General features: G+C 44.1%; 50 protein-coding genes and 1 pseudogene (1 of these 51 running past the window's edge). 27 read left to right on the top strand and 24 right to left on the bottom strand.

What is annotated here, in order from left to right; translation table 11 throughout:
* From IP485_RS12845 to IP485_RS12835, 3 genes are all read right to left on the bottom strand, one after another.
* Positions 1 to 614: the 5' portion of a histone deacetylase gene (locus IP485_RS12845; RefSeq protein ID WP_198327572.1), read on the bottom strand. 301 nt of this gene lie to the left of the window's left edge; the window shows 614 of its 915 coding nt (coding positions 1–614); the start codon lies at positions 612 to 614; the stop codon falls past the left edge of the window.
* Positions 615 to 753: 139 nt separating this feature from the next.
* The gene (locus tag IP485_RS12840; RefSeq protein ID WP_198327570.1) at positions 754 to 1,596 is read right to left on the bottom strand and encodes a YbjN domain-containing protein; all 843 of its coding nucleotides are present in this window, start codon (positions 1,594 to 1,596) and stop codon (positions 754 to 756) included.
* A 30-nt stretch (positions 1,597 to 1,626) separates the two neighbouring features.
* Positions 1,627 to 2,706 carry a hypothetical protein gene (locus IP485_RS12835; RefSeq protein ID WP_227686546.1) on the bottom strand — a complete coding sequence of 360 codons (1,080 nt, stop codon included), beginning with the start codon at positions 2,704 to 2,706 and terminating at the stop codon, positions 1,627 to 1,629.
* A 161-nt stretch (positions 2,707 to 2,867) separates the two neighbouring features.
* Here IP485_RS12835 and ccmA point away from each other — a divergent pair, with 161 nt between their 5' ends.
* From ccmA to ccmE, 5 genes are all read left to right on the top strand, one after another.
* Positions 2,868 to 3,497, top strand: a complete 630-nt coding sequence (gene ccmA / locus IP485_RS12830; RefSeq protein ID WP_194364927.1) for a heme ABC exporter ATP-binding protein CcmA — start codon at positions 2,868 to 2,870, stop codon at positions 3,495 to 3,497.
* Between the two features lie 114 nt (positions 3,498 to 3,611).
* A complete protein-coding gene (locus tag IP485_RS12825; RefSeq protein WP_194364928.1) occupies positions 3,612 to 4,289 on the top strand; it encodes a heme exporter protein CcmB in 678 nt (225 codons plus the stop codon).
* 192 nt (positions 4,290 to 4,481) lie between these two features.
* A complete protein-coding gene (gene ccmC / locus IP485_RS12820) occupies positions 4,482 to 5,270 on the top strand; it encodes a heme ABC transporter permease CcmC (protein WP_198327567.1) in 789 nt (262 codons plus the stop codon).
* 16 nt (positions 5,271 to 5,286) lie between these two features.
* The gene (ccmD, locus tag IP485_RS12815; protein ID WP_194364602.1) at positions 5,287 to 5,508 is read left to right on the top strand and encodes a heme exporter protein CcmD; all 222 of its coding nucleotides are present in this window, start codon (positions 5,287 to 5,289) and stop codon (positions 5,506 to 5,508) included.
* Between the two features lie 289 nt (positions 5,509 to 5,797).
* Positions 5,798 to 6,298, top strand: a complete 501-nt coding sequence (gene ccmE, locus IP485_RS12810; protein ID WP_198327561.1) for a cytochrome c maturation protein CcmE — start codon at positions 5,798 to 5,800, stop codon at positions 6,296 to 6,298.
* A 101-nt stretch (positions 6,299 to 6,399) separates the two neighbouring features.
* Here ccmE and IP485_RS12805 read toward each other — a convergent pair whose 3' ends face one another.
* From IP485_RS12805 to IP485_RS12775, 7 genes are all read right to left on the bottom strand, one after another.
* The gene (locus tag IP485_RS12805; protein WP_198327559.1) at positions 6,400 to 7,248 is read right to left on the bottom strand and encodes an aldo/keto reductase; all 849 of its coding nucleotides are present in this window, start codon (positions 7,246 to 7,248) and stop codon (positions 6,400 to 6,402) included.
* 344 nt (positions 7,249 to 7,592) lie between these two features.
* Entirely contained in the window at positions 7,593 to 8,558 is a 966-nt protein-coding gene (locus IP485_RS12800; protein ID WP_198327557.1) for a MetQ/NlpA family ABC transporter substrate-binding protein, read from the bottom strand.
* Between the two features lie 220 nt (positions 8,559 to 8,778).
* Positions 8,779 to 9,465, bottom strand: coding sequence for a methionine ABC transporter permease (locus IP485_RS12795; protein WP_198327555.1), 687 nt, complete (start codon positions 9,463 to 9,465; stop codon positions 8,779 to 8,781).
* A 19-nt stretch (positions 9,466 to 9,484) separates the two neighbouring features.
* Positions 9,485 to 10,255, bottom strand: coding sequence for a methionine ABC transporter ATP-binding protein (locus IP485_RS12790; RefSeq protein WP_198327553.1), 771 nt, complete (start codon positions 10,253 to 10,255; stop codon positions 9,485 to 9,487).
* A 400-nt stretch (positions 10,256 to 10,655) separates the two neighbouring features.
* Positions 10,656 to 12,794, bottom strand: a complete 2,139-nt coding sequence (locus tag IP485_RS12785; RefSeq protein ID WP_198327551.1) for a sensor histidine kinase — start codon at positions 12,792 to 12,794, stop codon at positions 10,656 to 10,658.
* A 96-nt stretch (positions 12,795 to 12,890) separates the two neighbouring features.
* Positions 12,891 to 13,613: a response regulator transcription factor gene (locus IP485_RS12780; RefSeq protein WP_194364609.1), complete on the bottom strand. Its 723-nt coding sequence runs from the start codon at positions 13,611 to 13,613 to the stop codon at positions 12,891 to 12,893.
* A gap of 313 nt (positions 13,614 to 13,926) precedes the next feature.
* Positions 13,927 to 15,192 (bottom strand): HlyD family efflux transporter periplasmic adaptor subunit, encoded by a 1,266-nt coding sequence (locus tag IP485_RS12775; protein WP_198327549.1) that lies wholly within the window; start codon positions 15,190 to 15,192, stop codon positions 13,927 to 13,929.
* Between the two features lie 637 nt (positions 15,193 to 15,829).
* Between IP485_RS12775 and pilG the strand changes: the two genes are divergently transcribed.
* The 9 genes and pseudogenes from pilG to IP485_RS12730 all read left to right on the top strand — a co-directional run bounded on the left by pilG (position 15,830) and on the right by IP485_RS12730 (position 28,922).
* Positions 15,830 to 16,207, top strand: a complete 378-nt coding sequence (gene pilG / locus IP485_RS12770; RefSeq protein WP_194364611.1) for a twitching motility response regulator PilG — start codon at positions 15,830 to 15,832, stop codon at positions 16,205 to 16,207.
* A gap of 173 nt (positions 16,208 to 16,380) precedes the next feature.
* On the top strand, positions 16,381 to 16,743 hold the full coding sequence (locus IP485_RS12765; protein ID WP_198327547.1) for a response regulator: 363 nt from the start codon (positions 16,381 to 16,383) through the stop codon (positions 16,741 to 16,743).
* Between the two features lie 3 nt (positions 16,744 to 16,746).
* On the top strand, positions 16,747 to 17,277 hold the full coding sequence (locus IP485_RS12760; protein WP_194364613.1) for a chemotaxis protein CheW: 531 nt from the start codon (positions 16,747 to 16,749) through the stop codon (positions 17,275 to 17,277).
* 516 nt (positions 17,278 to 17,793) lie between these two features.
* A pseudogene (locus IP485_RS12755) lies at positions 17,794 to 18,867 on the top strand (methyl-accepting chemotaxis protein); the annotation flags it as partial.
* 153 nt (positions 18,868 to 19,020) lie between these two features.
* The gene (locus tag IP485_RS12750; RefSeq protein ID WP_198327543.1) at positions 19,021 to 19,890 is read left to right on the top strand and encodes a CheR family methyltransferase; all 870 of its coding nucleotides are present in this window, start codon (positions 19,021 to 19,023) and stop codon (positions 19,888 to 19,890) included.
* Positions 19,891 to 19,920: 30 nt separating this feature from the next.
* On the top strand, positions 19,921 to 26,748 hold the full coding sequence (locus tag IP485_RS12745) for an Hpt domain-containing protein (protein WP_198327541.1): 6,828 nt from the start codon (positions 19,921 to 19,923) through the stop codon (positions 26,746 to 26,748).
* Positions 26,738 to 27,739: a chemotaxis protein CheB gene (locus IP485_RS12740; protein WP_198327539.1), complete on the top strand. Its 1,002-nt coding sequence runs from the start codon at positions 26,738 to 26,740 to the stop codon at positions 27,737 to 27,739. Before IP485_RS12745 ends, IP485_RS12740 begins: the two co-directional genes overlap by 11 nt.
* A gap of 17 nt (positions 27,740 to 27,756) precedes the next feature.
* Positions 27,757 to 28,254: a hypothetical protein gene (locus IP485_RS12735; RefSeq protein ID WP_198327537.1), complete on the top strand. Its 498-nt coding sequence runs from the start codon at positions 27,757 to 27,759 to the stop codon at positions 28,252 to 28,254.
* A 140-nt stretch (positions 28,255 to 28,394) separates the two neighbouring features.
* Positions 28,395 to 28,922 (top strand): cytochrome b, encoded by a 528-nt coding sequence (locus tag IP485_RS12730; RefSeq protein WP_198327534.1) that lies wholly within the window; start codon positions 28,395 to 28,397, stop codon positions 28,920 to 28,922.
* A 155-nt stretch (positions 28,923 to 29,077) separates the two neighbouring features.
* Here the strand turns inward: IP485_RS12730 and minE are convergent, their stop codons facing one another.
* From minE to IP485_RS12705, 5 genes are all read right to left on the bottom strand, one after another.
* Entirely contained in the window at positions 29,078 to 29,368 is a 291-nt protein-coding gene (gene minE / locus IP485_RS12725) for a cell division topological specificity factor MinE (RefSeq protein ID WP_198327533.1), read from the bottom strand.
* 2 nt (positions 29,369 to 29,370) lie between these two features.
* On the bottom strand, positions 29,371 to 30,183 hold the full coding sequence (minD, locus tag IP485_RS12720) for a septum site-determining protein MinD (RefSeq protein ID WP_194364621.1): 813 nt from the start codon (positions 30,181 to 30,183) through the stop codon (positions 29,371 to 29,373).
* A 487-nt stretch (positions 30,184 to 30,670) separates the two neighbouring features.
* Positions 30,671 to 31,510 carry a septum site-determining protein MinC gene (gene minC / locus IP485_RS12715; RefSeq protein ID WP_198327531.1) on the bottom strand — a complete coding sequence of 280 codons (840 nt, stop codon included), beginning with the start codon at positions 31,508 to 31,510 and terminating at the stop codon, positions 30,671 to 30,673.
* Positions 31,511 to 31,639: 129 nt separating this feature from the next.
* Complete coding sequence (locus IP485_RS12710) at positions 31,640 to 32,728, bottom strand: hypothetical protein (RefSeq protein WP_227686545.1); 1,089 nt, start codon at positions 32,726 to 32,728, stop codon at positions 31,640 to 31,642.
* 261 nt (positions 32,729 to 32,989) lie between these two features.
* Complete coding sequence (locus IP485_RS12705) at positions 32,990 to 33,943, bottom strand: acyltransferase (protein WP_198327528.1); 954 nt, start codon at positions 33,941 to 33,943, stop codon at positions 32,990 to 32,992.
* 370 nt (positions 33,944 to 34,313) lie between these two features.
* On the opposite strand from IP485_RS12705, the gene IP485_RS12700 reads away from it, so the two are divergent.
* From IP485_RS12700 to IP485_RS12670, 7 genes are all read left to right on the top strand, one after another.
* Complete coding sequence (locus IP485_RS12700) at positions 34,314 to 34,967, top strand: OmpA family protein (RefSeq protein WP_194364625.1); 654 nt, start codon at positions 34,314 to 34,316, stop codon at positions 34,965 to 34,967.
* A 340-nt stretch (positions 34,968 to 35,307) separates the two neighbouring features.
* On the top strand, positions 35,308 to 36,768 hold the full coding sequence (locus IP485_RS12695) for an imelysin family protein (RefSeq protein ID WP_198327526.1): 1,461 nt from the start codon (positions 35,308 to 35,310) through the stop codon (positions 36,766 to 36,768).
* 258 nt (positions 36,769 to 37,026) lie between these two features.
* The gene (locus tag IP485_RS12690; protein WP_413787033.1) at positions 37,027 to 38,676 is read left to right on the top strand and encodes a di-heme oxidoredictase family protein; all 1,650 of its coding nucleotides are present in this window, start codon (positions 37,027 to 37,029) and stop codon (positions 38,674 to 38,676) included.
* 91 nt (positions 38,677 to 38,767) lie between these two features.
* On the top strand, positions 38,768 to 39,904 hold the full coding sequence (locus IP485_RS12685; protein WP_198327524.1) for an imelysin family protein: 1,137 nt from the start codon (positions 38,768 to 38,770) through the stop codon (positions 39,902 to 39,904).
* Positions 39,905 to 39,907: 3 nt separating this feature from the next.
* Positions 39,908 to 41,497: a DUF1513 domain-containing protein gene (locus tag IP485_RS12680; protein ID WP_198327522.1), complete on the top strand. Its 1,590-nt coding sequence runs from the start codon at positions 39,908 to 39,910 to the stop codon at positions 41,495 to 41,497.
* Positions 41,498 to 41,640: 143 nt separating this feature from the next.
* A complete protein-coding gene (locus IP485_RS12675; protein WP_198327520.1) occupies positions 41,641 to 42,252 on the top strand; it encodes a M48 family metallopeptidase in 612 nt (203 codons plus the stop codon).
* A 242-nt stretch (positions 42,253 to 42,494) separates the two neighbouring features.
* Complete coding sequence (locus IP485_RS12670; RefSeq protein ID WP_198327518.1) at positions 42,495 to 43,097, top strand: methyltransferase domain-containing protein; 603 nt, start codon at positions 42,495 to 42,497, stop codon at positions 43,095 to 43,097.
* On the opposite strand, the gene IP485_RS12665 is transcribed toward IP485_RS12670, so the two are convergent.
* Together IP485_RS12665 and IP485_RS12660 are read right to left on the bottom strand one after the other, a co-directional pair.
* Positions 43,071 to 43,754, bottom strand: coding sequence for a hypothetical protein (locus tag IP485_RS12665; RefSeq protein WP_198327516.1), 684 nt, complete (start codon positions 43,752 to 43,754; stop codon positions 43,071 to 43,073). The genes IP485_RS12670 and IP485_RS12665 overlap by 27 nt on opposite strands.
* Before the next feature lie 23 nt (positions 43,755 to 43,777).
* Positions 43,778 to 44,686 (bottom strand): hydrogen peroxide-inducible genes activator, encoded by a 909-nt coding sequence (locus tag IP485_RS12660; RefSeq protein ID WP_198327514.1) that lies wholly within the window; start codon positions 44,684 to 44,686, stop codon positions 43,778 to 43,780.
* Positions 44,687 to 44,954: 268 nt separating this feature from the next.
* Here IP485_RS12660 and ahpC point away from each other — a divergent pair, with 268 nt between their 5' ends.
* Complete coding sequence (ahpC, locus tag IP485_RS12655) at positions 44,955 to 45,521, top strand: alkyl hydroperoxide reductase subunit C (protein WP_198327512.1); 567 nt, start codon at positions 44,955 to 44,957, stop codon at positions 45,519 to 45,521.
* Between the two features lie 148 nt (positions 45,522 to 45,669).
* Here ahpC and IP485_RS12650 read toward each other — a convergent pair whose 3' ends face one another.
* Entirely contained in the window at positions 45,670 to 45,909 is a 240-nt protein-coding gene (locus IP485_RS12650; RefSeq protein ID WP_194364634.1) for a YdcH family protein, read from the bottom strand.
* A 361-nt stretch (positions 45,910 to 46,270) separates the two neighbouring features.
* Here IP485_RS12650 and ahpF point away from each other — a divergent pair, with 361 nt between their 5' ends.
* Positions 46,271 to 47,848: an alkyl hydroperoxide reductase subunit F gene (gene ahpF / locus IP485_RS12645; protein ID WP_198327510.1), complete on the top strand. Its 1,578-nt coding sequence runs from the start codon at positions 46,271 to 46,273 to the stop codon at positions 47,846 to 47,848.
* Positions 47,849 to 48,121: 273 nt separating this feature from the next.
* Complete coding sequence (locus IP485_RS12640) at positions 48,122 to 49,570, top strand: alanine/glycine:cation symporter family protein (protein ID WP_194364636.1); 1,449 nt, start codon at positions 48,122 to 48,124, stop codon at positions 49,568 to 49,570.
* Between the two features lie 62 nt (positions 49,571 to 49,632).
* On the opposite strand, the gene IP485_RS12635 is transcribed toward IP485_RS12640, so the two are convergent.
* From IP485_RS12635 to IP485_RS12610, 6 genes are all read right to left on the bottom strand, one after another.
* Entirely contained in the window at positions 49,633 to 50,382 is a 750-nt protein-coding gene (locus IP485_RS12635) for a glutathione S-transferase family protein (protein ID WP_227686544.1), read from the bottom strand.
* Between the two features lie 280 nt (positions 50,383 to 50,662).
* Entirely contained in the window at positions 50,663 to 51,523 is an 861-nt protein-coding gene (locus IP485_RS12630; protein WP_198327508.1) for a bile acid:sodium symporter family protein, read from the bottom strand.
* A gap of 365 nt (positions 51,524 to 51,888) precedes the next feature.
* Positions 51,889 to 52,221, bottom strand: a complete 333-nt coding sequence (locus IP485_RS12625) for a TIGR01244 family sulfur transferase (RefSeq protein WP_198327506.1) — start codon at positions 52,219 to 52,221, stop codon at positions 51,889 to 51,891.
* Positions 52,222 to 52,357: 136 nt separating this feature from the next.
* Complete coding sequence (locus tag IP485_RS12620) at positions 52,358 to 52,684, bottom strand: beta-lactamase hydrolase domain-containing protein (RefSeq protein ID WP_198327504.1); 327 nt, start codon at positions 52,682 to 52,684, stop codon at positions 52,358 to 52,360.
* 187 nt (positions 52,685 to 52,871) lie between these two features.
* Complete coding sequence (locus tag IP485_RS12615) at positions 52,872 to 54,581, bottom strand: SulP family inorganic anion transporter (RefSeq protein ID WP_198327502.1); 1,710 nt, start codon at positions 54,579 to 54,581, stop codon at positions 52,872 to 52,874.
* Positions 54,582 to 54,635: 54 nt separating this feature from the next.
* Positions 54,636 to 54,941, bottom strand: coding sequence for an ArsR/SmtB family transcription factor (locus IP485_RS12610; protein WP_265087587.1), 306 nt, complete (start codon positions 54,939 to 54,941; stop codon positions 54,636 to 54,638).
* 352 nt (positions 54,942 to 55,293) lie between these two features.
* On the opposite strand from IP485_RS12610, the gene IP485_RS12605 reads away from it, so the two are divergent.
* The 3 genes from IP485_RS12605 to trxA all read left to right on the top strand — a co-directional run bounded on the left by IP485_RS12605 (position 55,294) and on the right by trxA (position 57,472).
* The gene (locus IP485_RS12605) at positions 55,294 to 56,166 is read left to right on the top strand and encodes an MBL fold metallo-hydrolase (protein ID WP_198327500.1); all 873 of its coding nucleotides are present in this window, start codon (positions 55,294 to 55,296) and stop codon (positions 56,164 to 56,166) included.
* A 161-nt stretch (positions 56,167 to 56,327) separates the two neighbouring features.
* On the top strand, positions 56,328 to 56,948 hold the full coding sequence (locus tag IP485_RS12600; protein ID WP_198327498.1) for a class I SAM-dependent methyltransferase: 621 nt from the start codon (positions 56,328 to 56,330) through the stop codon (positions 56,946 to 56,948).
* A gap of 86 nt (positions 56,949 to 57,034) precedes the next feature.
* The gene (gene trxA, locus IP485_RS12595) at positions 57,035 to 57,472 is read left to right on the top strand and encodes a thioredoxin (RefSeq protein ID WP_198327497.1); all 438 of its coding nucleotides are present in this window, start codon (positions 57,035 to 57,037) and stop codon (positions 57,470 to 57,472) included.
* Positions 57,473 to 57,671 lie beyond the last annotated feature (199 nt).

Genomic DNA, 57,671 nt, shown 5'->3' with positions numbered 1-57,671 from the left:
GCATCACCCGTATCATTGTCCAGCTCGATATCCAGATCAGACACTTGCTTACGAAATGGATAATTCTTGGCACCATGCATGCTAAAGACAAAAACGCGCGGCTCATCCGCCATGATGCTAGCGTTACCATTGCCTTGATGAACGTCTAAATCAATGATTAAAATCTTTTGTGCCTGTCCGCGATTTAACAATAGATTGCTGGCAATGCAGACATCATTGAACACGCAAAACCCTTCTCCGTGATCGGCAAACGAGTGATGCGTGCCACCTGCGACATTCATGGCCACGCCATATTGCTGCGCATACAGTGCACACTCATAAGTGGCATGCGCAATATAACGACCACGCTCAACCAACTGCAGCGTCATCTCAAACCCGATGGCGCGCGCCGCCTTACGCGGTAGTGTTTGAGTTTTTAGCTGATACCAGTACTCTGCGGTATGCGTGGTCAAAATCTCATCTTCGCTTAAGCGGGCAGGGGCAAAGAAGTTATCTTGGCTGATCGTTCCTTCTGCTAGTAAACGCTCAGGAATCAAAATATATTTTTGCATGGGAAAGCGGTGCTTTTCTGGCACAGAATAGCGAAAGACGTCAGAGTAGGCAATTTTTAGCATAAGAATTCTAGCTTAGTATTTTTAGCATCATATTGATGGTGTTGTGGACGAGCGGGCTAAGGTCGCGGTCAGAGCGAACGCTAGTCGTCGCTTTCTGGATAAACTGACTTATCGAAAAGCCGCATGAATAAAAATCGGCTTATTGAACAAACTGAGTCGGCAAAAAGAACGTGCGCGCATCCGACTGTTGACGTAGGTCTGCCAGTAACGACTGCATGTCTTCAGCTGGGTCTTGATTATTAATCAAATTACCAAACAGCTCGTTGGCGACCGTGGTCATCGACACCACGCTTTGTAATAAATGCTCAATAATATCATTATCGATACCGACCGCTTCGACATCGATCGCATTTTTGTAGCGTACCTCGCCATCATTGACATCCATTTCTAGATTGCCAATCAGCATGTCGTAGTTGATTTGTGTGATAAGTAGCATCGCGGCGCTCTGATGACTCTCGGGTATCAAAAATGGCAAAATGCCATAAATGGCCAGTAATTTGTTTTGTTCTTGAACCCGAAACAGATATCCGCAGTTTACTTGCTTATGCCGCATTCTTAAGGATAAATGATGGGACTGTGGACGGTCATTGGTGCGGTCTTTGGCTTTGGGTCTATAATGCGTATAGTGCCATTGTTTGGCATTAAAATATTGCTTTAAACAATCGACGATAGGTGTATCACTATGGTCTTGTGCTTCAGTGCTTCGCGTGTCTGTATTTAGGTCAAGCGTATCTGTTTGCGCTTGCTCGCTATTATGAAGGGCAGATGGTTCAGACTCGGCAGACGTATTATGATCGACATAACGGTCAGGCAGCTCAGTCAACGGTTTTATGGTGTTATCAAATTCACTATTAGCGGCATCAGTGGATGATGAGTGTACTGGTGCACTGCTACTCGTAAGATCAACCACTGACTGCGGTGCTGACGCAGTCAGAAATCGTTTTATTTTTTGCCATAAGCTGAGTTTGTTATGTTGACTCATAATATTATGCTGACAAGTAAGGGTTACAAGTTAATTTTGATTGAGCGCTAGGCCTTCTTGGATACTCGGCTGCGTATAAAACGCTTCTAGCATCTCACGAATATGAGCGGTCAACCACGGCGTCTCAATCGCATCGTACATGATAGGCAGCAGAGCAGTACTACATTGTTTCATAGCCGCTTCGTCAATATGCAAGCTTGCGGCAATGGTCGCCATCGTGTCAGACTCATGATTGGCATACCAAGTGTCAATGCTCGCTGATACCAAGCTGTGCAGATAGGGGGACACGCGCAGACGGTTGTAGCTTTGCTGAATACTGGCTTCGATATGGTCGATACTGCTATTACCTGGCTCATCGCTCAAATACGTCTGCAGCTCGCTGATGGGCTGATCTTTGATACGATCCCAGCCCATGACCATCAGACGCGCCACTTCCTCATTAGACAGATGTGCTTGGGCATTGGCTTCGGCTTTGCGCGTCAAATCTTTGATATTGCGGTGCAAATAGGTTTGCAGTTTTTCATCAAGATTTCTATTGGTGGCTTTTTCGAAAGAGCTACGCCCCAGCTTCATCAATTTACCAACGCCACCCGCCTTGTCTAGCGTGGTTTCCATAAAGTCATTGATAGCGTGGTGGAGCGTTTGGGTCAATAAATCCGCAAAAGTTTCGTTGCCGACGAGGGTATGAATCAGGATATTGCGCTGCTGCTCATGACTCCCGATATAGCTTGCGAGAGTTTCGACTTGGGTATCATCGACCAGCTCAGACAGCGGTACATTATCATTAACGGGATGATAAATAAGGGTGTGCAAAATATCGCGGATATCGGTGCGCATCACCTCCGTCATTGACTGATTTAGTAGCCAGTCTTTCATCAAATGCTGCAAATGCTCGCTGCTGATGTATTTGCTGAATGGCTGTACGCCAAACCATTGCCAAGCTTCCATCGCCAGTGGCTCAGCTTGCTCGTGCAGCCACTGCTGCATAAAACCAACTTGCGCATCGATCAAGCTATCTATCGTGAAACGACGGGTTGATGGCTCTTTTAACAAGCTTGCATCAGTTGTGTCATTGGTCATGTTGTTTTGGCTATCTGTTAAAGTCTGCATAGATTTTGAGGTCATATATTTGAAGTTATAGTTTTCAGATTACAGTAATCGACAATTTGTTATACTGTGCGGTTGTGTCATAGATAAGGTATTATGCCACGAACATTGTCTGTATTTGTGATGAATATTGACTGCCGCTTTATAAATAACCAGAGGTTGTGATGACGGTTCTAGAGACGTCTATACTTGAACTTGCCGACTTGACGGTTCAACGCGGCGAGATACCACTGTGCGAAGCGGTCAGCTTGCAGCTACCTGCCGGTAGCATTTGTCATCTGATTGGTGCCAATGGTACGGGGAAGACCACGCTATTGATGCAGCTGGCAGGATTATTGCCTGTCATGACAGGCACAGTCTCATATCAAGGGCAGGCAGGTTTGCCCATTCAGCCTTTGTATGTCTCACACCAGTTAGGTATTCATCCAGATCTAACGGTAGCACAAAACCTCATATTTTTATTAAATTTATACGGTATTAACCCAAGCGCTAGCGATATCGATGATGCGCTCACTTGGGTAGGGCTACAAGGATTTGAGACAATCAGCTCAAGTCATCTGTCTGCTGGACAGACGCGGCGTATCACGCTGGCACGATTGTACTTACTTACCCCTGATGTGACACCGCTGTGGCTACTGGATGAGCCTTTTACGGCGCTAGATGTCGATATGGTGGCACGAATGGAGAGGCGGTTACACGACTTTGCTCATGCAGGCGGTGCGATATTGACGACTAGTCATCAGGCAGTGGGCGTGGCTAATCAAGTACTCGATTTGTCAGATTACATGATATAAGTTTAATAGGCGCTCATACACTCGGTATAGGTGAAAGGACCAATAATGACAGACAGTCCGATGCAAACCCGCCCAATAGCTGCTGCGGATAATAAACCACGCGTTATCACAACGATGCCGCGGGCGATTGGGTTTATGCAGCTGTGGCGCCGCGAATGGCAAGTGAAACAGCAAGGGGCAGTGCAATGGCTTTATCCATTGGTATTGTTCTTAGTCATTATCACGCTATTTCCACTCGCTGTGGGTAGCGAGCCTGCACTGTTGCAGCGTCTTGGTGTATCAGCGGTGTGGATTGCCGCATTGTTGTCACTGGTGATGGGTGTCGACGGTTTGTTTAAGCCTGCGCTTGACAATGGCACGCTCGCACAGCTCGTTGTTGCAAAGGCATCATTACCATTATGGGTACTGATTAGGTTGGTGATTCACTGGATATTTAGTAGTGGGATTGTGGCGGCACTCAGCTTACTTGCGGTGCCCTTATTTCAGCTTAGCTGGTTTGAGGCATGGATATTGATGGCATCTATTGTGACAGGCAGTCCGATGTTACTGATGCTATCGGCCGTGGCTAGTAGCTTGACATTGTCGCTAAAAAACGGCGCTGTGCTCGTGCCATTGATTGCTTTGCCGATGCAACTACCTGTATTGATATTTGCCACTGGAGCGGTTGATTTATTTGCGACTGGGCTTAATGGTTTGCCTATTTTGGCGTTATTACTGGCAGGGAGCATACTCTCCGTTTTAGTGATGCCATGGGTGATTGCCTTGACCCTAAAAATGTCATGGTTGAACTAAAACGCGGTCGTCCAAACCCATTGCATTAACATCATGGTGAAAACTGGCAATTTTGCTATAATAGCCCCTCAAATACGTAAACCGCGCATTGTAAATTTTATCCAGTGTTTAACGCCAGTCGGTACGCTGATCTAAGAGCGGCTGTATGCTCTGTCGGTTATCACCAGTAAGCTGTGTAATAGGTTCATTCCCATGCCCAATCTGAACAACGTCTCATCTCCTAGCTTGTGGCAGCGCATTTGGCAGGGCTTCTTGACCACTGTGGGTACCAAGCAGTTTTTTCGAATTTTTAGCCCTTGGGTCAAGTGGCTTGCGATATTAGCCAGTCTCTTCTTGCTCATCGGTAGCGTGTGGGGCCTTGCTTTTGCGCCGCCTGACTATCTTCAGGGTAATAGCTACCGCATTATATTTATCCATGTGCCAGCTGCCAGCCTTGCCATCTCTATCTACTTCTCCCTTGCTATGTTGGGGGTAATTTACTTGGTCTGGAAAATAAAGACCGCCAGCCTTGTTGCACAGGCGCTTGCCCCAATGGGGTTTTTGCTGTGTGTGATTAGCTTGCTGACGGGGTCTATTTGGGCAAAGCCGACGTGGGGTACTTACTGGGTGTGGGATGCGCGTCTCACCTCCATGCTTATCTTGGCGTTTTTGTACGCTGGTGTGATGGCATTGTTTGCCGCATTTGAGCACACGGCCAATCGTGGCAAAGCGGCCGCTATTCTATCTATCGTGGGCGCGGTGAACTTACCTATTATCAAGTACTCCGTACAATGGTGGAATACCTTGCACCAAGGCTCGACCTTTAGTCTGACAGCCGCACCAAAGATGTCAGCAGACATGTGGCTGCCACTGTTATTGATGATTATTGGCAGTTATTTACTGGTCGCGACATTGGCAATTTATCGTACCAACACTTTAATCCTGTATCGTGATCAAGGCAAAGCATGGGTCAAAGAATACATTCGTGGTCAACAAAAATAACGACTAGGAACCTATTATGCAGCCTTATTTTTATAGCGTATCTGAGTTCATCGCCATGGGTAAGCATGGGGTGTTTGTGTGGTCGTGTTGGGCGATTACGGTTGGCGTGATGCTGGCTTTCGTTGTGTATAGCCGTAGACAAAGGCAAGCTTTGATCAAGCAGCTGACTATCCAGCAAGCACGTCAGGCACAGCGCACGACCAAAACAACGACACCCGCAACCAAGCGCCTCGATTAAAGACCATGCCAACATCAAAAATTTAATGTACCAGATAATGCTTATTTAAAGGTAAATGAGTGTTTTCATTTCATGCTTTTATCACTAAGCGCTTACAGATTGATTTATCCGAAAAATGCTATCATATAGACATTAGAAGAGTACGATTAGAACGATGTTTTTAAAACGTTTTTCTAATGGTAGTTTCTTTAATATTTTCTATTTTATAGCGCGTGATGGCCTGTTTACGATAATGTATATAAGAGCGGTTAGAGTCTATAAAATAGTGACTCATCAATGAGGTAGTGGTATGAATGCAGTTCGTCGCAAAAAGCTGATGTGGGTTATGTTTACGCTTGCAGGGGCTGCGATAGCCGTGGTGTTGGTTCTTTATGCAATTGGGCAGCAGACTGATTACTACTTTGATGCAACCGCCATCGCTAAAGGTGAAGCGCCGCAAGATAAGCGTATCCGTGCCGGTGGTATGGTCGTCGCTGGCAGTGTGCAGCGTGCCGCAAACAACCCTTTAAATGTAGAGTTTGCGATTACTGATTTTCAATCGACAGTACCAGTGACTTATCAAGGTATCTTGCCAGATTTGTTTGCCGAAAATTCTGGCGTCGTCGCTACAGGTAAGATGCAGGGAGATACCTTTGTGGCTGGTGAAGTATTGGCAAAGCATGATGAAAACTACATGCCGCCAGAGGTTGCTAAATCAATGAAAGAAAACAATCGTAATAGTGCCACTCCTTCTTCTGAGCAATACAATCCTGCCCAAAAGCTTCATGAGACTGAAACCTTACAGCAGTAAAAACTATGAGTTTTTATACCATATAAAAAAGCCACCGATTATCGGTGGCTTTTTTAGTGGACTACGTTTAGCTAATCAGCTAATCGTACTTATTTATGCTATTAGTCATCCCAAACAGGGCTATAGTCAGGATGTGCAATTTTACGACCATCTGAGCGTGCTAGCTTACCAATTTGTTCTAGCTCATCTGCACTCAGTTTTACATCAATCGCGTCTAAATTGCCTTGCAAGTGGTCAGGGTTAGACGTTTTTGGAATCGCGACACGATGTTTGTCCGATAGAATCCATGCCAATGAAATTTGTGCTGGCGTGACATTATGTGCTTCTGCAATGCCTTTAATAATATCATTATCAAACACATCACCACGCGCTAGCGGTGAATAGGCTTCTAGCAAGATATGATGATTGTTCAAAAAAGTCTGTAATGTATTTTGCTTAATAAAAGGATGGAACTCTACTTGGTTGACCACAATTGGCACATCTGCGTATTTTTCGGCTTCAATAATATTGGCGATATTAAAATTAGACACACCGATATGACGCGTCAAGCCCTGTTTCTGTAGCTCACACAGCGCAGGAATGGTCTCGGCCAATGGCACACGATCATCAGGCCAATGAAGTAGTAACAGGTCGACATAATCTGTACCTAAATCTTCCAAAGAACGTTTCGCTGCTGCCACCAGTTTCTCTGGCTCAAACTTCATATCGTCTGGAAATATTTTGGTAGTCAAAAAGAACTTATCACGAGCCACACCTGACTGTCTGATGCCTTCACCGACTTCTTTTTCGTTGCCATAAGCTTGAGCGGTATCGATATGCTCATAACCCATTTGCAACGCTTTTTTGACGACATCTACGCAGTCTTGTCCGGTAGATTGCCACGTACCCAAGCCTAAGATAGGGATATTTGCTTGTCCAGCGGTACGAATATTGTATTTTTTAGCACTCATATTATTATCCTTGTTATTTATATCTTATAGTTATTAATTCATTTTAAATGTCAGCAATAGCGAGATGTAGCTAGTAAGCCACTATCAATTCATTAACAATTCGCTATCGAGCTTGTCCACTATAAGAAAAACGAAGGCTAAGGGGAAGGGGGAGTGACGGTTTCCTACAAAGGACAAACAGGCTGTAACGTGATTTTGAAGATGAGAGAGGTTTGTACTCGATATCCAAATTGCCTCAATTACCTTAAAACTGAGACCATAAAAAACGCCCATCACTTAGCGCGATGGGCGTCTCTATAATCACAATACCCTTATATTCAGGTATTCATCATTTACAGAAAGTCTTACTGAGCAGCTGCTACAGGCTCGGCAGTCTCAGCTTTAACAGCGGTATCCGTATGTGCGCCTTGATCACCGCCCCAGATTTTTGGATATTTGTAGCCAGGGAACGTCTCATGAGCATACTTTTTGAACGCTTCTGAGTTATAAGCATTGGTCACATCTTCAACCCATTTTTTACCAACATCGGCAGATTTGATGGCTGACCAGTTCACATAAGCAAAGCTAGGCTCTTGGAACAAAGCATCAGTCAATTCGATACCAGCGTCAGTGGCGTAGTTACCGTTGATCACAGCAAAGTCAACTTCATCACGGGCGCGTGGTAACTGAGCCGCTTCTAACTCAACGATTTCGATATCGTATTTGCTGTTATCAGCGATATCTGCTTTTGATGCTGTCAATGGATCGATGTTGTCTTTTAACTTAATCCAGCCAAGATCGTTCATCATAACCAAAGCACGTGCAAAGTTACTTGGATCGTTTGGCGCAGAGACACTCATGCCTTTGAACGCCGCATCAAGACTGGTCTTTTTACCTGAGTAAATGCCAAGCGGAGCCGTTGGTACTTGGAATGCTTCTACTAGATCAAGATTGTTTTCTTTTTTGAAATTATCAAGATAAGGCTTGTGCTGGAAGATGTTGATGTCTAAGTCGCCTTCAGCCAATGCAAGGTTAGGACGCACATAGTCAGTAAAGGCAATCAGTTCAACTTCATAGCCTTGAGCTTCAAGTGAGCTTTTTACTTGGTTACGTACCATATCAGCGAAATCGCCTTCGGTTGTACCGATGATGATTTTGGTATGGTCAGGATCGATATCGCTAGCGGCAGTTTCTGCAGTTGCGCCTTCGGTTACTGGCTCTTTGGTCGCTTCTGGTGCTGATGAGTTGCTGCAACCTACCAAAACTAGGCCTGATACACCAACTGCGGCAAATGCAGTGGCTAACTGACGGCTGATATCTGTTAATTTCATGGAACTTCCTTATTAAGGGTGATGGAACAAAAATGTTTGACCACTAAAAAAGCAACATTAGGGACAGTAATGCTGCTAAGTTAACGGTTGGTTATTTGGTGTCAAAATTAAAGGGTCTCAGTAACAAAGTCAAGCATTTTACTTATGATGAATTGGCGCTAAGATCTACCTATTATTCATATCCTATTAGCAGCAGACTGCTTGCTATGTCATGATGCTTTTAGCGTTTGTCCAAACGATTGGCGAACCAATTACCAGAGGCTTGAATCGAGATGACCATGATTGATAGTACAATCACGATAAAAATCATGACCTCAGTTTGATAACGGTAATAGCCATAACGAATGGCCAAATCACCTAGTCCGCCGCCGCCAATCATACCAGCGGCTGCCGAGTAAGAAAGCAAGCTAATACAGAGGATGGTCACAGAAAGCACCAGCCCTGAGCGTGCTTCATTCAGCAGGACTTTGATAATCGTAAAAGGGCGTGCACCCATCGACTCAGTCGCTTCAATGATACCACGCGGTACTTCACGTAGGTTTTGCTCGACCAGACGGGCAAAATAAAACGAACCCGCAATTGCCAATACGAGTGACGCAGCAATCGGGCCAATACCTGTACCAACGATGGCCTTGGTAAACGGGCTCATGGCAATCATCAAAATGACAAATGGGAAGGCGCGCATAAAGTTGGTAATGCCACCAAGTACACCATATAGGGTCTTGTTCTGTAAAAACTGTCGGTCACTCGATAAAAATAAGAACACGCCAAACAGCCCGCCGATGATGATAGCTACTGTCGTTGAGATGCCGAGCATGATAAACGTATCAATAAAGGCGTTGATAATCTCTTTGCGCAAGACAAACAGCTTATCTATCGAGGCGGATAATCCACTATCAGTTAACATATTTATTTCTCCTGCCTCATTAGTCTTCTTGCACTAAGCCTTGGCCAATCGGGGTATTTGCCTGAATCAGACCATCTTTTACATCAGCAACTTCCAATAGTTGCCCTTGATGCAATAGTGCTGCACGATCACAAAGTCTACGAATAACGCTCATTTCATGGGTGACGATAACGATAGTCACGCCCAGTTTTTCATTGATGTCACGTAAACAGGTGAGTAAGCTGCGCGTGGTTGCAGGATCAAGCGCACTGGTTGGTTCGTCAGCCAGTAGCACTTTGGGACTCGGTGCAATGGCTCTTGCAATACCGACGCGCTGCTTTTGTCCCCCTGATAATTGGGCAGGATAGTGACCAACGCGATCCGTTAAATCGACAATCTCTAGACATTCCATGACCCGCTTATGAATATCACTACTTGGATACCCTGAGACCTTGAGGTTGAATGCCACGTTGTCAAAAACGGTCTGATTGGACATCAGATTGAATTGCTGAAAAATCATACCGATATTATGACGGGCAATACGTAGCTCACTGGCTGATAAAGTGGTCAAATCCGTACCGTCTATGACTACTTGTCCCGAATCTGGGCGCTCAAGCATATTGATGAGGCGCAGTAAGGTGGATTTACCCGCACCTGAATAACCCATCAGACCAAAGATTTCGCCTTGCTTAATCGCGAGCGACGTGGGTTCAACAGCTGTAAACCAATGCGGTTTGCCGTTTTTGTCTTTGATTGATCGGTCGCTTAAAAAACTTTTGGTCACATCGTTTAAGACAATCATGTCATTCATGGAGGGCTCAAGATTCAATAATTTTTTTTATGGTCATAAACGTGCTGTTAAGCGCTTACTATTAATGGTTAAACTGCGACCAATAGTCAGCGGCCCATTAAACACAACCGTCTATAACCCTATTATAAGGGGCGGTAATATAGCATATTATCCAGCACTTTGGATATGCACATACGTGAAGGGCTTATGATGAATCGTGATTAAGTGAGGGAGGCTTGCGCGGATGGACTAACAATCACAGACTATACAGAGTATGACGGGTTTAATTTATAAAATGTAGTGCTGTTGGTTTAAGGACTCATAACCTATTTACTATCATCTATCGGGAAAAGCACCAAAAACCTTGCCCACGTTTTGTCATAAGTGTCGCTGCAAGCATCATTGAAAGTATCGTTATGCCCTATTCATGATAGTTGTAATGAGGGTCGTGTTTGACAGGTATGGTAACCAAAAATCGTGTATGACCGTTGAGCGTATCAGTGATAATACGTCCTTGATGGGCAGTGACAATCTGAGAAACCAAAGACAAACCTAAACCTGAGCCTTTATTCTTCTGCTGCAAGCGCACAAATGGACTAAATACTTCTTCGCGCTTGCCCTCAGGAATGCCTGTGCCTTCGTCAATCACTGCCAGTACAACATATTTTGGTAATGGTGGCGTGGCATCATTTTTGGCTTTTTTCATGTGCTTAGCAAATAAGCCTTCTTTGCGTGATGTACCTGAGCTGTCACTTTCTGTGGCATTGTTTCTGCTAGTAGTATTGTCAGTCGTTGGTTTCGGCGTTTTTTGTGCCGTATCGACTGTAGGAATAGGCATGTTCTGATTAACGGCAATGTCTGATGATTCTGTCGCTGTACCATCAGATTTTGACGTTACTGCACCATCTGGAACAACACGCCACATGACTTTTTTAATTTTGTCAGCGAGCTCACTGGTATAGTTTTGATAATTGGCAAACAATGAAGCATCTTTTGCCTTATCTGTTAGCGTACTGTCCAATAGGCTGTGATTGCCTGTCGAGTGTTTGATATTATCTGAGTTTTTATTATTGCTGGTATCATGACCAGACAGAGGCACTGCTAATAGACCTTCATTTGACTCAGAATATAAGCCATTTTCAACATCCATATCAGTATCAAAAATGATATTTTCGCCATTCTTGTAAATCGGTGGCGCTAATAGCTCTTGATCAGCCGCTATTGATTCCGCTTTGTTTTTATCAGCCAGTGCTTGAGACGTATGTGCTTCAGAGCGAGAGACTAGATTTTTATTAATATTGATGTCAGTTTGCTCATCATAGGAATCAAAATCTAGGCTGTTATAATCAGCAAAGCTGCTAGATAGCACGGTCTGCAACAAATAGTCAGGGACAGTCCCTGCTTCATCAAGGGTCTGAATCCCATATAGCAAGACCGTCACAGGCGGTTTACCGTGTAGCATCGCATTGGTGAGCAAGTTGCGAATGAGGTGTGTCAGCATCGAGGACTGTCCATCTATAACGATGTGTTCCCCAATTAAGGTGGCCTCAGGATAATGTTGGCGCTCTTGATTGACGAGGTCATATAGATCTAGGGTTTCAACTTGCTGCAGTGCGTGACCTGCATCCATACGACTGACCAATAATATGCTCTCTACCAAATCATTGAGTCCTGACAGGTCTCGAGTGATGGCGTGCGCGCGTTTGTCGAACTTTGCCTTAGTATCAGAGGGCAACGCAGCAGCCAACATATCCATCATCTCAATCTGCAAGCGAATACGAGTGATGGGCGTACGTAGCTCATGAGAGGCGTGAGCTAGCAGTAAATTATTGGCATCAACAAGGTGCTCAATCTTTTGGGCCGCTTGGTTGAACCCACGCGCGAGCGAGGCAATTTCGTCATTACCACGAGCATTGACTCGCACTGTAAAGTCGCCATCACCCAACTGTGCCATCTGTTGACTCATTTGATCGATACGCCATGTCATCGTGCGAGCGATCAGCCATAATACACCTGCCATGATAACGAGTAATAGCAGCGTACCAGTAAACAGATTGAGCGCGGCAGAGAGTACCGGTTTTTTGGGCGTCAGACGAGACTCGTACAGCAAGGTATAACCGGTGCTGCTAGACACTTGAGCTTGTTTGGTCGGTGAGGTCTCTGCAAAAGAAGGGAAAACGCGTGAGAATAAAGAAGGGGTAGGCGGTAGGGCTAATGGTAAATCACTGTTGTCCGTTTGCATGAGCAACCGACCTTCGCTGTCGTACAAGCCCATTTTTGCCTGTAGGGACTCATCAAAGATGTCAAAGCTTTTTTTGACAACAGCAAGCATAAAGCGTGACTGTAAGCGATTGTCTTTGCCAATAGAGATATTGAGCTCATGCAGAAATGGGTCAATTTGTCCCAAGATTTGTGTAGCGAGTATCTCCGATCGTATGCCTGCATCCTTGTCATGGACAAGTTGAGTCAGGAGCACCATGGCAACTGCAAACAAGATAAGTGCCAGCATGACACTGGCAAATAGCTTGGCAAAAACGGAACGAAAACCCAATTGCTGCATTAAATAATCTCTATGACCCTATTATTGAATGCTGATATTGACGCATACAATTGGAGTTTACGTAGTTTTTATGCATTATTCCATCATTTAATACGGTTAGACTTGGTCAGTGGCAAACTGATAACCCACACCGCGTACTGTGATGATGCGTTTTGGCTGACGTGGGTTGTCTTCAATCAAAGCTCGCAGACGTGAAATATGGACATCGATAGCGCGGTCAATATTGTCTGAACTGTCGTCATTTGGCATTGCTTGCCATAATTGTTCACGATTGAGCACTTTGCCAGAATGGGTAGCAAAATAATGTAATAGCTGAAATTGATGCGTCGTCAAGCGCACAGCTTCATCATCAATGGTGACCTCATGGCTATCAGGGAAGACGCTCAAACGCCCAAAAGTTAGGCTGTCCGACTGACTGTCCGCTTGATTTGGTTGCTCATGACGACGGATTACAGCGCGAATACGCGCCAATAGCTCACGTGGCTCAAAAGGTTTAGAAATATAATCATCTGCACCCATCTCTAGACCGAGCACGCGATCGGTGGTATCACCTTTTGCTGTCAGCATGATAATAGGTACTTTATTGGTCATATTGTTTTTGTTGCCACGGATTTTTTGGCACACTTGCATACCATCCATGTCAGGCAGCATCAGATCAAGCACGACCAAATCAATACCACGCTCTTTGGTGTCTAGTAGTTCAAGACCTTCTTGACCCAGTCCTGCATGATGCACATCATAGTAGTTCATCGTGAGATAATCACTGATCAACTCTGCCAAATCCGGATCATCTTCAATCAATAAAATTTGCTTACTCATGGGATACCCTTTAGTTGTTGTTATGGTTTGCTAAGGATAGAACGTGCCATAAGATCTAATTATCGGTAAATATACCGAAGAACTGGATACTTTTAGCCATTAAATCCTTAAGCCTCTATGTTTTCAAACCTATAAAATATGAAACTCTCAAACACGATTGGCTCATTAATAGGAACCGCTCGAAAAAACATAAATCGTTTAAAATACTCGGTTATTGTTATATATGATACCGCCATATTGCCTAATTATGCTGTTACAAAACAAGATAGGCTTTGTTAATGTTTCTACGCAATGTAACTGTCACTATTAATTGCTATGAGACGATGACTTTTTTACCTTTAGAATCAAGGGGTAAGTCAGCCAAGCAAATTAAGCTGTCATTGCTCACACCAGCGATTAAATACTGTTTCGTTGTAGGATCGTACTCGACTACTTCAATGGGTTGGCGTGTCAAAAGTTGATCTTGTCCAATAATCCACACATTTGCGGTAAGCGGGCTTAGGGGCATATAGGGTGGTGATTGTAATTCTGTCAAGTCGACATCATGCAACGCGTGCTTAGGCACGATAGTACCCACCTCTATCTGACCATAATTGATTCGTCCTGTCACTTTCATATTGGGCTGTAATTTATCACGGCTCATTTCATTATCGATGACATTGACATAGACCAAGAGCTTTTTTGGCTGACGGGTGGCTGTTAGCTTGCTCACTTGCCCAGTAAACTGACCTGACAAGCCTTCAGTAGTAAAATTGACTGTCTGACCAACCGACAGTTGCGGCTTTGCTTGAATAGGAAGCGTCGCCATAAAATGCAATTTGGTTTCGTCACTCAGTTGCAGCAGTGTGGTACGAGGGTCTAACTGGTCATCTTGTTTAACATATAGATTTTCGATACGGCCTGAGAAGCTGGCACGAACGGTGATCAAGTCAAATGAGGGGGAGGATTTTTTGGCATCGTCGATACTGCGCGCAGCCCTATCGCTAGCATCAGTGTTATCTGTCGCTGTTTTTGGTTTTGATATAATTTTACTGTCAGCAGTCGTATTTTTGGGAGCAGTGATGTCGCTATCAGGAGCAGCGTTTTGACTGACACCAATCTTTTGCGGGCTATTAGATGTCACGTCATTACTGTCAGTACTATCATTGGTTGCTAGATCGTTCTGAGTTGACGTTTTTACGGTTGAATTGTCTTTGGTGGTTTCGTCCACTGCACTCAGTCGTTTGACAATAAATAGGGGCGCTCCTTTTTCTACCCATTGTTCTTTTTTGACCAGCACCTTTTCTACTTTGAGCGGATGTGCAGCAACAAAGCTGGTTTGTCTGATAGGTTCGATATGGCCTTGCAATCCAAGACTTGGCTGATAGCGGGTAGGCTTGATACTCAATATCTGTTCTGATGTCATCGTGACGCTATCACTCGTAATCACAAGTGGCGTCTCTACGATGGCTTCGTTTTCGATGGTTGAGGGCACGTCTTTAGGTGGGGATGGCTGACACGCTGCTAGCAGCAAAGCGATGAATACACAGAGGCCTTTTCTTTTATTGATATAAGTTCTTATATGTGTAGAAGCTGTCATCGCCGTCACCATTATAGTCATCATTTTATTATATAGTGAATTGAGGTATGACGAAATGTTTATGCACTAGTGCTACAGTCAAGAGAGCTAAAAGCTGATATCAAATAATTGAAACAAACAGTGGTTTTTCTAATAAAGACAGTTATTTATGGTACTTACGAGTTTGAACATTAATTTACTAATAGCTGGAAAATAGACAATAACTGTGCTAAAACAACATAATGAAATATACCACTACATTTTTATTACAAAAGAAAATTATACAGCAAGGTATATATTGACTCTATATAATGTAAAAACAATAAAAACAGTATGCCTTGCTCACGTTTAATGCTCTGAAAGCAGTAGTCTTTGTTCGAATATGGCAGATAGTAAGTGCCAATAAAGGGCACGAATAGCTATAAAGCGCTCACTTATTGAGCTGAATGATGGCAAAGTAGGGGTATAGCTGATATTTGTGATTCGTTTGACGGCAATTACTGATAAACAAGATATTCGCTGTCATAACACTTTATAATACAAACTCAACCGTTCGTATCGATCCAATAATAAGTGATGTCACAAACTAAGATGACTGTTAAAACTTTGTATTGACAGATAGTGTTACGAATAAATAGTCGTTAATAGGACAATGATAATGGAAAATAATTTTGCTGGTTTGAAAGTAATGATTATCGATGACTCAAAAACCATACGCCGTACTGCAGAAACCTTATTACAAAAAGCGGGTTGTGAGGTAGTCACTGCCATAGATGGTTTTGATGCGTTAGCAAAAATTGTCGATAATAACCCAGATATTATTTTCGTCGATATTATGATGCCACGTTTAGATGGTTATCAGACGTGTGCATTGATAAAGAATAACCCTGATTACGCTGGCAAACCAGTGATCATGTTGTCGTCAAAAGACGGTTTATTTGATAAAGCCCGTGGTCGTATTGTCGGGTCTGATGAGTACTTGACTAAGCCATTTAGTAAAGATGAGCTTTTTGATGCCATCAATCAGTACCGTTAGTCGAGTATATATAGCAATCTGTCGATTAATTCATACAATTGATGACGAGTTCTAACTAACGAATGTTAGGGAATTTATCGTATCAGTCAGTTTTGAGATACTACTTTCAATTGTACTGTCCCAATAATATATGAATATATCCTTACGGATATCTGAAAACAAAGGAAATTTCTATGACTACTGTTTTAGTCATTGACGATTCGCCATCAGAAATGGCGAAATTTCGCGATATGCTTGCCAAGAATCATTTCAAAGTATTGGAAGCCACTAATGGTGAGCAAGGCTGCCAGATGGCGGTTGATCACCTGCCAGATGTCATCTTAATGGATGTGGTCATGCCTGAAATGAATGGGTTTCAGGCAACGCGAAAAATCACCCGAGGCAAAACCACCTCTCATATTCCAGTCATTATGATTAGCACTAAAAATCAAGAGACGGACAGAGTATGGGGCAAGCGTCAAGGTGCCAAAGAATACATGAACAAACCAGTTGATGAAAATAGATTGGTCAATATGATTCGTACAGTGATGGAGTAACTCGTGGCTTCTAGAGGGTTTATTGAGCTTCTGCGTTCAGCAGATTTGGCACGCGCGCGCAAAGGTGGCCGCCGCGGTGGACAAGCGTTTGATTGGCAAGGCGTGGTGTTTGAGATCGGTGGGCAACGACTGGTTGCGCCTATGGGTCAAGTATCAGAAGTCTTGAGCATGCCAGAATATACAAGCTTACCTCTAGTCAAGTCTTGGATGCTCGGTATTGCCAATATCCGAGGTCGTCTATTACCACTCACGGATTTGGCCGATTTTTTGCAGGTTCCGAGCCTAGTGCCACAAATGAGCCAACGCAAAGTGATTGTTGTTGAATATAACAATGTTTTGTCAGGATTGTTGGTTGATCAAGTGCTGGGTATCGAACAGTTCACTCGTGAGCAATACCGTGCAGAGGCCATCGATTATGATTCGCCGTTTGCCCCTTATAATCATGGTAAATTTCTTAAAGCAGAACAAGAGTGGTATGTCTTTATGCCAAGCTTGCTCGCACAAGATCTACAGTATGCAGATGCAGCAATATAACAATAGGCAATAGAATATTTGTCTGCTGAGCAGTGACAGAATAATAGCGACTGACATAAAGCAGTGGCATGTCAGCATTTATACAGGCTTTGCTAATCATTGTTTCGATAACAATAAGATTGTCAAAGTCAGACACGATAAGACTTTGATGATGGTTTGAAAGGAATATGCAAGATGAGTGATGTTATAAGAAAACCTGTAAATGGCATGGCCAACACAGCGGCAGATAACAAAAATTCTGATAATACGTGGAAGCTATTATTGGGTCTTTTTGCCATATTGAGTGTGGCTTGTCTGATTTGGCTGATTAACTCGTTATCATCAGTGAGTCAGTATTTTGGCAACTTTAGCCAATCGGTTATTTTGCCAGTTGCTATTTTCACCGTCAGTGCGTTGGGTATTTTGTTTGCCTCATACCAGTTGCTCAGACAACGTGGTGGCTCAGAGCGCTTACTGATTGAAAAAGAAACCTTACGCCGCCGTCAAGAAGCCGAAGCAGAGTCTGAGCGTGCTCGTCAGATTCAAGAAGAAAACGAACGTAACCAGATCGCAATCTTACGTCTGCTTGATGAGTTGGGTGATTTGGCAGAAGGTGATTTGACGGTTAATGCGACCGTATCAGAGGACTTTACAGGGGCGATCGCTGACTCGGTAAACTTTGCAATTGACCAATTGCGCCAATTGGTACTAGTTATTAACAGTACGGCTAACCAAGTATCGCAGTCCTCAGATCAGACTCAGATGAATGCGGTTGAGCTGGCTGAAGCCTCTGAGCATCAAGCACAAGAAATTGCTGGTGTGTCAGCGGCGATCAATGAGATGACGATATCAATTGACCAAGTTTCAAACAATGCGTCAGAGTCTGCAACGGTTGCACAGCGTTCAGTTGCAATCTCTCATAATGGTGCTGAGGTTGTACAGCGTTCTATCGAAGGTATGAACGTAATTCGTGACCAGATTCAAGAAACCTCAAAACGTATTAAACGCTTGGGTGAGTCTTCGCAAGAAATTGGTGACATCGTCGGTTTGATTAACGATATTGCTGATCAGACCAACGTTTTGGCATTGAACGCTGCGATTCAGGCCTCTATGGCAGGTGAAGCAGGGCGAGGCTTTGCGGTTGTTGCTGATGAGGTTCAGCGTCTGGCTGAGCGTTCAGCAAACGCCACCAAACAGATTGAAACACTGGTAAAAACCATTCAGGCAGATACCAACGAAGCCGTCATGTCAATGGAGTCAACGACTTCTGAGGTGGTACGCGGAGCCCGTCTAGCAAAAGACGCAGGGGAAGCACTAGAGGAAGTACAGAGTGTTTCTAACACTTTGGCAGACTTGATTCAAAACATCTCAAACGCAGCAATGCAGCAGGCTGAGTCTGCGGGTCATATCTCTCATACGATGAATATTATCCAAGATATTACCTCACAGACATCCTCTGGTACGATGGCAACCGCTCGTTCTATCGGTGAGCTGAGTGAGATGGCTGCAGCACTACAAGAGTCAGTGACTGGTTTTAAAGTAACTAATGATGATGATATGTTGGCGCATGATATGCTAGCAGCTGAAAGTGGATTGTCAGCAAGTGTTTAATACAGACAGCAAATCTCCAACAAGTATTTTTGATTTTGAAACTATCTTGATGAATCGTACTGTTTTTTGCTCTTGAAGTCATGATGAGTGTCATAGTTGGTATTAGATAGGCACTCGATTAAGACAGTCGATCTTTCCTTGGATGATACTGTAATGGAAAACGACAGTTTTGGTGTAAAGCAGTGGCAAAGCTATATAGAGCGAGAGATCGGATTTATCCTGCCGAACATACAGCAGCAGTGGTTCAAAAATGCGATTGAGCATACCGCAGTATCGCATGAATTAACGACCGCGCAGCTGTGGTGCCAATTACCAAAAAATCATGAACTGCGCCAACACTTGCTAGACAAAGTTTTGATTCATGAAAGCCGTTTTTTTCGTCACAAGCCTTCTATCGATTTTGTCGAAAAATGCGCCTTGCAACATCAAGCTAGTGTCAAGGATACTGACGACGTATTTCGTATTTGGAGTGTGGGTTGTGCAAGTGGTCAAGAGGTTTGGTCTGTGGCCATGAGTTTGGCAGCAGTCCAGCTGCCAAACTATGAAATATTAGGAACGGATGTCAGTGAAGAAGCCATCAGAAACGCCCGCTTGGGTCAATATGATAGAAGGCAGCAGTCTTTAATTCCAGCAGATTGTCAGCAATTTATCCAGCCGTTAGCTGTTAAGAGTGGGATAGAGCGTTCAAATACCAATCACTCCTCTACTGTGTCAATGATGGATAATATGCAGCCGCATTGGCAAATTGCCTCTACTTTACAATTGCATGTTAGTTTTACTTTACATAATATTATCGAACACCGACCACCCACAGCGTATCTGCAAAACGTGATTATCTGCCAAAATATGTTGTTGTATTTTAGAAAATTTGATCAGCGTGATATTTTGGCACGTCTATCAGAACAGTGTGCGCTAGAGGGATATATTGTATTGGCTCCAGGTGAGGCGCTGTTTTGGCGTCCTTCAAATATGCGCCGTATTGCGCACCCACAGGTTAATGTGTGGCAAAAAATTAGTGCCTAAATAAGTGCTTAGACGAGTTAGGATGACCCTATGAAAAACCAGCCCAATGACATAGTGACGCTTGAGTGGCTACTACCATTGTTCAATCAGCAATTATCACAGGTATCTAATGGCTGGCAAGTAGATACTGTCAGCGCCAACTATGAGCAGATGGCAGCAAACTACCATCAAATCAGTGGTGCACTGACCATGATAAAACTGTCTTCTTTAGCGAGCCTTGCTAATAAGCTGAGTCTGTTAGCAGGACTGGCATCTGATACCGATTTATCTGTCAAAGACCGCCGTATGGGGCAACATTCTCATAGAGTATTGCAGCATGAGCTCAACCAACATGCACGCATTGGTAGCCATCATATCGCAACAGTAGATAGCGCTGAGGATAAGTTGGTTCAAGCCTTGTCCAAACGAGGTCTCTCAGTAGCGTCGTCTATTAGCACCCGTAATGCCCAACAAGAACATATATATACTGACACCAGCCATGACGCAAGTCTGAGCATTGTTAGCAGCATGGACATGGTCATACCAACCAGTGTCGCTGTCACCCATTTAGAGAGTCATCAATATCAGCAGCTATTATTGGTTTGGCGACAGCAAGTGCAAGCGTTGCTAGTGGCTAATGTCAATACATCGTCTGTGTTGGCAATCTTACAAAAAGTCAGCCACTACCTCTGGCAAACGGCAGAAGAGATGGATCTTCAGCGCCTTTGGTACCTCACCGAGCTATGGCTAAATGACCTTGCTGATAACGATACACCATTGCCAGAATATTACGCGCCCTTATTAAGTCAGCTAGACCATGCCATAGAGGCCAGTGCTCAGACAGAAATCTCATTGTCGTCAGAGAATGTTCAAGACCTCATCACAGCTGTCTATATTGAACTAAGTTACTTAGTAAATAGCAGTGACCGTACACAGTTAATCTTAGATGAGGTGTCAAAGAGCAACACCGCAGCGCCACGATTTTTGCTTCGATTATTGAACGAGCTTGATACCTTTATCTTTGAGCTGGATCAGCCAGAGACTCTTATCACGCCTTTGCAGCAAATAAAGCACCAGTTTGAGAGTCGTGGCTGGCGCTATTATGAGTCACAAGTTGAATCCATTCTGGCAGATTTGCAGCAGGCACTGTCCTCAGACACAGGGTTTGCACAAGAGCAGTGGCAGATTGAGCGAAAACTCCAAGAGTTGTATAACAGCATCCATAGTACTGAGCAAATCATATCACTCAAGATTGGTGAGTCAGCTTCTTTTTCTACTGTGCCTGATGTATCTGAGAGCAATGACAGACAGGATAGCGCTATACAGCAGATGGCTGCTACTGACCATGACTTGCGCGAGCTACGTATCGCGGTAGAAGAGATAAAGCAAGGCTTTGATGGATATACACAGCGCCAAGATATCAAGCTGTTGCCCGCGGCAGCCGCCTTTTCTCGTCTCGAAGATGCCTTCAATGATATGGGGCTTGCCAGTGTTCGCCAAACTATCAGCGATATAGCCAGTGTCTTTGCAACATTGACGATGCATCAGGTGGCAGTATTGAGCTGGGACATGATTCAAGCATTGGCTGAAAGCTTAACATCGATTGAACTATTTCTTGATAGGCTGGCGCAGCAGGTTTTTGACCAGCGGTTACTCACCTTGGCAAATAAACATACGGCTAGAGCAAACCAGCTCTTGGATATGTATCTTGACTCGCCAGAAACGCCACATGATACGTGGCTTGTCCAACAAGCCATTATGACTCATAACGTGACGCGCTATGATGATAGTGGCGAGATTGCGCCTGAGATAGCAGTAGACTCTACTATCGATTCAGCAGAAAGTGATGCGCTGAGGCATGCTCGTACGCAAGTCAAACCTGACAGCTTTGAAGTGGATGCAGACATTCATAATACCTTCATCAAAGAGGTGACGGAAGTTCTCTCTGATTTAGGGGATTTTTTGCCTATTTGGGAGCAGGACTCACAGGATCTGACGCCACTGACTGAAGTACGTAGAGGTTTCCATACGCTAAAAGGGTCAGGCCGTATGGTCGGTGCGTTTAGTATCAGTGAGATAGCGTGGTCAATCGAACACTTGCTCAATCGTTTGCTAAATAAGGCGTTACCTATCACAGACGACGTCGTAAATTTTGTGATAGAGACGACGAAACGTTTATCAGCACTGGTATTAGATTTTGAGGCGCAGCAACCTGCACGCTTTGACCCTGCGATTACTATCGTGCAAAGTAACAACCTCATGGCGCAGCAGCCTATCAATACTGGATTAACGATATCGGAGTCTGACAACAATGACATCTCAGATGAATCGGTAGAGAGTGCTTTAAGCGACTCAATGACCACCACCGATGATGCCGAACTGTCCTTATCTGATGATAAAGCGAGTAACACAGCGGACTTTTTAGCCAAGTTAGAGATACCAGAGATATTGCTACCCTTCATTCACGAGTCTGAGCAGTTATCAGCCGATACTAATGATGCAGATCCCGATATTAAAGTGATATTCATAGAAGAGGCCAACGACGTATTAATCGAAATCGTACCTCTGTATGAGCGCTGGCAGCTGTCAGCGACTGACCTAGATGGATTGAAAGATATCCGCCGTGGCTTTCATACGTTGAAAGGGTCTGGCCGTATGGTAGGGGCTAACTATAGCGCCGAGTTAGCATGGGCCATAGAAAACATGCTGAATCGTGTCCTAGATCGTAGTGTTGAGATGTCGGCTGACATGCATCAGCTGATTACGGATGTGTTGGCAGCATATCCTGCGATACTAACGGCGTTTGAGAGCAACAGCCAAGAGTACCCAGCTATGGTGCCCTTATGGGTCATCTGTGCCAATGCTTATAGCAAAAAGTGTGGTGATGAATTCAGCTATGCTGAGTTGTACACGCAAGCAATCCATGAGCTTGAGCCTGCGGCAGTTCAGGATGTACCGCTGCTAGCCGATAGTGACGAGACCAATAACGCTAGCGATAGCAATAGTGAAGAGATAGACACGACGCTGCAAACGATTCATTCTGTGAATGAGAGAATGGCAGAAGCGACTATCGTCCTAACGCCTCAAACTGAAGAAGAAAAAGAGTTTTGTGAGATATTTATTGAGGAAGCAGAGGCGCTTTTAGGTAATATCGACCAGTTTGTCAATGACAATCAAAACCGCGCATCTATCGAAGTGACAGATGATATTGTACGCGCCTTTCATACTTTGCGAGCTGCATCCGGTTCAAGCGCTCTAGCGGCTATCAGTGATGTTAGCGCAACGATAGAACATAGCTTGGCACTGTTACAGAAGCAAGACACGGCGATGAATGCCCAACACTTAGATGCATTGGCTCAATCGACCAAGCTAATGGAAGGCTATTTAAGCAATTATAAACAAAGCTTGCAGCAGCATAATGGTTCGGTAGAAGATGCACAAAGCCAAAAAGACATCGAGTCGTTGCAAGCGATGTTGGGTGGGCAGTATGTGTCTCAGGATACTCATGTCGACTCTGACCACAAACCAACGATAGAACAATTATTAGACAATCATATTGATGAATTGTTAGATGCTGAGTGGGATTTAGATGATGCGCTTAATCATGCTGATACAGCACAGATCAAACATTATGTAGAGCAACAAGTTTCACAAATTGCTGGTCTGGCGGCTAAGGCGCAAGCATTTCCAAAATTCACGACCATTCTTAGTGAGCTGGGTAATGCTTACGGCTATCTAAAGGACAATCTAGATCAAGCAAGAGACAAAGAAGTTCAATCTATACTACTGGCGGGTCATGCTCAATTGGTTGGATTGTTTGATGCATTGGCTGGTAGCACGTCATTGAAGATAGACCACAACGTCATCGACGAGCTACGAAGTATTTATCAAGAAAAAATTTCTGATGACATTGACTTTATCGTTCGAGCAGTCGCATCTCCTGAGCTAAAGCTTGAATCCATTGACACTGATGATGAACTATTAGAGATATTTTTAGAAGAGGCGCAAGAGCTTGATACGGCGCTAGATGAAAGCTTCAATAAGTGGCGCGATGACATTACTAATATGAATGCGCTAAAAGTATTGCAACGTCATTTGCATACCATTAAAGGTGGTGCGCGAATGGCTGGTATTCGCAGTATTGGCGATTTGACTCATGAAGCCGAAAGCGTTTATGAGTCATTTGTAGAGAGTCGCCGCCTGCCAACACCGCAGTGGCTAGAAGTCATGCAAATGGTGCAAGACACGATGTCATTGCAAGTCATGCATATTGTGAGTCATAAAAAATCATTCTTTACGCCAGAATTGATTGAGCAATTAAGAGTACTCGAAAAAGCTAAGGTATTGCCAAAGACAATAGAGCTTATTATACCAGCGCCGAAGAAGTATTTTGAGCCAACACGTCAAAGCCCAGCTACTGAAACAATTGAGCATAGAGCTGATGGGTTAGATGTACCCCGCTTAGATGACATGATCAAGCAATCATGGGCGAATGGACTACCTGATCTTGATATATTGGCTGTGTTCTTAGAAGAAGCAGAGGAGCTGACCAACCGTAATAAATACCTGCATGTGTTCTTAAAAGACACAGCAAATACCACCGCACTACAAGCGCTGCAGCGTGACATGCATACCATCAAAGGTGGTGCGAGGATGGTAGCAGCAACAGGTACTGCTAATCTGGCTCATGCCATGGAGGCTGTATATACCGACTTTGTGAGTCATCATCGTACAGCAACCAAAAAAGCATTGGAGCTATTGGTCGCCGGTCATGATTGGCTTGCCGATGCGGTATTTATTTTACAACAGCATATCAACCCGCCTACACCTACATTACTGATTGAGGCATTAGAGCAGTTTAGCAAAAATCCTGATAGCTTAAAGCAAATTCCTAAAGAGGCTCTACAAGCACAGCGTGAAGCCATTTTAATTGCTAAAGAAAATCAAGGCGCTCGTTATCTTGAAAAAGACATCAGTGACATGCCTTCTATGCTCAGAGACACCAATGAGGGAGATCAAAGCGCTAATAGCAATGAGATGATTCGTATCTCTGGTGGTTTGATTGAGCATATGATTAACCTCTCAGGTGAGTCAGCGATTAACCGTGCACGTATCGACATGGGCATCAGTAGCTTAACCAATAGTATTGAAGAGATGGGTACGACGGTACAGCGACTCGCCGATCAGCTACGTCGTATGGAAATTGAGCTTGAAGCCCAGATTCTATCGCAGATAGATGAAGATCTGATCGATAACGAAGACTTTGACCCTCTAGAGATGGATCAGTACTCTTCTTTGAATCAGCTGTCCAAGTCTCTGACCGAGTCAGCATCGGATTTGGTTGATATCAATCAAACGTTATTGGAAAAAACCCGTGACAGTGAGAGTCTGTTATTGCAGCTATCACGGACCCAAACAGAACTGCAAGATGGTCTGATGAACTCGCGTATGGTTCCATTTACACGCCTGACACCTCGTCTTGAACGTATTGTCCGTCAGACAGCCAATGAGCTTAATAAGTCGGTAGAATTGACCATTATTAATGCTGATGATGAAATGGATAGAACCATTCTAGAGCGGATAACCTCACCGCTTGAGCATATGCTACGTAACGCTGTCGATCATGGTATTGAAACCACGTCGACACGCTTAAAAGCAGGTAAAGAGCGTAGTGGGCACATTACTCTTGAAGTGCAGCGTGAAGGTAGTGAGATTGTCATTCAATTGACAGATGATGGGCGCGGCATCGATGTAGAGGCGGTTCGTCAGCAATCTATCTCTCAAGGCCTTATTGATGCCGACGATGACAGTCTGACCGATCTTGACATCATGCAGTATATTTTCAATGCCGGTTTGAGTACCAGTAAGCAGGTGACTCAGATATCTGGACGCGGCGTTGGTATGGATGTCGTTATTAGCGAGATTCGTCAATTAGGTGGTACTGTCTCGGTTGTCTCAGAGCTTGGTAAAGGCTCGCGTTTCACCATGCGATTACCACTGACGGTCGCGGTGTCTGATGCGCTCGTTGTGCGTGCAGCAGATCGTTACTATGCCATACCATTGGTACAGATCGAGCGCGTGGTACGTGTCAGCCCAGAAAAGCTCTATGATTATTATCAATCAAATGATGCGACGATAAACTTTGAAGACACGGATTATCGAGTACGCTATTTAAATGAGATTTTATCGGGCAGTAAGTTAAACGAGCTGGTCGTTAATACCAATACTAGCCTACCGCTGATTATCATTAAAAATCGTACTGGGCAAAATATTGCTTTGCAAGTCGATCAAATTGCAGGATCACGGATTGAAGTGGTTGTAAAACCGTTAGGACATCAGCTATCGAATATTCCAGGGGTTTCAGCGGCCACTATTATGGGTGATGGCTCAGTCATGCTCATTTTGGATCTGATTGCTTTGATGCGTAATGCGCAGTTGGTCAAAAATACAGCCAAAGCGACGAATGTTAGAAAAGGGCGCATTGAATCTAAGTCTACTATCTTGGTTGTCGATGACTCAGTCACAGTACGTAAAGTCACGTCACGTTTCTTAGAGCGTCACGGCTTCAACGTGGCACTGGCAAAAGATGGTATCGATGCAATTGAAATATTGCAGGATATGACACCTGATATGATATTGCTAGATATAGAAATGCCTCGTATGGATGGTTTCGAGGTTGCCACGCAAGTCAGATATAATAATCGTTTACATAATATTCCAATTATTATGATTACTTCACGTACTGGTGAAAAACATCGTGAGCGCGCCCTAGACATTGGGGTAAATGATTATATGGGCAAACCATTCCAAGAAAAAGAGTTGCTTGAGAAAATCCAAAAACTACTGGGTAAAGGGGTCAGTCTGACTGATGAAGGATAATGCACGTGTTTTAGCGCTGCGAAAGAAGAGTAAGAGTGACATTAATGTGCTGGTGGTGGCAGAAGACCATCGCCAGCGTATGGCTTTTTCAGATACAGTACGTAGCTGCGGCTTTACTCTGGTTGACTGCGTCTCAAGAGCACAATGGCAAGAAAAAAGTGAGCTGGCCAATACCACTGTCGATATTTGGTTGATAGACAGTGACTATGATGATGGCATGATAACAGCGACGACTGCCTCTAAACCAGCAGCTGTGTTGGTCGGTTTCAGTCAAGCACCTTATCTCAATGAATCTCAGCAATATGCCAAATGGCAGCGTAAATTGCAGCGTAAGTTTGCAGAGCTACTTGCCTTGCCGACGTTGGTAAATGCTGCTGCTTACAAGAAAAGTGAGCATGAAACAGACTGGCACTATGTGGTTTTTTTGGGTGCTTCTATGGGTGGGCCTAGTGCGGTAAAGGAGTTTTTAGATAACCTGTCACCCACACTACCAGTCTGTGTTCTACTGGCGCATCATTTTAATCATACGATGATTGAGACATTGCCACGTATACTCAATCGCCATAATAAGTGGCGCTGTGAAATTATCGCGTCCTCACAGCGGTTGCGAGCAGGGCATTGCCTGATCGCGCCTATAGATAAGCAAGTTGTGTGTGATTCGACAGGTCGAGTAATACTACTGGATCAAGCTTGGGTTGGCGAATACAAGCCTGATATTGGTCATCTTCTCAAAAACACTAGTGATGTGCATGGTAGCGAGCTTATCAATATTATATTTTCAGGTATGGGTAATGATGGCTCTCAGTATCTGGATTTAATTCAAGACAATCATAGTCAACTATGGGCGCAAGACCCGAGTACGAGTGCGTGCCCCAGTCAGCCTCAGGCTATTATTGATTCAGGCTATTGCGATTTTATTGGTAGCCCTACAGATTTGGCACAGAAATTGACTAACTATATCGGTGAAAGGGCAGCAAGCCATTCACGCTAACTTATTGTGAGCGACGTATGAAACAAATTTTGAAGCATTCGTTTGAGGCTGTCAGTCTATTGACCACCACTAATGGTATGTTAGATATCACGATTGTTCCAGCATTTGATCAGCCTGATTGGGTCATTCCAACCGGTCTGATTTTAAGCGTAGACAATCATCAAGAACGTGTATCTACCTATCATTGGCAGCAGCAAGACGTGGCTGTGTTTCACTTGTTACCACAAGATCAGTTACCAGATAAAATCATCATATTGGAAGGCAATACGACAGACCATCGATTTGCCTTACAAACCGCAGGTGACTTACGTCAAATGCAAGTACGTATTTCTGACGTCAAAGATATTGATTTAGCTGAACAGTTTGGTAGCACCGATATCGATGCAAGCAATGAGTATTTGGACAAAAATGAGATAGCTTCTTATATCTACCAAGCAGTCATGATTGATGATGTGATATACATGGTTGCAGATTTGGATAAGATCGCGCATCACCTGATTGATTTGGATGACTAGCTTCTAGTCTAGGTTTGGAGTATTCTTCACTTTATAGATACCGACCCAGTAATACTTATGACTTTTACGGTTGCATGAGTCGCTATTTTTTCTATAAAATTGATTGAAAATAACTTCGTACACAGATAATAGAGCCCTTCATGAACAATACTCGCTCGCATGTAGCAAAATGGCCCATCAGTAGCCGTATTTTTCACTGGATTAGCGCCGCTCTACTGCTAGTCACATGGTCAATGATCCTATTGTATGAATACTTAGGTAGCAACTCATACATTGGCTATCACAAAGCATTTGGCATCAGCTTGCTGTGCTGGATGATTGCGCGTGTGATAAATCGTATATTTACCAAAGCGCCACCGCCGATACCAATGCCAAAATGGCAATCACTGGCATCGAAGCTGTCGCACTTCGCTCTGTATGCCATCCTCATTGCAATGCCGATGGCGGGTCTATTAATGTCTGTATATGGTGGTCGACCAGTCGATATTTTTGGCTTGTTCCAAATCCCTGTATTCGTTACGCCTGATCGTACCTTAGCGCGTTTTTATAATGATTTGCATGTGGATATCATTTGGACAATGATTATAGGCTTTACCGTGTTACATATCGCAGCCGCGCTATACCATCAGTTCGTCAAAAAAGACAATTTAATAGCACGTATGAAATAGGCGGTTAGTGATAAAAACCTTGATATAATGCCTTTACATGCTATACCAACAAATATAAAGAAATAGACACATACAAAAAAGCCCTAAGTAGATTACTTAGGGCTTTTTCAGGTGAGACCTAAAAGCGTTCATTAATGGTATGAGTGTTTACCCATTTACTTTTTATGTTCAGGCAAATTGATATTCATCTCTAATACATCCAAACTGTCCTCAGAACGATGATTGATGTTGACATCATCAATCTGCACACCATTGACGTATTTATTAACCACTTCTAAGATTTCACGCTTCATTTTCTCGATACGATCAGCCGTTAGTCGGTTGTTTAAGCGGTTTTCGCTAGCAACGATAACCTTCAGTCGCTCAGTCGCTAGATTAGCGCTGCCTGAATTATTGTTATCGTCAGTACCAAATAGGCTACTCCAAAATCCTTTTTTCTTAGTCATTATTAACCCCCAAACCAGCGCTGTAGTAGACTCTTTTTCTTCACATCAATATGACGTAGTGGACGCTCTTCACCTAAAAAACGAGCGACGATATCATCATAGCATTGGCCAGCAACAGAATCGGTATAATGAATAACAGGCTCACCGTGGTTAGAAGCCTCAAGAACAGAATGACTTTCAGGAACAACACCAAGCAATGGTACTTTCAAGATATCATTAGAGATGGTATCAATATCCATCATCTCATTTGCAGCAGCACGTTCAGGATTATAACGAGTGATGATCAGATGCTCACGTACCGTGCCTTGATTCTCTGCCACTTTCTTGGTTTGACTCTGCAAAATACCGATAATGCGATCCGAGTCACGTACTGATGAAATCTCAGGGTTAGTAACGATAATGGCCTCATCAGCATGATACATCGCCAACTGTGCACCGCGTTCGATACCAGCAGGTGAGTCGCAAATGATATAGTCAAACTGCTTAGAGAGCTCATCCATCACTTCTGATACGCCCTCGTCAGTCAGTGCGTCTTTATCACGTGTTTGACTGGCAGGTAGGATAAACAAGTTTTCAAGCTGTTTGTCTTTGACCAGTGCTTGTGATAAGCGTGCGTTACCAGTAATAACATCCACAAAGTCATACACAATTCGATTTTCACAACCCATGATCAAGTCTAAATTACGTAGACCAACATCAAAATCGATAACAACCGTTTTATAGCCACGTAATGCTAAACCAGCGGCAAAAGACGCACTTGTTGTGGTTTTACCCACACCGCCTTTACCTGAAGTGATTACAACTATCTTCGCCACAATGGCACACTCCTATGAATCAATGGGATATCTTTTATATGAACAGCATAATTGCAGGATATTAGCCTACTAAATTACACTATCTGCGAAGCTAGCCTAGCATAAATAAACAAAGATTTATAGCCAGTCTATACAAAAGCAGAAAAACAACTTATAGACAAGCTATTAAGCCTTTGTGCTTGATCTTAATAGGCTGATATTAATGATTCTGACGCAATAATAAAGGCACCTATACCTCTTAGATTTTGACAAAAACCAGCCTGTCTTATCGATCACTCTCTTAATTGAACCGACTCACTACATAAATAAGTTCATCAGCTTATTAAAGTAGGGCAGTCTTATTCATTATAGGTTCGACGGTCATGCAGTGTAGCCAGTTTGTTTTTCACAAAAATTACCTGATCGTGTATTCTTTTTAATAAGGTGACTATTCCTCTACATTTGGTTGTTGGTACTTCGTCATCTATGGCTTATTATCTGTCTGCCACTATGTTTCATCCATCACCGTAAACACCAACCCTTCGCCTTCGACAAACCTAACCTGTACCGACTTGTCGATGACATGTGGAGGTAAGTTGTCTCGCAGGCAATAAGTCCCTGCAACGGACACCAATGAGGGGTTGAAAACTTGGCAAAAAATCCGAGCATCTTTGTCACCTGTTGCGCCTGCAACCAAACGACCTTGGGCACGGCCATATACGTGTAGGCTGTTATCAGTGATGGCTTCAGCACCGCTATTGATACTACTGGTCAAAATCAAGTCACCACCGACGTGATTCAGGCTCTGTCCTGAGCGTAGCATCTGATCGTAGATGAGACTGGTGATGTGTTGAGCGCTCAGCAACATCTCTGCTGGGGCATTAGACAGGGTCGTTTCAGTCTGAGAGGTGCTAGCGGCAGCATCAGCACTATCGTTGTCACTGGCACCGTTACTTGATGTGGATTCTGTAGATTCTACAATGGGCTTAGGCGTGCTTAATGGTTTTTTGCTAGGGATAATGCGCTCGATACGCTTGCCATCTGCTGGAAAGATAGCTAGACGTTGCTCAATGGCTTGTGAGTCGAGTAAACCCGTCACAACGCCGATGGGCTGTAATCCCCATGACCACAGAAGCTCTATCAATACAGATAAATCTTGCTCTACCTCACTATCAATCAGAATAGGGATATTACTTGATTTATTGCTGAGCGTTTCAGCGAGCTGTGCCTCGATAGCACCTAGCTCATTTGTACTGAGCTGCAAGCGTGAAAAGGTCAGCATCTTGCCATAGAATGCCAAAGCGGGCGCGGTGCTTTCGGTCTGGGTATCGTTGTTTGAAACTGTCATATATAAACTCTCAAAAATAATGCTGTCGGCTACAGTCACGGTCGTATTTTTATGGTCAAATCAGGGTGTTTGGGTGTTTGGGTGTTTGGGTGTTTGGGTGTTTGATAGTCATGTCACGGATTTAATCCGTTATAGATTTAACATGTCTTGATGTTTCCACTGCTGCACTTTTACCTGTGCTTCAAACTCAGTCAAACTGTCTTCAATGATACTCGAAATTAAAGTATCTAACGCAGGAACATTGGTATTTATTTGAGCAACGCCGCTGGCAATCGCCACCATCAATGAATCAAGGAGCTCAGGATCAAGCAGGCGTGTGTTCAGCGCATATATCACATTTTCGCCTATATTGTGCCCAACGTGTTGCAATTGCGATTCAATCAAACTGCCCGCAATCGGTATCATGCGTAGGTAACGGCGCAGCTCCGGTGTATTTGCTAGACCTTCTTCAATCGCATTGCCTACTTCAGTGGCCAATATATTGCCGCCGCCTGATGCCGCGGTTAACGCTTGTAGTTTGGGTACTAGCTCAGCACGTAATACAGATAATAGTGCTGCTTCAATTTCATCACGATTTTTTGCAATCGTCGAGTCAATAAAGGATTTATGGGTGTCTGAATTGGTGAGCTCTTGCCGAAAGTTTTGTATCGTGGTCAAAATCACACGATCAGAAAGCTCTTCTAACAATAAGTCGATATAGAACTTAATGCGGTTGATCCATGTTTGCGGCAACACTTGATAACCCAGCTGGTATAGTCGACGCCCAATAACCACGGCGCGTAATAAGCGTAGGGCGCGTAGCTGCGGAAAACAGCCCAACACTTCATACCAGTGCACAAAAGGAAAAAAGAACCAGCGATAGTAGACTTTATCCTTGATAGAGATAGCCCAGCGTACCAACAGCTCAAACACTAGAAATAGCGTAAAAAAGCCGCCAACCGTGCGTAGCGGATCATGCAATGTTGTTTGATACCAGACAAGTGCCTCGCTCATAGTCAGCCAGTTGGCAGCATTGGCACTAAAGTTGCTCATCAAGATAGCATCTAGACTGATTAATAATAAATCAATACTGATGGCAATAAGCATGACGATATCATAAGTCAGTTTTAGACGGCTTGGTTTTGGACGATTTGGCTTTAATGGCTCACCTTCTGCTAGATGAGGCGAGACAGGTGCTGTTGCTAGAGGCGGGCTAGTAGGGGAGGTGGGCACAGTCATACCTTATAATGATAAATGGCACAAAGCGTGAATGGATTTTGATCGTGATACTGGTTTCAACGAGCACATATTGCCGTCAATACCGTAACAATTCTCAAAAAACGATGACTAGTGACATTATCAATGAATAAGGCTAAAAAACAACCCATCTCTTACTAAAATATACGTATGTCTCTTACTAAAATATACGTATGGATTTGACCATTCTGATAGCGCGTGTCCTCAGGATAATAAATAGATACCCTAAGAAGTTAATAAGAACTATGGTTTAGGGTTGTCTGAAAAATCTGCGAGCATATCTGTGATGCGTTGGTCTTTGTGATGCCAAACTTGTTCGACCCAATCAAACATTTGTGCTTTGATATCTTCATCTTCTTCGTAGCCGCCTTGTTTGATACCAGTGAATAGAGTCTCTGGTATGTCGATATATCTCAAATCAACGCCCAAACGTTTGATATTGCCTTTCCATAAATCGCCATAGCTTGGCACACCATCAGGGTACACGATCGTCATATCTAATATACCATCGATATCATCACCTAAGGCGCTGATGGCTAATGACAGGCCACCCGCGCGTGGTTTTAGCAAATGAGTATAAGGAGATTGCTGCTTGGCATGCTTGCCTTTAGTAAAGCGTGTGCCTTCTAGATAATTCAACAAGGTAAAGGGTTTGTCTTTTAAGAGCGCGCAGGCACGCTTGGCTTCTTCTATATCTTTACCCTTTAACGCAGGGTTTTTTGCGATGGCTTCTTTGGAGTGCCTACGCATCATGGGAAAGTCTAAAAAGTAAAAGGCTTGACCGACAATAGGAATATAAATCAGCTCAAACTTGGTAAAAAACCGCGTTAGTGGTAGGCGCTTTTCGCCAATGTATTGCACGATACTGGTGTCTACCCAAGACTGGTGATTGCTGACAAGTAAGTACTTACCATTGATATGTACATCATCAGGTAGTGTGATTCGCCAGTCTTTGCGCGGCAGCATGTCATCGATCAAAGCACTGTTACTGCTGATCCAATAAGTAGCGATTTTAATCACGGCTTTGTCTGCGATGGGAGCGCCCGTGATAACTTTGCCAACACCCATCAGCCATAATGGAATGCTACCACCAAAGCTGTTGGCCGCGATAACGCCTGTGGCTGTGGCAAGTGAGATGGCCTTACTGAGTGTTGGGGCACGCTTGTGCATTTTTCGAATGGCAGATGTCAATCGCATGCTCAATCCTTTTTGTTCAATCTTATTAAATTGTGTCAGTTGCCGATAGATTTTAGCAAATATTTCATCTAATCTTAATTAGGGCAAGCCTTATTTGGCGGTATAATTTTAGCAGAATTGGGGCAGGCGAGATGAGGGTAAACGTGACTTGTGATAGCAGAAAATGCATGATATCTGTTAAGACGATAGAGGGTGCCAGTAATATAATCTGCACTTCTCATACATAGGCATGACAAAATATTACACACGTTTAGATTGCAGTTGCCATAATAATGGCGATAACTACTTAAAAGATTAATGGATAATCTTTATAAAAAAGCACGATTTATATAACTTTTGCACACAAATTTGATACTTGAGAGGAAATATTATGCGTAATACATTAATGATTGCAGCAGTAGCATCAGGTCTGGTTCTTAGCGGTTGTACTACTACTGCTGATGGACAACAACGTCTGAATAAGACTGCTATTGGTAGCTTGGCTGGTGCAGTTGGTGGCGCCGCTATTTCTAAAGCAACTGGTGGAGATAAAACTGGTCGTGACGCAGCGATTGGTGCAGCACTAGGCGCTGGCGTTGGTTACTACATGGAGCGTCAAGCTAAGCAGCTTGAGCAACAGATGGCTGGTACTGGTGTGACTGTTGAGCAAAACCCAACGACTGGTAACATTGATCTTGTTATGCCAGGTAGCATCACGTTCTCATTCAATGATGCAACGCTTAGCCAATCATTCAAGCCTACGCTTGATAAGCTAGCGACTACCATGAACCAGTATAACCAAAACACTATCACTATTGCCGGTCACACTGATAGCGTAGGTTCAGCATCTTATAACATGGGTCTGTCACGTGACCGTGCTTACTCAGTTGCTAATTATCTAACAGCTCGCGGTGTTGCTTCTAACCGTGTTAACGTCGTTGCTTATGGCGAGTCACGTCCAGTTGCAGATAACAACAGTGACTACGGTCGTCAGCAAAACCGCCGTGTTGAGCTAACAGTTAACGCCCCGCAGAGCGTAAACTAATCTATAATTCTTTATAGATATTGAGTGCGTATCGTCTAGATTGAGATAGGTATTTCCAAAAGAGTCAGCACTATGCTGGCTCTTTTTTTTGTGTTTAAGTTGGTAAAAGCAGTGGATTTTCGTAGCTTAAGTTAATATAAAATTAAATATTGATAATGATTATCAATAACACTATAATTTACCAGTGTTTTTTATCATCACGATATTATAAGTCTTGCTCGCGTCTCACAAATAACGATGGCGTATGGATAAGGCAGCTAACTGTAATTATGGCTTGATTATCAGAATAATTGAGGCTACTTAACCAAAACAAATTTTTGCTATATTTTTGAGGATATGTATGACGATTACCACAGTAAAGAGCCGTAAGATTCTACCAACTACTTTAGCTGTTGCACTGGCAGGACTATTGATGGTATCGGGCTGTACCAAACAAGCCGATGAGGAAACGACTGCGAGCACAGAAGCGCAGGCAGAGGTATCAAGCACTGAGTCAAGTGATGGCACAGAGATGTCAGCAGCTGAAAAAGCACACATTGATAGATTGGTTATCAGCTATGCAAATATGGCACATGCTGCTTACAAAGACTCACTCGACACTGCTAAAGCCTTGCAAACAGCAGTAAACACATACGTAACCACGCCAACACAAGAAAATCTAGACGCTGCCAAAGCGGCCTACAAAGCTGCGCGTCAGCCATACTCACAAACCGAAATTTTCCGTTTTGATGAAGGTTTTGTGACAGCAAATGATAAGCGCGCTATCAATAGCATCGATAGCTGGGAAGGTCAGATCAATGCTTGGCCACTGGATGAAGCACTGATTGATTATGTCAGTGATGACTATGAAGGCGAATATAATAGCAAAGACAACGTCATCAATAGTGATAGTATCGCTGTGGGTAGTGTCAAGCAAGATACTACTAGCATTACGCCTGAGCTACTTGCAGAAATGAATGAGATCGGTGGTAGCGAAGCCAATGTCACGACGGGCTATCATGCCATTGAGTTCATGCTATGGGGTCAAGACACTAACGGCGTCAAAAAAGGTGCTGGCAATCGTCCAGTCACTGATTATGCGACTGAAGCTGGACAGTGTACCAGTGGTGATTCGGTCAACGAAGATGCCAGTATTTGTGAGCGCCGTGGTGATTTCTTAAAGGCAGCGACTCAATTGCTAGTGGATGATTTGACCGCGATGGAAGCCCAGTGGCAGCCTGAAACTGACAATACCTTGCGTAGTGATCTGATGGCACGTAAATATGATAACGGTCTGCGCCAAATCATGTACCAAATGGGCAGTTTAGCCTTGGGTGAGCTTGCCTCTGAGCGTATGCAGGTTGCTTTCGTTACAGGCTCTACCGAAGACGAGCATGAGTGCTTTAGTGATTTGACGCATCTAAGCTATGCCAATAATGCTCGCGGTATTCAGAATGTCTTTAACGGTAACTATAAAACCGTCGCTGGCAAAACAGTGGGTGGCTATGGCATTAAAGACTATCTCACGGATAACGGACATACAGAGGCTGCTGATAAATTGGCTGCTGACTTTAGCAAAGTAGAAGGTGCATTCAACGTCATCGTAGAAAAAGGTGAAAAAGACGGTATCAAGATTGATCAGATGATCGCAACTGTCGGTCAAGCAAGTAAAGAAGGCATCTCTGCTGAAGAGCAAAATACGCGCCGTGGATGGGTTGAAGCGGGTATTAACAGCTTGCAAGAGCTGACCGCTGGTATCGAAAACGCGGCCAAGGCTGTCGGAATTGATAATCTAGATGCAGATGCGGGTTCACAGTTTTAGGCTCAGCTGTGATGACTAAAGGCTGTTCATGCTATTTATGATATTGCATCAGTGATGACAATTGAATGAGCATTGGCCTTTATACAGGTAAATTGGATATAGTACATACGTTGTCGACTAGGGTTGGCAACGTATTTTTACGAGCATGAACATGAGCTGATCAGCCAGTGTTTTAGATGGATTATGCCTAGGACGAGTAAGGGCGTGACCGCTCGCAATTTTTATGGTTCTACTCCAAAACCAAGGCGCTTAATTTTTATGAAAGCCATTTATACCAAATCTTCTGCTTCTCTTTTTCCTTCTAAACGGTCAAACAACCTCCCATCCAAACTTGTGCTCATGATATTGGGTACGGTTGCATTGAGTGCCTGTCAGCCAGCTGATAGTGTGTCCAATGACACCTCAGACAGTGAGAGCACAGCAAATACCAGCGAAAAAAACCAGCCTCTAACATCCGAGCATACCAAAAATATTGAAGCATTGGCGGGTGTGCCGATGCAGCAGTTGGTCAGTTTTGATCCTCAAGAGATTAAGCAAGGCGGCGACTCTGGTATCAGTATCAGTAGTGCAGAGAGCTACTCGAAGCCTTCATCGAACATAGCGGCGTCGCGCAAGGGGTCGTTTTTCATCGGAAATGCATTCTTTAAGCAGCCATGGGTCATAGCCCCTGCCAGTACTGACAGTCGTGATGGACTGGGTGCATTGTTCAATGTGGCAGCTTGTCAGTCCTGTCATGTGAAAGACGGACGAGGCCACGCGCCGATGACCGCCGATGACGATGCAGACAGTTTGTTGATTCGTCTGTCTATGCCTGCGACCACGGACGAGCAACGAGAGCAACTAAAAAACTCGCTCATCGAAAAAGTCGTCCACCCGATGTATGGGGGACAGCTGCAAGATCGCGGTATCCAAGGTGTGCCTGCTGAGGCCAGAATAGCTGTGCAGTGGACAGATAAGCCTGTGACTTTTGCTGATGGGTATATCGAGACGCTACGCGCGCCAACGTTTAACTTAACTAATCCAGGTTATGGTGCTTTTGACGATGCGATGATGGTATCGCCGCGTGTGGCGCTACCAATGATTGGACTGGGACTGTTAGAGCAAATACCTGATAACGATATCAAAAAACAAGCTGTTAATCAGGATAAAAGTGACATCAGTGGTAAGTTCAACTGGGTCATGGATCCGCAAACTGGCAAGCAAGCGCTTGGGCGTTTTGGTTGGAAAGCAGGTCAAACCAAGCTGATTACTCAAAACCAAAGTGCATTTAATGAAGACATGGGGCTGACCTCAAATATTCGTCCTAATGAGTCATGTATGCCAACGCAGACAGCTTGCTTAAAGGCGGCGACTGGGGCTGATGGGCAAGGCAATGGTAAGTTGCCTGTCGAAGTGAATGATGAAGTGGCTAAGTTTGTGGAGTTTTATACTCGTAATCTAGCAGTGCCGCATCGCCGTAACGCTGATGATGCGCTCGTACTCGCTGGTAAAAAACGCTTTTATGATATGGGTTGTCAAAGCTGCCATACGCCAAGATATCAGTTGCCAAAAACCGACGATGATCATCTTGAGCAGCATGGACAAGTGATTTATCCTTACACAGATTTGTTATTGCATGACATGGGTGATGATCTCGCTGATCGTACAATCGCGGGTAAATTGCCGCCGAAAGATTTCCAAGTTGAGTTCTTAGCCAGCTCTTATGAGTGGCGCACACCTGCACTTTGGGGCGTGGGACTGGCTCAAACGGTTGACCCACAAGCGACGTTTTTGCACGATGGTCGTGCTCGTACGCTAATGGAGGCTGTACTGTGGCATGGCGGAGAGGCCAAAAAACAACAGCAGGAAGTATTGAAATTAGATAAGAAAGGTCGCACTGAGCTAAATGCGTTCTTAAAATCATTATAAAAACAACACGGCCAAATACAGTGTGTGACCTGTTTTTGATAATGATGTATATACGATATAACTGATTACTTATAATATTACCGAGAAACTTATGAAAATAAACCACGCTTTGGCAATGGCGCTATCTGCATTGAGCGCCGGATTGCTTATTAGCTGTGTCAAACCCGCTGACGATAATAAAGCGGCAGAGGTGGACAGTGAAAAAGTCGTACAAGACAGTCCAGCAGACGTTGATGGTGCTAGCGCTGAAAAAATCGTCGCTGTCGATATCAGCCCCGAGACCCAAACGACCTACTTGACGCATGTGGCAGACGAGATTGTGATTCCAGCCTATGCCGATGTGGCCAAGCAAAGTGACCTGCTGAACGAGTTGGCGCAAAAACACTGTCAGCAAGCGCCTGTCAGCGGTGACGAACTACAGTCACTACGCGCGCAATGGTTGGTACTAGCACAAGCTTGGGCGAGTGCTGAGATGGTCAATTTTGGCCCTGCGACTGCCAGTATGAGCAATCTGTACATCAACTATTATCCTGATGAGCGCGGTTTGGTACATAGTGGTGTGGCAGATTTGATTGCTGCCAATCCAAAGCTAACACCAGAGCAGCTCGCTGACGAAAGTGCGATTGTGCAAGGCGTGCCAGGATTAGAGGAAGCCCTATATGCCAATGATACCTTGAACGCAGGCCAGTGTGCTTATGTGATTAGCGCAACGAGTGCGCTGAGTACCCGTCTAAAAGCTATTGAGAAAAACTGGCAACAGAATGCGACCGAATTATTGGCGATTGACAAAACAGCCGAGAGCGATCGAGGCCTAAACCAATGGGTCAACTCTTTGCTGTCATTGATTGAGACCATGAAATCTAATGCGATTGATCAGCCACTTGGTCTAACCGGCAAAGCAAAAGGCCATTTGCCAGCTGCTACTGCTGGTCAAAGCCGTGCTATTGTCAATGCCAAATTAGACACTATCAATAAAGCCATGACCGACCCTGTATTGACGGCTATTCTCAACAGTAATGGCGAAAGTAAAGTAACGGACAATCTGTCAACTGCCTTGGCTGATACAACCACGTTGCTGGCGCAGATGCCAGAAGATCTGGCAAAAGCGGACAAAGCTGATCAAAAAGCGCTATATGACCATCTCACGACAGTCACGCGCTTAATCAAGCGTCAACTGATCCCAGCACTTGGCATCCGTGTGGGTTTCAATAGCACTGATGGCGATTAGACAATGTCTACTATCGAAGCGAATATGACAGCGCAAGTGCCCACAAACCATCAATCATCGTCTGAGGGGCAGTCAGGAGCACTAAGTTATGAGCTACTGACAACCTCGATGCTGACAGCACTTGGTACAGTAGCTCTAGTCGGCATACATCACCGTTATCGTAAACAGCAGCATCCAGATGCCAGTTTGCAAGACTATGTCAATGGTATTCGTACGCAGTGGCAGACATTACGATCTGTCCCTGATTCTACGCCGACGCTCGCGCGCCTTCGCTATGCTTGTCAGCAAGCAGCGGCAACATTGCAGCAGGCTTATCATCATGATATAGGTGATGACAAGCCTGCTTCACCTGACTTTACTTCCATGCACACGACAACGATATTGGTGCGACCAGTCAGCTGGGTCAGCGGTGTGGCATCTATGCCAAAAGACCACACTTCACTGAATCATAATGAGCATGATTTTGGTGTGGTTGGTATCGATGCTGACAGACAAATCGTTTGGCAGACGACTATGCCAGAGCGTGTCCATGATATCGTCGTACAGCCCCTGTCCAAGCCTAACCGTGAACCTAAGCCTGATATTCAAGATGAGTCTGATGTTCAAGATAAGTCAACTTATGCTACCCAAAAACGCGATGTCGTCGTGATGGGACGACGCCCAAGCGAAAATTTTTGGGTGCTAAAGACTTCTAATGGACAGGTACAATATGCGATAAAATCTGACGAGAATCGACATTTTTATGGTCATGCTTGCTATAGCTTAGATGGCAAATGGCTCTATGTGACTGAGAATGATACAGTCAGTTTGGCAGGTAAAATTGGTATCTATGATGCCAACGATGCTTATCAAAAAGTAGCAGAGTTCGACTCGCATGGTATTGGTCCGCATGAGCTGATTATGCATCCTGATGGTCAAACATTGGTGATTGCAAACGGCGGTATCAAAACTGAGCAGGCTTCACGAGAGGAGCTAAATCTAGATACCATGCGCCCATCATTGGTGTATCTGAATCGCCATGATGGCACACTGCTTGAGCAAGTGACTCCCGAGCACAACCAGATGAGTGTGCGCCACTTAGCCATGCACGATGATGGCACTGTCATGATTGGTATTCAGTTCCAAGGCGAGAGGCACATCAATGTGCCTTTGGTATTGACTCATCAGCGTGGTGATATCAGTTTGACACCGCTCACGATGCCAAACAATCAATGGCAACGCTTTCATCAGTATATCGCTAGCGTGGCCGTCGATAGTGAGCGCAATCTACTCTGCGTAACCACGCCGATTGGTGGTTGTGCGGCGATTTATGATTTGACGACTCGAGATTTGATCGATGATGTCAGTCTGCCAGACTGTGCAGGGGCTTCGATTTTAGCTAACTCTGATGCATCAGCTAGCAACATGGACGACCGTACCGAGCCATTAGGGTTTATCGTCAGTGATGGGCAAGGACAATTAACAGCGTTAAGAGTAAATGCTTTGCCAAAAGTAACACTGGATGCAAATGATGCTGAACACTCTGAGCGTATTATTAAAAGCAGCAAACCACATAAAATGTCTTTTGATAATCATTTACAAGCGCTGTGCTAGGTAGCGGTCGCTGAGGGTTATTACTGAATAACTAAATAGGCGAGGCGATTAATAATGACTATTACTAGAATCTTAGTAATAGTCATTCAAGGAGATAGGATATTAGCGTAGACATCAGTTTAGATACTGTCAGGCAACAGCTCATGCAGGCTGGTATCGAGCTGCATGTCAGCAAAAAGCGTGTCAAAAATATTAACTTTCGCCTAAAACCTTATTCACTGATGGTCTCTGTGCCGATGACTATCAGTAAAGCACAGCTAGCACAGTTTGTGGCCAAGCGAATACCTTGGGCCATGATGCATCACCCGCAAGTACTAGCGCAATACAAACGTAGACAGAGCACGTCGTCTGACACTTCAGCTGCTAATAATTCAGTTTTATTATGGGGTGCAGAGCAATCATTTACGCTCAATCCCGATAAAAAAGTCACATACTATCGGCAACAACTCTCCGATGTCATGCCATCGCTATTTGACAAGTGGCAGCCAATCGTTGGCGCTCATGCCAATGAGATTCGTCTGAAAAAAATGCACACACGCTGGGGCAGCTGTAACACACGCGCAAAGCGAATTTGGCTATCCGTTTATCTGCCTGCTTATCCTATCGAATGTACTGAATACGTCATTGTCCACGAGCTGTGTCATTTATATCACGCCAATCACAGCCCTGCATTCTGGCAGACAGTGGCAACAGCCATGCCAGATTATCTGCAATGGCATAATATGCTGGCGGGCAAGACAGGTCAGTTGGATTGAACGTATCACCTAACTATCTAATCACCTAATCGCCTAGCTATCTAATCACCTAGATAGGCCTAGTAAATACCTTGATATTATTTATGCTACCCTCCTTGTTTAATGGGAATGTTTGATAGCAATCTACTGCATTGTCCTCACCATTTTTAAAGTGACGACATGCCTTAATAAGCCTGATATGATAATAAATAACGGTACGAATCGTGTCGTTTAACTATCGTGTTTATATACAAGGATGTCATATGGAAAACGTCAGTGAAGCAGGTTTTTGGCAGCAGCGCTATGAGAGAGACAGTATCGGTTGGGATATGGGTCAAGTGTCACCGCCGCTCAAAGCTTATATCGATCAGTTACCTGAGAGTGCAAAAGATCAAGCGATATTGGTAGCGGGTGCGGGTAATGCTTATGAGGTGGGTTACTTATATGAGCAAGGGTTTACCAATGTGACGTTGGTTGATTTTGCGCCTGCGCCGATTGAGGCGTTTGCAGAGCGCTATCCTAGTTTCCCCTCTGAGCATTTAGTTTGTGCGGATTTTTTTGGTTTGTCAGCTGAGCAGTATCAATTTGATTGGATACTTGAGCAGACGTTTTTTTGTGCGATCAATCCATCGAGACGTGATGAATACGTGCAACAAATGGCAAAGTTACTAAAGCCACAAGGTAAGCTGATTGGATTGTTGTTTGATACGGATTTTGGGCGGGATGAACCACCATTCGGCGGTACCAAAGAAAAATATCAGCGGCGTTTTGATACGCATTTTGACATTGAAATTATGGAGCGCAGTTATAATTCACATCCAGCGCGGCAGGGTAGTGAGCTATTTATAAAGCTGCGAGCAAAGTAGTGAATGAATTTCGCGTTTTATGTTATCACGAGCCTGGTTTTCTAACAGCTCATAATAATAGTCAGTCAGATACAGTCTTGGGTGTGCCAGTAGTCCCTCCAGTACGGCAGTGCGCCCGTCGCGGTACTGTGTATCTAAAACATGCGCATACTCTTGACGTATGGCGTTTGCATACTGCTGATAGGTAGACCACGTTGTACCCAACACACTCAAGTCCATATCTAACAAATACGCTGCGTCGTTGTATTTGTCATTGTCTATTAACGTATCTATCTGATGATTAGCGGTCATCATGATGAGTGTATAGATATGCTGGCATTGCTCATCGCTTAGATAAGGCGTTAATGCATCGACTGCATACTCTGCACTTCTCAACTCATTGTCTGAGCGGGTTGGGTCATATATTACATCATGGTAATACACTGCCAATGCAATGATATGTGGCTCAGACAGAACGTGCTGAATACTCTCAAACTGGACGAATAATTGCTCAATATGCTCGAGGGTATGATAGGCACGTTGGTGTTCGCTATAGTGCGCTGCGATATCTTGCCAAAGTATTTGTGCCTGCTCTGGCGTGACATCGCTATCGATAGCAGATAAGTGCAAGTAAAAACGATTTCCCAGCTCGGTATTTAGTGATGATAGTTGGCTCATACTCATACTTTATTGCCTACCAGCTATTTCGTATTAGCTGCATCTTTGAACGCTTGGTTAAATACCTCTCCAAGCAGACTGACATCGTCAACACGCGCATAGTTTAGACGGGTAACAAAGGCAATATGGCGGTGCGGTCCGTCTTCTGCCAGTGGTATCGCGACGGCATCTTGGTTTTGCAGATGTAGCTGATCGAGTGCCATCTCAGGGACTAGCGTCGTGCCCATGTTGGCAAGTGCCATTTGAATCAAAGTGTTTAGACTGGCATCTGAGAAGCTCGATTTCATTTGGGCACGGTCAAAATGACAGACAGACAGCGTTTGGTCGGTCAAGCAATGCCCTTCGCCAAGTAACATGAGATTGGCAGTTGCTAGCTCGTCTGCATTGATAGTTTCAAGCTTGGCATGGACATCGTCTTTTGGAAATACAGCAAAAAAGTCCTCACTCCAAAACTCAAAACTGTGTAACCCATCGACCGCATAGGGCAGCGCAATGATAGCGGTGTCAATATGACCGTAACGCACTTGTTCGAGCAGACGCTCAGTTTGTTGCTCAACGATGTTCATACGGAACTCAGGATATTGAGCACGCAGTGCAGGCAGTACTTTTGGCAGCAAGTACGGTGCAATCGTTGGAATGATGCCCACGGTCATGGGGTAAGCTAGCGGCGTCTGATGGCTGTGCGCGCGCGTGGTCAAATCACTGACTTCAGAAAACACTCGCTGTGCCCGTGTGAGGATGTCCTGACCGATAGGGGTAATCAGTACCTGTTTGTTATTACGCTCAAAAATCTGCGTATCCAGCTGTTTTTCTAATTCGGCAATACCCAAGCTTAGGGCAGATTGTGAGATATTACAGTCTTCTGCTGCGCGTTTAAAATGACGATGTTTGGCTACGGCTAGAGCAAACTCAAGTTGTCGTAAAGTAATCATAAAACCTCTCTTTTAATGGGTTTTTCATGCAAATTATTATGCTTAGTTGACCTTTATAAGGCAGTAAATTACCAATTATGAACCAGTGATAAAGTATAGAGAGAATAGTTTAACAAGTTTAATAAAACAAAACATCACATTAAAAACTTTTAACTGGATTAACCATAGAATTCGCGTATAGTTTGTCGGGTAGCCCAGATTCATTAAGGGTTAATCTGAAAAACCATATAAATAATTTTCAATTTACTTCACTATAAAGGATCCAATCATGGCGTCTATCATTAATCAAGAAATCCCAGAATTTTCAGCAGATGCGTACGTAAACGGTGAGTTTAAAACCATCACTTCAGAAGACGTAAAAGGCAACTGGGCAATTTTCTTATTCTACCCAGCTGATTTTACTTTTGTTTGCCCAACTGAGCTTGAAGACATGGCTGCTCATTACGACGAGCTTAAAGGCCTTGGTGTTGAAGTATACTCAGTATCAACTGACACGCATTTCACGCACAAAGCATGGCATGATTCTTCAGAAGCCATTGGTAAAGTACAGTATCCAATGATCGGCGATCCTACTGGTCGTATCACTCGCGGCTTTAACGTGATGATCGAAGAAGCAGGTTTGGCTGAACGCGGTACTTTCCTAGTAGATCCTGATGGCTTAATTCAAGTAGCTGAGATTCATGCTGGTGGTATCGGCCGTAGTGCAAAAGACATGCTACGCAAAGTAAAAGCGGCACAGTATGTTCGTGAAAACGACGGCGAAGTTTGCCCAGCAGCTTGGGAACAAGGCGGCGAGACATTGAAGCCAAGTCTTGACCTAGTTGGTAAAATCTAAGTAGATATTTCACTGCTTAAGTAAATATAGTATTGGTCGATACCGTTAGGTCAAACCAGTACAACTAAAAAGACCCTATCAGCGATTGTTGATGGGGTCTTTTTTTTGCTTGTATGCTATGTAGTTATATACTTTATAAGTATCAGTCTTAACCTGCTTGGTTGGCATCTATGGTTCTATAGATCTCGTCTTTGAGATGCAACTTCCGTCGTTTCATTTGTTCTATTTCTTCGTCACGACTGGCATGCTTTACCAAATCTTTTTCGAGATAATTGATCTTTTGATCAAGCTCAGTATGCTCATCGAAAATACTCGCAAAATGACTGTCTTTGAGCTTTAGCTCGGCAATAATATCTTTATTGTCGTGGAAGGTATCTGTTTTTCTCATGTGTTCATCCTTGTCATGAAACGCAAGCTTGTCATAAGCAGTTGCGTATTGTTGTAAAAGGCGGTGTAACGTAAGAACTATTCTCGATTGTAGCGAAAAAACCCCTTAGAAACCACGTCTATTATCTGTCAGTGTATTTGTATTTAATTTATTAAGTTAAATAACGATTGGTTTTATAAAACATAAAGTTTGAGTTTCTCAGCTTGCCCAAATCCCTCAAACACCTGATAATAGGGACATCAAAGGGTACAAGCCCACTACATATTACGTTTTATACAAAATTATTAATCCCAACTATTTTATATTTAGACGCGCAGCATGACAGTTGCCGTTACATATTCAGCCATAATGAGGAACAAACATGATAGACCAAAATTTATTAGATGCCGTTAAGAGCTACAGCGAAAATATGACCCGCCCAATTACCTTCGTATTGGGTACGGGTACACATACAAAACGTGCAGAATTGGTGGATTTTTTGACCAAGATTGCGGGTACAACCGATAAAATCAATTTCGATGCAGCAGCAACTGATGATAGCCTACCTAGTGCGATTAGCTTCAAAGTAGTGAGTCATGTTGAAGGTGTGTCAGCTGATACTGGTATTGTATTCAGCGGTATCCCAGGCGGCCACGAGTTTACTTCATTGATTTTGGCAATCTTGCAGGCTGGTGGTCATACGCTTAAATTGGATGAAGGTATCCAAAAGCTGGTCAAGCGTTTTAATAAGCCATTACAGTTCCAGACCTATGTGTCGTTGTCTTGCCACAGTTGTCCAGAAGTGGTTCAAGCATTGAATCAATTTGCGCTATTAAATGATGGTATTAGCAATGAGATGATCGATGGCGCCTTGTTCCAAGAGCAAGTAGAAGCGAACAAAATCCAAGGCGTACCAGCAGTATTTTTAAACGGTAAACCTTTTGCTAATGGCTTAATCGATACGGCTAAATTGATCGGAAAATTACAAGAACAGTTTCCAGATCTACTGTCAGAAGTAGAAGACGATGCTGAGCAATTAGAGCAGCAAGACGTTACTATCATTGGTGCTGGTCCTGCAGGCGTGGCGGCTGCCATCTATACAGCACGTAAAGGTCTGAAAGTAACCATGGTCGCTGATCGTATCGGTGGACAGGTGAAAGACACACAGGATATCGAAAACTTGATTTCAGTACCGCTGACCAATGGTACAGACTTATCGACCAATTTCGTCAAGCATTTGGCCGAATACAACATCACACTAAAAGAGCATGTGAGTGTCAAAGACATCGGCGAGACTGAAGAAGAGAACTACCGTATCCAGTTAAACACGGGCGAGACGTTTGAGACTCGCAGTATCATCCTAGCGACTGGTGCTCAGTGGCGCAAGCTGGGTGTACCGGGCGAAGAAGAAAACATTGGTAAAGGCGTGGCATTCTGTGCGCATTGTGATGGCCCTTTCTTTAAGGGTAAAGATATCTCAGTCATCGGCGGTGGTAACTCAGGTGTCGAGGCGGCACTAGATTTGGCAGGTATCGTCAATCACGTCACTGTGCTTGAGTTCGCTGATGATCTAAAAGCTGATCAGGTACTCATCAATAAAGCCAAAGAAAAAACCAACATCGAGTTCATCACAGGGGTAGCCACCCAAGAGATCAAAGCGACTGATGGCAAAGTGTCTTCAATCGTGTATCAAGATCGCAGTACTGGTGAGAACCATGAGCGTGATTTATCAGGAGTATTCGTACAGATTGGTCTGGTACCAAACACTGGATTCATCAAAGGCTTTGTAGATTTAAACCGCTTTGGTGAGATTGAAATTGATGAGCGCTGCCGTACCGATCGCAAAGGCATCTTTGCTTGCGGTGATGTAACCACCGTGCCATTTAAGCAGATTAACATCGCGATGGGTGAGGGTAGTAAAGCGGCATTGTCAGCGTTTGAATATTTGGTCATGCAGTAAGCTGTTTCGGTCTACGCTATGCAGCAGTAAAGTTAGTCTAAGAAGCCACCTCTTTTGAGGTGGTTTTTTTGCGCTTGTGTAGGAATTTTTCTATAGAATAGCGCCTAAAGTTTAGAAACCAGTCATTTGGATGAGTGAACAAAGCAATTTCTCTTGAAGAATATTATCATTTACGTTACAAATGCGCCATTTTCGTTACAAATACGGGTCTTAGATGCGATAATAAGCCCAATAAAACCTATCATAGCGTCATGAACTATAAGGAAAATAGCCATGGAATATATAGAATCTTTTTTTGCCCTAGTCGGGGATCTAACGTGGGGCTGGGCACTCGTGCCTATGTTAATTATTTTTGGTTTGTTATTTACCATTGTGGGCAAGTTCGCCCAGTTTACATATTTTAAACGTATGTTCCGTGTGTTTAAGACGGATGAAGTAGGGGATGACGGCATTTCTGCCCGTCAGGCGTTGCTGGTGTCGATCGGTGGGCGTGTTGGCGGTGGTAATATTGCTGGTGTTGCCGTTGCGATCTCTTTAGGTGGCCCTGGTGCGGTTTTTTGGATGTGGGTTGTGGCCCTCATTGGCATGATGACCAGTATTGTTGAGTGTAGTTTGGCTCAGCTGTACAAGCGTAGAGACAATGATGGTAACTTTCGCGGCGGCCCTGCAACCTATATCCTGCATGGTTTAGGTAAAGATTATCGCTGGCTCGCCGTCATTTATGCGATCTCGCTACTACTGTCTTTCTCTATTGGGTTTGTGGCATTCCAAGGCAATACGGTGGCAGGTTCTGCGCTTGAAAGTTTCGGCATTGATCGCTGGATATCAGGTGCAGTACTAGTGGTTGCAGGCGGTTTTATCGTCTTTGGCGGTATCCAGCGCATTGCAAAAGTAGCCGATGTTGTCATTCCTGTGATGGCCTTAATCTATATTGGTATGGCGCTGATTGTTATCGTGCTTAATATCACCGAACTGCCTGCATTGATGGCGATGATTGTTAAAAATGCGTTTGGTATTGAATCTGTCGTAGGCGGTGGTATCGGTGTGGCAATTGAGCAAGGCATGAAGCGCGGCTTATTCTCGAATGAGGCAGGTTTGGGTTCTGCACCTAATATCGCTGCTACTGCTTATGCCACGCATCCTGTCAGTCAAGGTATCTCACAGTCACTGTCTGTGTTTATTGATACGATCGTCGTGTGTAGTGCTACGGCATTCATGATTTTGCTGAGTGGTGTATATCAACCCGGTGCTGAAATCGATGGTATTGTACTAGCACAGCAAGCGCTGACCGCTCAACTTGGTGATTGGTCACAGTATGTGTTAACCATCTCACTATTGCTGTTTGCACTAAGCTCTATCATGTATAACTACTATATGGGCGAAAATGCGATTAACTTCTTGGTTAAGAAGAATATCAAAATGGCGACCTTGGTGTTACGAATTGTCGTGATTGCGATATTGTTCTTGGGAGCAGTAGCACCTACGGCAACCGCAGTGTTCTTCTTTGCTGACCCGCTAATGGGCGTGCTAGCACTAGCAAACTTATTGGCCTTGATTATGTTGTTTCCGCGAGCCAAGCGTCTACTTGACGACTTTGCAGGTCAATTAAAAGCAGGGGTTAAAGAGCCGTTATTCGATGCACAAGAGTATGAAAAACTGGATCTCGATCTGAGTGCATGGGGTAAAAAAGCCGTAAAAGAAGCATTAGAGCAAAAGCAGTAAAACGTTATGCTTGAAGTCTTATCAAATAAAAAACCACTTTAACGTCAGTTAAAGTGGTTTTTTTAATTGGCTAGTACGCCCACAAGTGACAAAATCTCACCCGCTTCATCTTCTTCAATAACCCGTGTCTCTGCTAGTGCTGACTGTTGCCACGCTAGTATGTGCGGGTTATTCATCATGGTTTGGCAATATTGCTTGGTCAGTGGTTTGAGTTCGATATCAGAGGCATCGGCATAGGTCTGTAATCGCAGTACCACTGGGGCAAAGAAGACATCAGCTGCTGTGACATCTCCAAATAAGAAACTGTTTTCTGAGCGTCCTTTTAAACAATCAGCAAAAATACTCTCAATGCGAGCAATATCTGCTAAGCACGCGTCGCTTGGTTGTATCTTAGCGGTTGCTCTGATATTCATAGGCATCTCGTTACGAATACCTGTCAATCCTGAATGCATCTCCGCCACGATACTTTGGCAGTAGGCACTATTTATTCTACTTTGACTGTCATGCTGTGCGCTAGCGTTAGACTTCTTTATGCCTGTCCAAATATCACTATCCGTAAAGTACTCATTAATATGTATCGCAATGGCCAGCGTATCCCAGACGGTTACTTGCTTATCGTCCTCACCATAGACCAATATAGGTACTTTGTCCGTTGGTGAATACGCTTCAAGCGTTGGACGTGCTGATGGATGGAACAGTTCGATAAGCTGCTCATCAAAATCAACATCGAATGCTTTGAGCAGCAGCCAAGCTCGTAGCGACCAAGAGGAGTAATTTTTATTGCCGATGATAAGTAGCGGTTTTTGCATCATACAGTCCTATTAGCCATATCAATTTTTTATTATAGTCAAGCCTATATAAATCCGCTACATCGTCATCCTCGCTAAGCATACTAATGCATAACTTGCACTCGGTTTCCTTGTATCGAAATTATATTGAACTGACTATATGTACTCAATATTGAAAGTGTACCAGTCTATAATTTGAGCGATATTTCTGTCATTTAAGTATTATTTTTTCACTCAAATAATCTTCTAAAAAAAGCCCATTCAATATTTGGGCGGGCTTTCTATATTTTTGCATTCAATATCATCAGTTTTTATTTCTGATCAACGCAATAACAGGAATGGCAACCACATACATCAGTACGCCATACAGGGCAGCAGGTAGGGCAATGGCAGGCAGACCTGCTGCCGTTCCCATGATAATGGGGGCTAAGGTGATGGCAGTGGTACTGTTTTGAATGCTGGTTTCTATCGACACGGTCTTGGTATCAAACCAACTAAGCTTTAATAGCTTAGACGTCAACATACTCAAAGCAAATAATATGACAATAATAAAGACAAGCTCTAGCCCAATGGCAGTCGCTTGTGATTTGAGTAATGCCCAGTTAGAAGCGACCGCAGCGAAGACAATCAGCACAAAGAAGATACTGGCGATACCATTTAAAATGCCGCTTTTGCTGACCATAAAGTTAGTGAACTTGCGGCGAGCGAGCATACCAAGCGTCACAGGCAACGTGGTCAATAAAAACATCACTAGACCAATCTTTACCGCGCTAATAGAGCCCGCTTGGTCTTTCATGAAATGATCAAACGCTAAGGTGATAAATATTGGCAAGGTGATGACCGATAGCAGACTGACCACGCCGGTCAATGCGACAGACAGGGCGACATTGCCTTTGGCATAAAAGGTCAGCATATTGCTGGTCACGCCGCCTGGGCAAAAACTAATCAGCATAATACCAAAGGCAATGGTTGGCGGCGGTGTAGTGATAAGTACTACTGCTAAGGCCACTAAAGGCACAAAAACAACTTGATTGACGAGACCGACAAAGAAGGCTTTTGGATTATTGGCAATGACTTTGAAATCACTGAGCTTTAAACCTGCTCCTAGGGTAAACATGATGTAGGCGAGTGCCAGTGGGAGTAATGCTAACGCAGTGTTGTTCATCAAACATTCCTTGTAAAACTACAGTGCCATATCAAGATGGCTTTTAAAAAAGAAACAGTAGTAGGCTTATACGCGTATCGCGCAGCTGCTCACAGTCCATGTGTGAAATTGTTTAAGCATCTAAGTATTTAGAGAGTTAAGTGTTTATCTATCTTACATCTAAACGGTGAATCCTCTTAGAGAGATCACGTGCTTTGATCAATAGTAGTAGTATTACGTGCGTTTGGTAACCCACTGGGTGTGACTATAGAGGTTTTTATCGTGTACATCGGCAGTGAGATTCTACTCATAATAAAAAGCCCACAAGATACTGTGGGCCAAATTTGTTGATTATCTCGTCAGTTAAGCAGTACTATTTATCCAAACTAGTCATCCAGCAAGTCCATTTGCTTGGCGGCTTCATAGATCCCGTTTGAGCGGTTACCAGTACGGCAGAATATCAGCATTGGCTGCTCAGCTTGGTTAAAGAAATCAGCAAACGTTTCGACGTGGATTTGGTTAAGCTCGTTACCAGCAAATGATATTTCTTTGTAAGCCAGTCCCGCTTCTTTAGCTGCCGCTTCAATCTCTGCGCTGGTTGGTTGATTTGGCTCTTCACCATCTGGACGGTTATTGATGATGGTTTTAAAACCATTTTCGGCAATCATTGGTACTTGATCAGGGGTGATTTGGCCGGTAAAGCTAACTTCATGGCTCATGAGAGCTCCTTATTATTGTCTATATGAAAAGGGTATATCGGTTGTTTGAATACAGTGCTAAGCCTAATCTGAATCCATCAACTTCTAAAGATGAGCTATGTAAACATCGTAACAGTCTTTATAAATGCAACTATCTTTATAGTAGACCTTGCATCAAAGCACTTTGATACAGCAGTTTGGCACGTGCGCCAGTACCACAAAACATTAGTATGGGCTTTGGCATTGAGTGATAAAAATTAGCAAACTGCTCCACAGTAAACAGACTCAAGCGCTCATCATCAAAGGGTAGATGATGGTAGGCTAGGTTGGCTGCCTTGGTCGCCGTCGCTAAGTCACAACTGTTAGGCTGTGTCTCAATTTCAGCATCTGGGCGTATATTGAGCACAGAGCGATAGCCAAGCTCAGCAATCTTCATACATTGGCTTGGGTATATTTGCTTATAAATCGTTAATTCATCGGTCATAAATGGGATCAATTGTGTTTGTTAAGGGGTGTTTTTTATTAAAGCTTATCAAATCGTGTGAGCATACTATTCTGAGCATAACGTGCAGCTACTCAGTTGGTCTAGGATAACACAGGCGCTATCATAGCGATATTGTGTTGTAGACGACAATAACATTTGAGGAGTAGCCACTAACATAATATTAGTACTAGATTTTCTTTAAGGCATCGACGGCATCTAAGGTACTTAGATAAACCTGCCCTGATAGCTCAGTCACCAATGGAGTATGACCGATAATGTCCATGACAGGGCCTTTGATGAAGCTAAAATGTAAGCGCTTATTCTGTAATGTTAACTCGTGGTTTAAGGTGCAAAGCATCTCTTGAGCAGTCAGGTCAATATGATTGACAGCGGCCATGATGAGAACAATCTCGTGCGCCTGTGGATGCTGCTGCATGGCATTGAGAATACGATGATGTACGGACTCACTATTACCAAAAAACAAACTCTCATCGATACGTAGCATCAATAAATTATCAAACGTCACAACGTCGTGGCGATTGATATTGCGAAAGTGTCCCGTATTGCCTAACTGCCCAACGATGGCAACGTGGGGTTTGCTTGACTGCCAAATTAAACTGGCGAATGACACCATCAGACCGATGACCAGTCCGGTGTTTAGCCCAAATATGAGCACCCCGATGAACGCTGCCAAAAAACTGGCACCATCCAAGCGATCACGCTGCCAAGCTGACTTTAAGGTGGCGATATCTATCAGTCCAATGATAGAGGCCATGATGGTGGCACCCAACAGCGCGTAGGGTAGCGGGGCAAGCGCATCGCTAAAGGCGACCAGTGCAGCAATCATGATCAGCACAGTCACGAGGCTGGCAAGCGGTGTCTTTGCACCTGAGTCGACATTGATAGCGGTACGCGAAAATCCACCTGCAACTGCAAAACTCTGAAACAGTCCACCAGATAAATTGGCGAGCCCTAGCCCAGTCAGCTCACGGTTGGCATCAAATTTTTCGCCGCGTAGCCGTGCATAAGTGCTGGCCACTGAGCTGCTCGATACAAAGATGATAAGCGCCATCAGACCCGCTGTGGGTAAGAGCTTGAGCGCTTCTTGTAAGTCTGTCACATGTGGCAGCGTAAAGCTTGGTAACCCACGCGGTATACTACCAATGGTCGCAACGCCACGTGAATCCCAATGTAGCGCCATACTCAGAACGATGGCTAAACCTAATAAGATAAGTGGAAACAGGCGTTCTGCCCATTTAGCATAGGACGATGACAGCCACGTTTGCCATACCCACCCGCTCGCGTAGCGGTTGGCAACCAGCAGTACAAAAGCTACGACACCGATCAGTAGCGTCAGTGGATGTAGCTGATTCACATACAATTGCATGGTAGATAAGTAGCCAATTAAGCTACTGCCAGTGATGGGAATTGCCATCAGGTACTTGAGCTGGCTTATAAATATCAGCACGGCAGCCCCGCTCACAAACCCTGCTGAGACCCCGCGACTGATAAACTGCATGATCCAGCCAAGCTTTAACCGTCCGGCAATCCACAGTAATGCGCCTACCATCAGTGCCAACAGACTCGCCATCAGTGCATATTGCTCAGTGCCCTGCTCAGCATAAGGCAGTAGCCCACTGGCCGTCATAATGGCAGTGATCGCAACAGGGCCCACGGCTTGTACGTTACTTGAGCCAAGCCAAGCGTAGACGAGCACAGGGACAATGGCTGCATAGAGCCCATACACAGGCGGCAACCCTGCAAGTACGGCATAGCCTAAGCTCTGCGGTATGACCAATACGCCCACCACAAGCCCTGCGACCAAATCAGTCGGTAACGCTGTAAGCTGGTATTGGCGCAGCCAACTGGGAATCAGACGAGCAGCGATAGAAGACATATCAATACATCACCAATATAGAAAGCAGCATAAAATAGTTAGGCGAGTACGGCGTTATTCGGTTTTGGCACAAAATCTCTGATAAAGCAGCTCTAGTACGGCTAACGCATCATCACTTGCGATACTATAGTAGATTTGCTTACCTTCGCGGCGTGTCGTAACCAGCGCATCTTTACGCAAGATACCTAGCTGTTGCGACAAGCTTGGTTGCCCAACACCGACCAAACTCTCAAGTTCGCCGACGCAGTACTCACCTTGTGTCAACTGACAGAGCAGCAGCAAGCGATCAGGATGTGATAGCGACTTTAGCAATTGGCTGGCTTGCATCGATGCTTGCTGCATTTGTTTGGCCAGATCCATAGGGGCAAAGTCCGCACTATCTGATAACGCATCATCATTAGCGCTGTGAGTAGAGGTATCTACTGCTGAAGTAGAAGTAGCCAGAATAAGCTCCTTGTATAAACATGACGATAGACATCGCCGTACTGCTGAACAATATATAGTTGATTATCAAGGATATCAGGCAACATATCAAGTTATCATTATTTACATTATATAAATTGATAAACTATAGAGTGGTTGCTATATTAGATATAACAAATAAATCGTCAACACAAATGTATATTATATACGACTGCCTATCACACTTAAGGTTAATTAGAAATAAAAATTACTGTGGTATGAATGGTCATATATAAATAAAGAGGTAGCCATGCAAGTTCATTCTTTTTTAGACAGTGACACAGAAACCTATACCCATGTACTCGCCGATGTCGAGCAGCAGTTATGCGCCATCATTGATCCAGTATTAAACTTTGATGCCAAATCAGGCAGAACGAATACCAGTAGTGTTGATGAAGTCATTGAATTCGTACGTGAGCAGGGCTGGTCGCTTCAGTACATCATTGAGACCCATGCCCATGCAGATCATCTATCGGCTGCAATCCATGTCAAAGATAGTCTGGGCGGGCAATTAGTCATCGGTCAGCATATTACCGAAGTACAAAAAATCTTTAAGCAAATCTTTAACTTCGATACCAGCTTTCGCACCGATGCCAGTCAGTTTGATATTTTGACAGATGAAGGTGAGACGCTAGCACTTGGCAGTATTACCATCACTGCGATGTACGTGCCCGGTCATACCCGTGCTGATATGGCTTATCTGGCTCATGATAACGAAAAAACAGTAGTGTTCGTTGGTGATACCTTGTTTGCGCCTGATGTGGGTACAGCCCGCTGTGATTTCCCTGGCGGTGATGCCAAAACTTTGTATCAATCTATCCAAAAGCTATTGGCGCTTCCCGAAGATACGACTATGTATCTGTGTCATGATTATCCAGGCGAAGGACGAAAACATTGCCCAACCACGACGGTCGCAGCGCAAAAGCTAGAAAACATCCATGTCAAAGACAGTATAAACGAAGCTGAGTTTGTACAGATGCGTGAGCGCCGTGATGCCACGCTGGATATGCCGCGCTTGATTATTCCAGCAGTGCAAATCAATATCGATGCAGGAAAATTTCCGGAGCCAGAAGACAATGGTACGCGTTATCTAAAAGTACCGATTAATGTACTCGGTGGATAAGTTAAACAATGAAATAACTGAAAAATCGTTACCCGATGCAGCTCTACGTAAGTATCGTATGATTAATATCTATAAGAATGCTAATCTGTAGACTGTCCGTTTTATAGATGCTGTGTATGACCAACTGCAAGCGCTAAGTGCGGCAATAACTGGAGAGAGCAATGAATCCGTATGAGCGTTATGTATTGCCAAAGCTGATAGATATCACTTGTAGTACAGGTTATGTGATGAAAGCGCGATCTAAAATCGTCCCTCAGGCACTAGGTGAGGTGTTAGAAATTGGTATTGGCAGTGGTCTAAATTTGCAGTTTTATGATGCTAAAAAAGTCTCCTCTATTATCGGTGTCGATCCAGCAGCGCAGATGCAGTCGCTCGCTCGCAAACGAGCCGCTGACATTAGTATTCCAGTGCAAGTGATAGCCGTTGATGTACAAGGTATTCATGCTGATACGGATCAATTTGATACCATTGTCATGACTTTTACATTGTGTAGTATTGATGACCCAGTAGCCGCACTCAAAGAGATGGCACGCGTGCTAAAACCTAGCGGACGCTTACTATTTTGTGAGCACGGCTTAGCGCCAGATATCTCTGTTAAGCGTTGGCAGCATCGATTGACACCTTTTTGGAAACCGATGGCAGGTGGTTGTCATCTGAATCGTGATATTCCATCTATCATTAGAGAAGCTGGTTTTGTCATCGATGAGTTGAGCGAAGCGTATTTGCCAGGTCCACGACCGATGAGCTACGTATATAGCGGCGTGGCACAGCAAACAGCATAGAGAACAAATATGAATGTTCAACAGACCCTAATGAAGAGTCTGCAAGATAACAAAACGATTAGAATAATTAAAATAGGAATCAAATGATGAGTGACCAGAGTTTTCATTTAGTATGTCCACATTGCCAAGCAACCAATCGTTTACCTGTAGCTCGGCTCAGTGCTGACCCGAAATGCGGCAAATGCAGTCAAGCATTGCTAACAGCTAGCCCACATGAGCTCAATGCGCAGACAGCTAATAAGGTCATTCAAAAAAATGAGGTATTGACCATTGTAGACTTTTGGGCAAGCTGGTGTCAGCCTTGTATCATGATGGCACCAGAGTTCAAGGTTGCTGCCAGTCAGTTGCCGCAGGTGGTCTTTGCCAAAATACAAACCGACAAATACGAGCAAGCAGCTGCACCTTATAATATTCGCAGCTTACCGACGATGGTCGCTTTTAGGAACGGTAGGGAGGTGGCGCGGCAATCAGGTGCATTACCCAGTCATCAAATCATTCAGTGGGTACAAAGTTTACAACCGTAGTGTTCAGAGATTTGGGATGCTATCCGATACAAGTGATTGTATTTAGATACCAAAATATCAGTCGTCAAAAAAGCCAATACGTTTATCGCGTATTGGCTTTTTTATGGTGTCATAACGATGGCTGGTGGTGTATCAAAAAGTATGCTGAGGAATTGAAGGAGGGGTGATAGCCGAAGCAAGATGATATATTTGAGGTTAT

Source organism: Psychrobacter sp. NG27 (genome assembly GCF_016106655.1).
In the GTDB taxonomy this organism is placed as follows: Bacteria; Pseudomonadota; Gammaproteobacteria; order Pseudomonadales; family Moraxellaceae; genus Psychrobacter.
Note: the sequence above shows the minus strand (reverse complement) of the source record. Positions and strands in the feature narration are given on the sequence as shown.

Bases quoted from the DNA above. Each gene is read 5' to 3' on its own strand.
- IP485_RS12840 (WP_198327570.1), bottom strand. From the start codon at position 1,596: ATGAGTCAACATAACAAACTCAGCTTATGGCAAAAAATAAAACGATTT.
- IP485_RS12835 (WP_227686546.1), bottom strand. From the start codon at position 2,706: ATGCAGACTTTAACAGATAGCCAAAACAACATGACCAATGACACAACT.
- ccmA (WP_194364927.1), top strand. From the start codon at position 2,868: ATGACGGTTCTAGAGACGTCTATACTTGAACTTGCCGACTTGACGGTT.
- IP485_RS12825 (WP_194364928.1), top strand. From the start codon at position 3,612: ATGCCGCGGGCGATTGGGTTTATGCAGCTGTGGCGCCGCGAATGGCAA.
- ccmC (WP_198327567.1), top strand. From the start codon at position 4,482: ATGCCCAATCTGAACAACGTCTCATCTCCTAGCTTGTGGCAGCGCATT.
- ccmD (WP_194364602.1), top strand. From the start codon at position 5,287: ATGCAGCCTTATTTTTATAGCGTATCTGAGTTCATCGCCATGGGTAAG.
- ccmE (WP_198327561.1), top strand. From the start codon at position 5,798: ATGAATGCAGTTCGTCGCAAAAAGCTGATGTGGGTTATGTTTACGCTT.
- IP485_RS12805 (WP_198327559.1), bottom strand. From the start codon at position 7,248: ATGAGTGCTAAAAAATACAATATTCGTACCGCTGGACAAGCAAATATC.
- IP485_RS12800 (WP_198327557.1), bottom strand. From the start codon at position 8,558: ATGAAATTAACAGATATCAGCCGTCAGTTAGCCACTGCATTTGCCGCA.
- IP485_RS12795 (WP_198327555.1), bottom strand. From the start codon at position 9,465: ATGTTAACTGATAGTGGATTATCCGCCTCGATAGATAAGCTGTTTGTC.
- IP485_RS12790 (WP_198327553.1), bottom strand. From the start codon at position 10,255: ATGAATGACATGATTGTCTTAAACGATGTGACCAAAAGTTTTTTAAGC.
- IP485_RS12785 (WP_198327551.1), bottom strand. From the start codon at position 12,794: ATGCAGCAATTGGGTTTTCGTTCCGTTTTTGCCAAGCTATTTGCCAGT.
- IP485_RS12780 (WP_194364609.1), bottom strand. From the start codon at position 13,613: ATGAGTAAGCAAATTTTATTGATTGAAGATGATCCGGATTTGGCAGAG.
- IP485_RS12775 (WP_198327549.1), bottom strand. From the start codon at position 15,192: ATGACAGCTTCTACACATATAAGAACTTATATCAATAAAAGAAAAGGC.
- pilG (WP_194364611.1), top strand. From the start codon at position 15,830: ATGGAAAATAATTTTGCTGGTTTGAAAGTAATGATTATCGATGACTCA.
- IP485_RS12765 (WP_198327547.1), top strand. From the start codon at position 16,381: ATGACTACTGTTTTAGTCATTGACGATTCGCCATCAGAAATGGCGAAA.
- IP485_RS12750 (WP_198327543.1), top strand. From the start codon at position 19,021: ATGGAAAACGACAGTTTTGGTGTAAAGCAGTGGCAAAGCTATATAGAG.
- IP485_RS12745 (WP_198327541.1), top strand. From the start codon at position 19,921: ATGAAAAACCAGCCCAATGACATAGTGACGCTTGAGTGGCTACTACCA.
- IP485_RS12740 (WP_198327539.1), top strand. From the start codon at position 26,738: ATGAAGGATAATGCACGTGTTTTAGCGCTGCGAAAGAAGAGTAAGAGT.
- IP485_RS12735 (WP_198327537.1), top strand. From the start codon at position 27,757: ATGAAACAAATTTTGAAGCATTCGTTTGAGGCTGTCAGTCTATTGACC.
- IP485_RS12730 (WP_198327534.1), top strand. From the start codon at position 28,395: ATGAACAATACTCGCTCGCATGTAGCAAAATGGCCCATCAGTAGCCGT.
- minE (WP_198327533.1), bottom strand. From the start codon at position 29,368: ATGACTAAGAAAAAAGGATTTTGGAGTAGCCTATTTGGTACTGACGAT.
- minC (WP_198327531.1), bottom strand. From the start codon at position 31,510: ATGACAGTTTCAAACAACGATACCCAGACCGAAAGCACCGCGCCCGCT.
- IP485_RS12710 (WP_227686545.1), bottom strand. From the start codon at position 32,728: ATGACTGTGCCCACCTCCCCTACTAGCCCGCCTCTAGCAACAGCACCT.
- IP485_RS12705 (WP_198327528.1), bottom strand. From the start codon at position 33,943: ATGCGATTGACATCTGCCATTCGAAAAATGCACAAGCGTGCCCCAACA.
- IP485_RS12700 (WP_194364625.1), top strand. From the start codon at position 34,314: ATGCGTAATACATTAATGATTGCAGCAGTAGCATCAGGTCTGGTTCTT.
- IP485_RS12695 (WP_198327526.1), top strand. From the start codon at position 35,308: ATGACGATTACCACAGTAAAGAGCCGTAAGATTCTACCAACTACTTTA.
- IP485_RS12690 (WP_413787033.1), top strand. From the start codon at position 37,027: ATGAAAGCCATTTATACCAAATCTTCTGCTTCTCTTTTTCCTTCTAAA.
- IP485_RS12685 (WP_198327524.1), top strand. From the start codon at position 38,768: ATGAAAATAAACCACGCTTTGGCAATGGCGCTATCTGCATTGAGCGCC.
- IP485_RS12680 (WP_198327522.1), top strand. From the start codon at position 39,908: ATGTCTACTATCGAAGCGAATATGACAGCGCAAGTGCCCACAAACCAT.
- IP485_RS12675 (WP_198327520.1), top strand. From the start codon at position 41,641: ATGCAGGCTGGTATCGAGCTGCATGTCAGCAAAAAGCGTGTCAAAAAT.
- IP485_RS12670 (WP_198327518.1), top strand. From the start codon at position 42,495: ATGGAAAACGTCAGTGAAGCAGGTTTTTGGCAGCAGCGCTATGAGAGA.
- IP485_RS12665 (WP_198327516.1), bottom strand. From the start codon at position 43,754: ATGAGCCAACTATCATCACTAAATACCGAGCTGGGAAATCGTTTTTAC.
- IP485_RS12660 (WP_198327514.1), bottom strand. From the start codon at position 44,686: ATGATTACTTTACGACAACTTGAGTTTGCTCTAGCCGTAGCCAAACAT.
- ahpC (WP_198327512.1), top strand. From the start codon at position 44,955: ATGGCGTCTATCATTAATCAAGAAATCCCAGAATTTTCAGCAGATGCG.
- IP485_RS12650 (WP_194364634.1), bottom strand. From the start codon at position 45,909: ATGAGAAAAACAGATACCTTCCACGACAATAAAGATATTATTGCCGAG.
- ahpF (WP_198327510.1), top strand. From the start codon at position 46,271: ATGATAGACCAAAATTTATTAGATGCCGTTAAGAGCTACAGCGAAAAT.
- IP485_RS12640 (WP_194364636.1), top strand. From the start codon at position 48,122: ATGGAATATATAGAATCTTTTTTTGCCCTAGTCGGGGATCTAACGTGG.
- IP485_RS12635 (WP_227686544.1), bottom strand. From the start codon at position 50,382: ATGATGCAAAAACCGCTACTTATCATCGGCAATAAAAATTACTCCTCT.
- IP485_RS12630 (WP_198327508.1), bottom strand. From the start codon at position 51,523: ATGAACAACACTGCGTTAGCATTACTCCCACTGGCACTCGCCTACATC.
- IP485_RS12625 (WP_198327506.1), bottom strand. From the start codon at position 52,221: ATGAGCCATGAAGTTAGCTTTACCGGCCAAATCACCCCTGATCAAGTA.
- IP485_RS12620 (WP_198327504.1), bottom strand. From the start codon at position 52,684: ATGACCGATGAATTAACGATTTATAAGCAAATATACCCAAGCCAATGT.
- IP485_RS12615 (WP_198327502.1), bottom strand. From the start codon at position 54,581: ATGTCTTCTATCGCTGCTCGTCTGATTCCCAGTTGGCTGCGCCAATAC.
- IP485_RS12610 (WP_265087587.1), bottom strand. From the start codon at position 54,941: ATGGATCTGGCCAAACAAATGCAGCAAGCATCGATGCAAGCCAGCCAA.
- IP485_RS12605 (WP_198327500.1), top strand. From the start codon at position 55,294: ATGCAAGTTCATTCTTTTTTAGACAGTGACACAGAAACCTATACCCAT.
- IP485_RS12600 (WP_198327498.1), top strand. From the start codon at position 56,328: ATGAATCCGTATGAGCGTTATGTATTGCCAAAGCTGATAGATATCACT.
- trxA (WP_198327497.1), top strand. From the start codon at position 57,035: ATGAGTGACCAGAGTTTTCATTTAGTATGTCCACATTGCCAAGCAACC.